Origin of the sequence: Nocardia acididurans (genome assembly GCF_016741815.1) — a bacterium.
GTDB classification, from domain to species: Bacteria; Actinomycetota; Actinomycetes; order Mycobacteriales; family Mycobacteriaceae; genus Nocardia; species Nocardia acididurans.
Genome location: NZ_JAERRJ010000026.1, coordinates 1 through 41,219 on the forward strand (window position 1 = coordinate 1; position 41,219 = coordinate 41,219).

The window sequence follows — 41,219 nt, forward strand, 5'->3', positions numbered from 1 at the left end:
ACGATGGGGCAGGTCAAGTTGTCACCTATCCCTGCGGCAGTCCCGATCGAGCCAGGTGACAGGCTCCTTCTTTCTGTTTGCCCGGATCTGGGGCTGGCTATCGTCTACCCCTTTGAGGTCGTCGACCTTGCGTTATCCGCTCTCCATTCCGATATCTTCGGGGTTTCCGATGACGACGCCTGAGATCGAAGCGGCTCGAATGTTGTTACAGCGACTGGGAATCACACCTGAACAGCTGCTTGGAAATTCGACATCGCAGGTGCTTCCGACGTTCGGAGAATATATCCCAGCTATTGCCGCGACGGTCCCTGGTAGCACTCTTCGGGTATACGGAACCTACTTGGACCGCCTTGTCGAGGAATGGGGTACGCGACGGCTGAACGAGCCGACCGCCTCGGATCTCACGACAGCTTGCTGAAAAGACTAGACGCCGGGCCATCATTCGCCGAAATTCCCGAGGCGGCCGCAGTGCCGCAGAGAATCTCATCGCCGCAGCTCGGTGCGTATACCGCCAAGCGGAAGAAGATGGATACATACAACCTGACAGCAACCCGGCACGGCGAGTCGCGAAGCCGCGGCGCCTTGCCAGCACCCGGAGAGCGATTTCGAATCGTCAGCTCTCCGAGATCGTTCAGGTCGCAGCGACCACCGGCAACGATCCCGAGCTGGACTCACTGCTTCTGCGGATTCACATCGAAACCGCTTGCCGCAGATGCGGTGTGCTCGCGCTCCGACCGATGGACCTCGACTCTCAGCAATGCCTCATATTCCTACGGGAGAAGGGAGGCACGGTCCGCTGGCAGCCGGTGACTCCAACGCGGATGAAGGCATTGACAAATCATGTGGCAGAACGACATCGAGGCACGGTAGACCAGGGATCACCGCTTCTCCGCCGCCGCAACGGCGCACCGGTTACGCGCAGGCACTACGACTCCCTGTGGAATCGCATTGGCAGAGAACTGGAATGGGTGGCCCGCCAGCAGATAAGCGCGCACTGGCTACGTCACACAACCCTCACCTGGGTGGAGCGAAACTTCGGATACGCGGTTGCCCGTGCCTATGCCGGTCATTGCAATCCGGATGGACGCACCGGAGAGACGGTCACCTACATCAAGGCAAGCCTGGAAGAGGTTGCCGAAGCACTGGCAGCATTGACAGGGGAGCCACACCCCCTCGCCGGCTGAATTAGGACGCAGGCAACCTTCTCAGCGCTTCAGATCCGTACGAGGTCGCCAGGACCGACCGGCACCTCATGCGCCCCCGTCAGGTACTGAGCTATCCGGCCTTCGTCGGCATGCTCGACCGCCATGGCCACGCGCGGGTCCATGGCGGCCACAACCCGAGCTGCAACGAGATCTGGGCCGGTGAACGCACCGGGGACAGCCACTGCCGACGAGGTGACCAACCGGTGCGCAGCCGCGTCCAGTTGCCGATAGCGGTTGACACGCAGGGTAGCCAGAATCAGGACCGGGTTCTGGGAGTGGCTGGTGAGCAAGCGGTCGATCGTACGTAGGGTGAGTGCGTCGAGGTGAATATCGAGATCGTCCAACCAGATCACGGTGCGGGGGCACACGCACTCGAAGACTTGTGGGTGGCTCAACTCGCCCGCCGCCGGCTTGAGAAGATGCCAGTCCTGTGATGCCAACCGCTGCAATGCTTCCCACAGGGTTCGTGTTTTTCCTGCCTGAGCGTCGCCGACCGCCACGATCATCGTGCTTGTGCCGCCGACCGCCCGGCGAACCGAGTCCCGCACCCGAATATCGTGTGCGCGTGCCACATACCGGGGAAGAGTAGGGACCGCAGGCTCAGCGGCGACGGAGATAGGCGGATGGACGCCGAGATCAAAGGCATCGGTAGCCATCGCGACTGGAACGTACTGCACTCCGACCACCCGGACGTAGGCCCTCCACCAGGCGATAACGTCGGGCGGGCGGACATTGCACGAGTCCAGCGCTCGCTCGATCGCAGCCCACGAATGCATGTTGCCCTCGCCGGTCAGCAGGTGAACCTCTGATACGCGGCTGCCGGACTCTCTGGCGAAAGCAGACAGACTGCGGTAGCTGCGCAGGATCAGATCTTTGAGCGCGTCGCCGAGTTGACGACTCGTCCGAATATCTTCCAGGCTGGATGTGGCTTCGGAATCCGCGGACTGCGCTGTCGGCTCATCCTCGTGGTCGAGGACACGGGTCTCGCTCAGCGCATCTTGCAGCCGCGTCCAGGCCGCGTCCGTCCCGATGCCGGGATGATGCGCGACGAGGTGGTCGCCCACGGCCTCGAACACTCGGCGCGCGAACTCGTCGTACGGTCCCGGTCCGGTCTGCGTGGTCTTCTCCGTCATTCGATCACCACTCCTGCGGGGTCGGGCAAGTGCTCGGCTCGGTGTGTGGTGGGGTGACGGCACGAGAGCTCTTGTTCTGCAATAGATTTCAGCTTCCGTCGCACTCGGTGCAAGCAGCTGGTCACCGCCGTTCGGGTGGTGCCCATCTCCTTCGCGATCGCTGCGATCTCCATGTCCAGTGCCCACCGCATTGCCGCCACGCGGAATTCCCCTTCGCTGAGATCAGTAAGCACTTTGGTCCAGAACTGTGCAACAGCAAGTCGGCCTATCGCCTCATCCGCCACAGCAGGCGCCGTGGGGTCCGCAATCTCCCGGGGTGCATCGCCGAGCTCGTGTGTCACTGGATCCGAAAGTGCAAAGTCCCACTGCCCCTTCCCATTTCGACGCCAGTGATCGATGACGCGACTACGGGCAAGGGTCAGTAGGTGCGCTGTGACCTCCTCGGACGGCATATCAAGCACCCCCGGCGTGTTCCACGCCTCGAGGAAGACCTCGTGAGTCACATCATCGGCATCGCGGGAATCGCCGCGCATTACCGATAGAACCCGCCGATACACCATCGGGCGATGGTGCTGGTAGAACTCGCCGAACTGGTCACGGCGTGAGCCCGCCGATCGGGATCCGTCTGTTGCTGTCATCCCACATCCCGGCGCACCACTGGCAGCGCCGGAGCATCTGCTCGCCGCATCATGAACCGTATTTCCTGTGCAGGCAACGATGAACACTCGACGATCGTCTGTGTTCGGCGGAATTCTACGACCACATGTAGGCCACGAGACATCCCTTCCCGCATGATCATTCGGGTCAGCCGATGCGCCAGCACCCGATATGCGATGCCCAGTACGCCGGGCCACAGTACGGCCAGCGCCAACAGCACTGTCGCGGACGACGGGACCGCCGCCGCCAACTCGGCGGGAACGATCGGGGAGCTCATCTGCATACCTAGAGACACGCAGCCATCACAGCGTCGATCACTCGACGCAGGTCACGACGCACCTGCTCCCGCAAGCTCTGAGCTACCCAGGTGGGTTTCATCGCCGGCCCCGCTTCAACAGGATCTCGAGTACGCGGCGTGCGTCGGCTGGAATTGCGGCATGGCAGATTGATTCTCTAGGGTGTAAAGATCGCGTCAAGGTGGCGCATGGTGTGCCGGGAAGTCTGGTCGGCGAGTTGCCAGGGGCCTTGTGGCCTGACGTCGATGTCCCGGGAGGACCATCCTTGGCTGCGGCCCAGCGTAAGCGCACCGTCTTTCTCGGATTGCCGACCTGGGCCGAGCGCTCGGCGCTCGGCGGAGCTTTGCGCACCGAAACAGTGGGTGGCCTGGTCCTGCTCGCCGCCGCGGTGCTGGCCCTAGTGTGGGCGAATTCGCCGTGGAGTGACTGGTACGAACGAATCCGTGATTTCCAACTCGGCCCGGCCGGTCTCGGGCTCGAGCTCTCCGTCGGACACTGGACTTCCGATGGGCTGCTGACCATCTTCTTCCTGGTCGCTGGCATCGAACTCAAACGCGAACTGGTTGTAGGGGAGTTGCGCACACCGTCGAGAGCCGCGCTGCCGGTAGTAGCCGCGATCTCAGGCATGGTGCTGCCCGCACTGGTCTACCTGAGCGTGGTGCTGCTCCGCAACGGCAGCCCAGCCGGCTGGGCGGTCCCGATGGCCACCGATATCGCCTTCGCGCTGGCGGTACTCGCTGTGCTCAATACCCACCTTCCGGCCGCCCTGCGCGCATTCCTGTTGACCCTCGCGGTGGTTGACGACCTGGGCGCGATCGCGATCATCGCCTTCTTCTTCACCGACGACCTGAACCCGCTCGCTCTCGCCGGAGCCGGAGTCGGGCTCGTTGTTTTCGCTGTGCTGCAACGTCTTCGGATTCGCGGCTGGTGGTTCTACATCCCGCTCGGGGTGATGATCTGGGCATTGACCTACGTGGGTGGCGTGCACGCGACCGTCGCGGGGGTGTGCATGGGCTTGCTGCTGCGCGCGAAACCCGACGACAGCACCGGCGAGGTGGACTCGTCCGGAGCCCGCACCAGCCATGTGCTGCGGCCGATTTCGGCGGGTGTCGCGGCGCCGCTGTTCGCTCTGTTCGCGGCGGGCGTCACCATCTCCGGAACCGCACTCGGCGAGGTCTTCATTCACCCCGAGTCCCTCGGCGTCGTACTCGGGCTGGTGCTCGGCAAAGCTCTCGGCATTTTCGGCGGTACCTATGTCGCTGTCCGATTCACTCGCGCCCAGCTGAGTCCGAACCTCCGCTGGGCGGACGTGTTCGCCCTCGCGGCGTTGGCGGGTATCGGTTTCACCGTGGCCCTGCTGATTGGCGAGCTCGCCTTCCCCGCGGGTTCCGATTCGATCAAGGCCGCGGTCCTGGTCGGCTCACTACTGGCCACGCTCATAGCTTCGGTCTTGGTCAAGCGCCGCAATGTGGTCTACCGGCAGCTTTGTGAGGCCGAGAACCGCGATGACGACGGTGACGGCATACCCGACATCTATCAGTCCAAGGGGATCACCGGCTGAACTGGCTGCCCGGCCCGACGACGGCGGCTCGGAGCTCGGTGGCGACGAACGCGTGGCTCAGTGCGATTGCGCCGCGGCTTCGCCGCCACGAACTAGTGGATTACTCGGGCCGGTCGTGGTGTTCAAGCTTTGCAAACGCCCGACCATGCTGAAGTTCGCCCAGCGCTGACTCTTTGTGCTCGGTGATGATGTTGCTGAGCCGAAATACCTCACGTGGATCCGGGAGCAGGTGCCGTCTGGTGAATACGGCGGCTCGCGCCAGGCGGCGCACCGCGTAGGTGAATACCGTTGGGGCTTGCGGGATTTGCAAGGTGTCGACGACGTGTTTTTCGGAGAATGCCAACGCCAGCCAGCGTCCGAACCAGTGCAGTGGCCGCGGGAACCAGCGGGTCGCGAACTGGTCGATGAGGGCGTTGGCCAGTCGTTGTCCGGCCGGGGAGTACGCGAATTCTGCTCCGTGTTCATAGGATTCGAGCAGTTGTTCCATGCCGTGCCAGGTGTGCGGGACATCGATGACGCCGAGGCATTGGGAGACGCTGCGCCAGTGGATGATTTGGGCGCGGCGCTCGTTGTCGCTCAGTCCAGGAGCTCCCGCGACATGGTGCAGGAGCCGGTCGAAGCCGAGGGTGAAGACGGCGGCGCTGTGCTGGAAGGTGTGCATGGGCATCGGCCAGTTGCGGGCGACGCCGGAGTGCCAGTTCCGGACGTAGTCGAGGCTCGCGATGCTGGCGGGGCTGGAAACCCCGTCGTCGATCCATGAGAAGAGGTGGAACATGGTTTCGTCGGCGCGGCGGATTCCGTGGTCGTAGAGCAGCCCCGTGCCGTTGCGGTCCACTGACTCCGCCGAGACGGGTGGACCGGCGAAGCGGATGAATCCGACGGTATAGAAGAGGTGCACGAGGAGCAGGCTCTTCGGCAGGTATCGGCAGCTGGTCAATCTCACGATCCGTTCGCTGTCCACTTCTGGGTCGAGCCGCTCGATTTCGGCGCGAATCCATTTGTAGCCACGCTTCTCGGTTGTCATCGGGTTCTCCTGTCAATCATTCGCCGCGACTGGGGTTTCGGATCTCGGGTCGACGGCTGTGGGGGAGTCGTGCGCAACAAGGCGATGGTCAGCACGGCGCCGAGGGCGGCCAGCGCCGTGGTGGTCGCGAAGGCGAAGTTCAGTCCGATCCGGTAGGCGTCGGCTGCCGTGGATCGCCGGGAGACCATGTCGGCGAGCAGCAGAACGGCCGTGACGCCGATTCCCGACCCGACACGCTGCGCCGTATTGACGATGCCTGCCGCGATACCGGCATCGGATTTGTCGACGGAGGTCACGGCCGGAACGGTGACGCCGACGAATGCGGCGGGCAGGCCGACTCCCAGCAGGACCGCGCCGGGCAGTACGTCGATCAGGTAGTCGGCGTCGCCGGGCAGGCGAGCGAACCAGGCCATCGCCAGTGCTTGCAGTCCGAGACCGATGGCCAGCACCCGCCAAGCGCCCAGCCGATCCAGCGCATACGGGATCAGCGTGCGGGACACGACGATGTTCACCACCGCTACCGGCAGCACCGCCAGACCGGACGCGGTCGGGCTGTAGTGCTGAGTGTTCTGCAGATACAGCGCGAGCAGCGCGAAGGCGGGGACGTGGGCCGCGCCGACCAGCGCGTTCACGGCGGCAGACCCGCTCACCTGGCGAATGCTGAACAGTCGCAACGGCATCAGCGGATGGGCGCTGCGCGCTTCGAGGAGCACGAAGACCGCGAGCAGTGCGAGACCGAACCCCAGTTCAGCCCACGCGGTGTCGCGAGTGGCCTCATCGCCGAGTGCGCCGATGGCATAGCCGATGAGCAGCAGCGCAGCCGTGCCCGTGATCGCGCCCGGCACGTCGAGGCGGCGCGCCGCCCGGACCGACAGCGCCGGATCGGCTGGCAGCAGTCGGACAGAGGCCAGCGCCAGCACGCCCACGGGCAGGTTGATCAGGAAGATCGACGGCCAGCCGAACAGGTCGGTGAGTGGTCCGCCGACCGCGGTGCCGATGGCCGCACCGGCCGCGCCCATCGCGCTCCACATGCCGAAGGCGCGATTTCGTGCGGCGGGTGTGGTGAAGGTGGTGGTGAGCAGTGCTAATTGAGCGGGGATGATCACGGCCGCGCCGAGTCCCTGCAGCGCCCGTGCGGCGACGAGAACCGTTGGCGTCGAAGCGAATCCGGCCAGGACCGAGGCCATTGTGAAGACGGTGAGCCCGCCCGTGAACACCCGGCGTGGCCCGAGCAGATCCGCGGCGCGCCCGCCGAGCAGCATGAATCCGCCGAAGGCGAGCAGGTAGGCATTGGTCACCCAGCCGAGTCCCGATTCGTCGAGTCCGAGGTCGGCGCCGATGCTGGGCAGCGCCACATTCAGCACGGTCGTGTCCAGGAAGACCACCAGCTCGACCGCCGTGATCAGCAGCAGGACCAACCGGTCTTTCGCTGCGAGTACACCCCTGTTCGACATGAGCACAACCTTTCACTAGAGCGTCACTACAGTCAGATTTCACTAGAGTGACGGTCTAGTCAAGTAGGATGTGCGGCATGACGGGCAAGAACACCGGAGTGCGGGCGGCCAAGACCACGGCCAACCGGGTCAAGATGCTGGCCGCGGCGCGGGAACTGTTCACCACCCGCGGCTACACGCCGACAACCATGAAGGCCATCGCCGAACAAGCCGGCATGGCCGTGCAGACCCTGTACTTCACCTTCGCCACCAAGCGGGCGATCCTGTCCGAACTCCTCGATGTCGAGATCGCCGGCGACGCCGAACCGATCGCCACCATGGACCGGCCGTGGTTCGCCGCGGCGGTTGCGGCGCCACCCGCCGAGCAGATCCGGCTCCAAGTCGACGCGGCGGCAACGATTTTCGCCCGAGTCAGCCCGCTGCTCGAGGTGATCCGGTCGGCCGCGGCGACCGACCCCGAACTCGCTGAACTCTGGGAAACCAACATCGCCCAGCGGCACCTGGTTCAATTCCGCCTCGCTGAGGCCCTCGCCGCCAAAACGCCACTGCGCGAAGGCATCACCGCTGCCCGCGCCGCAGACATCGCCCTGGCCACCCTGGCCCCCGAGACCTACCGGCTGCTCGTCACCGAACGCGGCTGGTCCGCGGCGGAGTGGGCGTCCTGGGCAACACGGGCTCTTACCCTGCAGTTGCTCCCGCCGGAACCGGCGTTCGACACCCCTGACCCCGAGGGGACCCGATGAGCGTTCTGGTACTGGGCGGATACGGGGCCGTCGGCGCTCACTTGGTGAGATTGCTGCGTGCACAAGGTATCTCCACACTCGTCGCCGGACGTGATCCGGCCCGGGCGGATCGCGTAGTCGACCTCGCCGTGCCGGAGAGCGTCCGGCAAGCATTGGCCGGAGTGTCCGTGGTGGTGAATTGTGCAGGCGCTGAAGACATCCGGCTCGCCGCGGAGTGCGCCCGTCATGGAATCGTCTTCATCGAGATCTCGGCGACATCCGACTACGTGCAGGCGCTCGAGCATATCGACGGACCGGTGGTACTCGGAGTCGGTCTGGCTCCCGGCCTGACCACCCTGCTCGCCGCCGATCTGCTTGCGAAAGGCCCCGGCCCGGTCGACATCATGATCGGACTCGGCTCCGGCGAACACCACGGCCCCGCCGCCACCGCCTGGACCTACCGGCTGCTGGGCCGCCAGTTCACCGACTCCGACGGCACGTTGGTCCGTAACTTCACCAAACCCGCGTATTTCACCGTTCCGGGCGCAGCCGCCTCCGCCTACAAGCGCTTCCCCGCCCTGCGTGCCGACTTCGCCGACCAGCACCGCCTAACCCACGACTACGCCGTACCCGTTCGCACCTACCTGCGCTTGGACTCGCGTCTCGCGACCACCGGTCTTGCCGTCCTGACATGGGCCCCCGCACTACGATCACTGGCCCCGAAACGAATGCCGGGCAGCGACAGGTGGGTGATCCTCGCCCGATCTGTCAGTGGACCGGCTCGCTGGGCCACCGGCCGAGGGCAATCCCTGGCCACGGCAGTAATCGCGGCCGCCACGGTTCGAGAGGCGGCACGACACCCGATCACCGCGCCGACATGGATCCAAGAACTATTCGAGATCGGCACACTGCGGCGCGAATTGTCAGCGGCGGGTGTCAGCCTCTGGCACGTACCGGCGGTCCACATGTGAAGGCGGCGTAGAAGATACGTCGAGACACGCGGACGGCGGGGGCAATCGATGTCACTGCGCACAAACTGTTTTCGCTGTCCTGCAGCTGAATCGGGGCCATAGCATCCTGAGGATGGTGGGTGCCAGGTGGTGGAGTGTGCCACCATTTCCCAGGCGTTGGTTCGGGGCTGCAGTATGCTCGCGGGCAGTGGAACGCCTCAGATGAGATTCCGCACGGCGGTGGGGCCCGCCGTACCCGAACCGCGGCGGATGCCGCCAACGGTCCCTACTTGTGGGTGAAACGCGCCTTGCGGCGCCGCACGAGTAGGAGCTACGAATGTCAACCCCGAATTCAAGTACCGCGCAAAACGAGGTCGATCCGGACCTTTTCGATCCTCCCCCACGCCGCAACAGGTACGCAGAGCAGGCCCCGATCGTAGCCATCGTGGCGGTAGGCGGGGCCATCGGCGCGTGCGCCCGCTACGGCGCCGGGTTGATCTGGCCGACCACGCCAGGTGCCTTTCCAGTGACAACACTCGGTATCAATGCCCTCGGTTGCGCGATCATGGGTGCTTTCATGGTGCTCATCACCGAGATATGGACCACGCATCGACTAGTACGCCCGTTCGTGGGAACCGGCATTCTCGGGGGATTCACAACCTTCTCCACCTACGCCACCGATGTCACCGACCTGATCAACGACGGCCATGCCGCCGCCGGAATACTGCTGCTGTCCGCGACCCCGCTCGCGGCGCTCGCCGCGGTCTGGACTGCTGCCGCCTTCACCCATTGCCTCGCTACCCGGAGGAATCCATGACCAGGCTGACCGGTACCGCGCTTCGACTGACAATCTTTATCGGCGAAGGCGATCTCTGGCACCACAAACCGCTGCTTACCGAGATCGTGCATCGCGCCCAACAGGCGGGCTTGGCCGGTGCCAGCGTCTTTCGCGGGATCGAGGGCTTCGGTGCGTCCTCGCTCATCCACACGACTCGGCTGCTGTCGCTGAGCACCGACCTGCCGGTCGCGATCATCATCATCGACACCGCCGAGCGGATCCACGCGTTCCTGCCGCAGCTTGATGAGCTGATCGGCGAGGGATTGGTGATACTCGACGAGGTCGAGGTCATCCGCTATGTCGGCCGCGAGAGCGTAACCACGAAATGAGCTGGCTGCTGGTCATACTCGGTGCCATGATCGGTGCCCCGCTACGCTACTTGACCGATCGCTACATTCAAGCGCGACACGGTACCGTGTATCCGTGGGGCACCTTCGCCGTCAATGCCGTGGGCTGCCTGGTCCTGGGCATGCTCACCGGCGCGACGGTCGCTGGAGCGGCCGACTCCGAGGTGCAATTGGTTCTTGGGACGGGCCTGTGTGGTGCCCTGACGACCTATTCGACGTTCTCCTATGAAACCCTGCGTCTGGCTCAAACCGGTGCCCGCTCCTACGCGCTGTTGAATGTGGCTGCAAGTGTCCTCACAGGCATTGGTGCCGCATTCACCGGAACCGCACTTGCTCAAGCGATCTGGACCTAACACATAGAGACGACAGTAGGCGGCGCTCAGCCCCGCCGATCTCGCTGCGTCAGCACGGACTGCTGTCTGTAATAGCGCAGAGTCGCACAGGCGGGCCGTCCTGCTACGGCGGTCTAGCGATCGATTCGTCGATAGTCCGCCAGTTGCACGCGCAGCTTACCGATGCGGCGATGCATCGTGCGCTATCGGGAACGGAATCACATTGGATGTGACCGCGTACTTGTCGTTCTCGACACCGACCATCCGGGCCGCCTCGAGTTGGCGAGAGCACGTAACAGGGTGACAATCTCGGTGAATGATCATGGCCTCCAGCGCTTCAGCCTGGGTCATCTCGATATCATTCGGGCAGACGTGGCAGTCCTCCAGCCTGTCCAGTCGGGGACCATAGAATTCCATTTCCTCATCCTTGTGGTTGGACGGTCGCCCATGCCCATCCATGAGTGCGGGCGATTTCAGCAAGTTGCGTTCTGGCACTGCATGATTGCGGCGTCGTATCGTCTCCGGCAGTGCACGTCCGATGCCGCCGAAGCAGAATCTTCACGCCGTTCTCGGTCTCCAGAAACTGCGAGTGCGGCAGCCGTCCGTGATTGACGCGGGAGATAGTTCCGGTCACGACCTGACGCAGTTTCCGCGATGCCGACCACTCTCGTGGCCGAGGCGAGGCGCGTCGATCCACCTGCCATCGTCGAGACGTATGCGGACCGATTCATTCGAATCGTTGTACCGCCCCGCATTTCTGATGTCTTCGATCAAGCAGAAAGCAACGATAGCTGTGCACATCCCAATGAAGAACACCAAAACCCAAGCATCCCAGGACATTATGGCTCCTAGGTCCTGTCTCCCAATGATTTGAGCCATTCGACGATGAGGGCCAGGACGAATCCGGCACGGTAGGTGGTCGCGAGTTTGTCGTATCGGGTGGCGACCGCCCGCCAGTGCTTGGCCCTGTTGAAGGCGCGTTCGATGACGTTGCGGCGTTTGTAGATCTCGGCGTCGAAGTGTTCTTGCGGCTGGAAGGCATTGCCAGCCAGATCATCTCGCACAATCCGGTGATCCTTCCGGCGCTGCTTCAGATCGCCGACTACCGTCGCGCGCTAGATCTCGCCGGGAACCCGAGCCTGTCCCGGGTGATCCCCTTCTCTGCCGGCGCACATCCCGGACTCACTATGCAGACCTTCGATTGGCTGCAATTCCCTTCGGGGACCAGCGGTCTCACCTTGCCGACGGTCGTCTATGCCGAAGGCGCCATCGGCAGCGTCTTCCACGAGCACGACGACGAAGTCAATCGCTATCGACAGGCGATCGAGGCGATCAGAGCGGTAGCGTTGGGACAACAAGACACCAAGGATCTAGTGCTGAAGATCGCGAAGGAGTTCGGGGCGTGAATAAGCCGGTCAAAGGCGAGTGGTACAAGTCGAGCCGGTCCAACAGCGGCAACCAGTGCGTCGAGGTCTTCCACGGTGACGCCGTAACACGGGTCCGGGACACCAAAGAACATGGCAGCGGCCCGGTCCTCGAGTTCCCGGCGGATTCCTGGACGAAGTTCATCGACAGCCGAGTGTGGGAAATCTGAGCAGAGCTCACGCTGAACGCCCCTGGTGGTACCTGACGGGACCCCGCTCGACTGGGTGGTTGTGATCGTGCGAAGCCGTCATTGTCGGCACACATCGGAATGGGCGTGCCCGCCGACGTGCGGGAAGAGTATTCCGTACAGCGATATCCGCAGCTCGCAGGTGTAGGCGTTGGCGTAGGCGCCGTTCTGGGTCACTTTTCCGATGGCTGCCAACATTGCGGGGAAATCGACGGCGGCCCGATCGAGTTTGTCGCCGTTGAGGATCAGCAAGGTCAAGGAGTCGCGGGCGGCGATTTGTGCCTTTGCCAGTTGGGGTTGGATCAGGGTGATCGTGTCGACCAGGCCGGTGGTGGCCTCGGCGATTTGAACGGTCGACGCCAGGAGGGTCTGACCTTGTGAGTAGAGGCCGCCGATGAGTGCGCGGGTCTGGGTGACCAGGGTTTCCAGTTCGTTGCCGCGGGTGGCGAGTCCGCGCATGATGTCGGAGAGATTGGCGATGACGTCGGCGAGAATGGTGTCGCGGCGCTGGAAGTCGGTCGCCAGTGCGGCGGCCTGGGTGATGAAGCTGCTCAGGGAGACCCTGTCTCCTTGCACTGCGAGGATGAGGGTCTCGGAGATGGTGTTGACCTGCTGTGGTGAGAGGATTTGGAAGAGCGGTTGGAAGCCGTTGAGTAGCACCGAGATGTCGAAGGACGGTTCGGTGCGCTCGAGGGGAATGACACCGTTGTTCGCCAGCACGGTGGGGTCGCCCTCGTGTCCGCGGTTCAGTGCGATGTACCGCTGGCCCATCAGGTTCTGGTATCGGACCAGGGCTTTGGTGTTGTTGTGCAGGTACTGATTGCGCTCGACGACGAAGGTCACCCTGGCGTTGTAGTTTTCGTCGAGTTCGATGGCGGCCACCTTGCCGACCCGAACCCCTGCAATGCGTACATCGTCGCCCGTGCGCAGGCCCAGGACATCGGAGAAGACGGCGCAGTAGGTGTTGGTCCTCCCGTTCACATTGCGAGCCAATGTGTTCCAGATGACGGTGGTTGCCAGCATAGAGACGATCGCGAACAGGCTGAAGCCGATCAGCTGCCGACGAAGGCCGTGCTCGAGATTCCGCACGAACACCTCTCGAAGTGGTTGGTAGTGCCATCGCGTGGACCCGCGAGCGTGGCGTCAGCAGGCAACTTACTTGCGTTCTAGATAGCAAATATCTGAAACTGCAGTATGTGACTGACATCACCAGTGGCTGGAAGGCGAAACTGAGGCGATTGGCATTCATTCGCCGCCGGAATTTTCAGTCCGTCCGCGGAGGATTGCCCTGCGCTTCGTTCGACACTTCCGCCCAGTTGTTCCAGGTGCGTAGTCGTTCGTGGTAGACGGCGGTGACGTGGGGTAGTGCGGTCGATCCGAAAAGAACCCGCAGGGGCGGGTTTTCGGCATCGACGATGGTGATCAGGGCACGCGCCGCGGCGCTGGGGTCGGCTGGGACGGTCCGCTCTGCCGCCGTGCGGAGCGCGGCACGCAAATCGGCGTAGACCGGAAGGGGTTCCGCGTGTACCGCGGACGAGCCGGCCCAATCGGTGCCGAACCTTCCCGGCTCGACCAGGGTGACCTTGATGCCGGTGCCGGCGACCTCCGCGGCCAACGCCTCGGTCAATCCCTCGAGGGCCCACTTCGAGGCGTTGTATCCGCCGAGGGCGGGCAGGGAAACGACGCCGGCCACGGTCGAAATCTGCACGATGTGGCCGGCTCCCTGCGCGCGCAGCAGCGGCAGCGCGGCCTGCGTAACCCAGACCGCTCCGAAGAAGTTGGTCTCTAGCTGGTCGCGGAGGTGTTGTTCGGTGAGTTCCTCGACCATGCCGAACAAGCCGTAGCCCGCGTTGTTGACGACGACATCCAAACGACCGAAGTGCCGGTGGGCGCGTGTCACGGCCCGAACGGCCGCCGCCCTGTCGGTGACATCCAATGGCAGGGCCAGTACGGCCTCCCCGTACCTCTCGAGGAGATCGGTCAAGGCGCCGGTGTCGCGCGCGGTCGCCGCCACGCGGTCGCCTCGCGACAGGGCGGCCTCGACGAAGTGGCGGCCGAGACCGCGCGCGGCCCCGGTGACGAACCAGACTTTGGGCATGGGGGTAACTCCTGGTCAGTTCGGTGTGCTGGGAGTGCGAACGCCACAACGGAATGGCGGGCGCCGCTGGTGCGAAACCTGCCCCATGTCTTCTGGCGGCTGCCTGTCCGGCCGGGCTCCGTCTTTGCGCGCAGCATCAGCTGGGGCGGATTACTTGCTGATGGTACAGCAAGTAATCTAGGGTTGAATGTGCGCCGGGCCACATCGACGGCGTAGTTGCCCGGATCGTCGCCGTGGCTCGAGCGGGCGAACGCGCGGACCTGTGTCGACCGCTCCCGCGGAAGTGACCTCCGGGCCGAATATCCGTGCGTCACACCATGATTGAACGTGGGTGACGCGTGAAAGGGGACGAAGTTGACCCAACCCGAGCAAGGCTCCCCGGAATACTGGGCACTGCACCGGCCCGAACAAGTCGCGGTGATCAGTGGACCCACCGCACTGACCTACCGGGAGTGGAACGACGCGGCTGACCGCGTCGCCGAAGGTCTCGCCCGTTGTGGACTGACCGGCGGTGATCGCCTCGGCATGAGGTTCCGGCTGACGCCCGAGTGGTTCGTGATCCAGCGCGCGCTGCAGAAACTGGGCGTTACGCAGGTAGCGGTGAACTGGCGGCTGACGCCGGGTGAGGCCGTCTACATCCTCCGCGACAGCGGCGCCAAAGGTTTGGCGTGCAACGACGGTGACGTCAGCGGTTGGGCCGCTGAGGACATCGGGCTATTGGTGACCGTCGGCCAGGACGAGAACGCCGCCGGTGTGCGCTACGAAGATCTGCTGAAAACCGGTGACGCCCCGGCTCGCTTCGGCGCGGCGCGCCCGGCCATGGTGCTCTACACCTCGGGGACGACCGGTCGACCACGCGGCGTGCCGCCGACCAACACCATCGCCGACCAAGAACGCCTTGCCCGATACGTGCGGTCGGTGGATGCCGTGCCGCCGCATCCCGACGGCGTCCGGACTCTGCTGACCATGCCGATCCACCACGGCGCGGGTCCGTACCTGGCCTTCCGGGCCTGTGCGCGTGGCGGAACGGTCATCACGCTGGATCCGTTCGACGCGGAGGAAGCGCTGCGGCTGATCGAAAAGCACCAGATCCGTTCCTGGGGCGCCGCGCCCACCATGATGTTGCGGATCCAGAAGCTGCCCGAGCACGTCGTCGACCGCTACGCCCTCTCGTCGCTGCGCGATATCGGACTCGGGGCGGCGCCGGTGCCGCATTCGCTGAAGCAGTGGGTCATCGATCGATTCGGCGACAGTGTCCTCTGGGAGAACTACGGTGCGAGCGAAGTAGGGATGATCACCTACACCGCGCCCGAGTTCCAGCTGAGCAAGCCGGGAACGAGCGGACAACCCTACGACGGCGTGGAGGTGGCGATCGTCGACGGCGACTGGAATCGTCTGCCCGCCGGTCGGCTCGGCGAGATCGCGGTCAGCACCCCCACCGTTCTGCACAACTACCTGGGAGGACCCGCCCTGGGCGACGAGGTGGTCAAGGATGGGTTCTACCGGACCGGCGATGTCGGCTATCTGGACGACGACGGTTTCCTGTTCATCACCGATCGGATCAAGGACATGATCGTCGCGGGTGGGGTGAACATCTATCCGGCCGAGATCGAGAAGGCTCTGGTGACTCATCCGCAGGTTGTCGACGCTGCGGTCATAGGCGTCCCTGACGACGACTTCGGTGAGAAGCCGATGGCCTTCGTCATCCCGGTCGCCGGTTCCGTGCTCACCGAGGCGGAACTGCTCACACATCTGGAAGACCGCCTCGCCGGGTACAAACGCCCCCGCCGGTTCGAGTTCGTCGATGAGCTGCCGCGTAATCCTACCGGCAAGGTACTCAAACAACTACTGCGCCAGCCCTATTGGGAAGGCCGCGAGCGCAATGTCTGATAATCCCACCGCGCTGCCGCAGCTGCTGGATCTGAGTGGGCGAGTCGCGCTGGTCACCGGTGCAGGGCGGGGCGTAGGCGCGGCGACCGCCAGATTCCTTGCCGCGCAAGGGGCTGCGGTCGCGGTCAACGACTACTTTGCCGAGCGGGCCCGCGCCGTGGCCGCCGAGATCGAGGCCGTCGGCGGCGCGGCAGTGGCGGTGGGCGCCGACATCGGTGACCCGGTTCAGGTGGCCGATGTCGTCGACACCGTCGCGAGGACCCTCGGCCCGGTCGCGATCCTGGTGAACAATGCCGGTAACGCGGGGCCGGAACCTGTTCCCCAGCAACCATTCTGGCAATCCGGTCCGGCCCAGTGGGAGCCGTATCTGACAGTGAACCTGCTCGGTGTCATGGTGTGCTGCCGGGCGGTGATCCCCGGCATGATCGAGGCCCGCCACGGCCGGCTCATCACCGTGATCAGCGATGCGGGCCGGGTCGGCCAAGCCGGACTCGAAGTGTATTCGGCCGCCAAAGCCGGTGCGGCGGGCTTGATGCGAGGGCTGGCGCGCAGCCTCGGGCGGTTCGACATCACCGCCAACAGCGTGGCCTTGGGGATGACCAGAACCCCGGCCATGGACGAAGTGCTCGACGACGACGCCCGCGTCGAGAAGATCCTGGCGGGCTACCCGATTCGCCGGGTGGGTGAACCAGCCGACGCCGCCGCGGTCATCAGCTTCCTCGCCTCGCCCGCGGCCGGCTGGATCACGGGCCAAACCTATCCGGTGAACGGAGGATTCAGTGTCACCCAATAATGAGGCGGTGCCGCCCGGCGCCGCGAAGTCCAGTGCGGCAACCGATGTCGCGGACACCGGGGCCGTGGTGCTCACCGAGGTGGTGGATGGGCACATCCTGGTCCTACGCATCAATCGGCCGCACCGCCGCAACGCCTTCGACCGAGCCACGGCGCGGGCGATGGAGGATGCTCTCGATGCCTTCGAGGCCGACGACACCCTGTGGTGCGCGGTCGTCACCGGCTCGGACATCGTCTTCTCCGCCGGCCAGGATCTCATCGCCGCCGCCTCGGGAGATATGGCCGTCACCGCGCGCCGCGGAGCCTTCGGCATCATGGGGCAGCCGCCGGTCAAACCGATCATTGCCGCGGTGGAAGGCCACGCACTCGCCGGCGGACTCGAGCTGTGCCTGGCCTGCGACCTGATCGTCTCCTCCCGCACCGCCACCATGGGCCTGCCCGAAGTCGCCCGTGCACTCGTCGCGGCGGGCGGCGGATGCTTCCGGCTGCCTCGGCGTATCCCGCACCATATCGCAATGGAGCTGATCCTCACGGGAAAGGCTTGGCCCGCAACACGTTTCGCCGATCTGGGTCTGGTGAACAAACTCACCGAACCCGGTGCCGCCCTCGCCGGCGCGCTGGAACTCGCGCGGGAGGTCTGTGCGGCCGCACCGCTCGCGGTGCGCGCGAGCAAACAGATCGCGGCCCATTCCCATGCCTGGTCGGATGCCGATGCCTGGTCGAACCAGATGACCTACACAGCCCCAGTATTCGAGTCCGAAGACCTGAGAGAAGGTCTGCTCGCCTTCGCGGAGAAGCGGCGACCGGTATGGAAGGGACGCTGAGATGACGATCGACCCCATCCTGCGCAGCGCACTGCTGGACGGCCACGTCGCCATAGTCACCGGCGGATCACGCGGAATCGGCGGGGCGACGTCGACCGCGCTGGCGGCCAACGGCGCCAAAGTCGTTGTGGCCGACGTCGATAAGGCCAAAGCCGAGGAAACGGCGGCGACCATCAACGACGCCTACGGCCCCGGCTCGGCCACGGCCTTCGTCGCCGATCTGGTCGCGCCCGGCGCGTGTGACGATCTGGTCGCCTACACGCTCGAGCAGTACGGAACGCTCGATATCGTGGTCAACAACGCGGGTTATGCCTGGGACGGCCGTGTGCACTCGATGACGGACGAACAGTTCCAAGCCATGCTGGACATCCACCTCGTCGTACCGTTCCGCCTGGCTCGCTCGTGCGCGCCGGTGTTCCGCGCCGCCGCGCTGGCCGACGACGAGAAGGGCGTACGCCGCCACCGCAAAACGGTGATGGTGTCCTCGATGGCGGGTCTGATCGGCCTGGACGGCGCGGCCAATTACGCCTCCGCCAAAGCCGGCGTCCTGGGCCTGATGCGTTCGCTGGCCCAGGAGTGGGGAACGCTGCATGTCAATGTGAACGCCGTGGCCTTCGGCATCATCCAAACCCGTTTCGGGCTACCGCAATCCGAGCGCGAGGTCATCCAGACCGGTGGCCGCACGATTCACGTCGGCGTGCCGCCCAAGCAGGCCGAACGACTGGGGCTGGCCGTCGATCCCACCGCCGCGCCGACCGACGCGGAGATCTACGCGCCCAAACCGTTGCGGCAGGTCAGCCTCGGTCGCACCGGAACCGTCGGGGAAGCCGCCGACACCATCCTCTGGTTGTGCTCACCGCTGTCGAATTATGTGACAGGGCAGGTCATTCCAGTCAACGGTGGCATGCGCGCCGGCTGAACCGAACCGGGGGGCCGGGGCCGTGCGGAACCCACCTGTGCGGCACCGCCCTCTCGGCGGGGCAGGCTTGTCGAACAGCCAGCAACCGATGCTACGGTGAGCGCCATGGCAGGCCGGACACGACAAACCGAGGGCAGGAGCGACACCGAAGCCACGGCGCGCGCGGCGGCGGTCACCCGCCGCACCCAGAAGGAACGCTCCGCCCATGCCGCGCAGGCACTGCTCGACGCGGCGGAAGAACTGTTCGCCCGCCGCGGCGTCGACCACACCTCGCTAGCCGATATCGGCGAGCTGGCGGGTTTCAGCAGGGGCCTGGCCAATCATCATTTCGGCACCAAGGCCGCCCTCGTGGACAGGTTGACCGAGCGAATTCAAACGCGGTTCGCCACCGACGCCGAAACCCGCGCGGAAACAGGGTCGGCCGACGCCCTCGAAGCTCTGGAAAATCTGGTAGAGGACTATCTGACAGCGATAGCCCGGCACGCGCGATCCAGCCGCGCCTTCTTCGTCATGCTGGGCGCGGCGTTCCCCGCCGAGGCGTCTCTGCGCCCCGTGCTCGCCGCCGACGACGAGAGCTTCCGGGAACGCATGGCCAGCCATGTGCGGGCGGGACAATCCGATGGCAGCGTGGACGACACCGTGGATCCGGTCGCCACCGCGGTCATGGTGGTCGCCATGCTGCGCGGTACCGCGGCGCAGTATCTGGTGGACCCGGACGCCATCGACCTACCCGGGGCGATTCAGGCCGCCCAACGTTTCCTGCGCATCGGTCTGGCGCCACCGAACCGTCGATAACCGCTGCGGCACAGTACCTTCCGGCATGGACTCGGTTCAGTCTTTGGCGAGTACGTGGACCGCGCACACCGCGCCCACACCCACCATGTGTGCCAATCCGATTCGTGCGCCGGGATGTTGACGTGCCCCTGCCTCATCGCGGAGCTGTGTGGTCAGTTCAACGATCTGACCGATGCCGGTGGGGCCGATCGGGTGCCCCATAGACAGCAGGCCGCCTGATGTGTTAACCGCGACTCGCCCGCCGATATCGAACTCCCCGGCCGCCAAAGCGGCTGCGGCCCGGCCGGGTTCGCACGCGCCCATGGCCTCGAGATACAGCAGTTCCTCGATGGTGAACGCGTCGTGCAGTTCGATCAGATCCACTTCGCTGATCCGCAAACCGGCGCTGGTGAGCGCCTCCCGGGTGGTCGTGGCGGTGAGCGCGACATCGAAATTCTCGGTGCCGTAGAAGGTTTCGGATCGCAGCGCGGACGATCGAATGCGCACGGCCCGATCGCGGTCGAGCCCGAGCTCGCGAATAGCGTTGTCCGACACGATGATAGCGGCTGCCGCGCCCTCACTGATCGGACAGCACTGCAGGCGCGTCAATGATCCGCTGATGTACGGCGGGGTCAGCACGTCTTCGAGAGACCGGGCCTTGCGCCGTTGCGCATGGGGATTCGACACCGCATTGCGACTGTTCTTGACCGCCACCTGGGCCACCTGCTCCGCTGTCACGCCGGTTTCGTGCATATATCGCGAGGCGAGCAGAGCGAAATGGGTCACCGGGGCTACGCGTGTGCCCAACAGATCCGTGAGGCCGGCCGCGTGTGCCGGGAACGAGACGTGCAGGGGCTTGTCGACACCGACCGCGATGGCCACGTCGTGGACTCCGGCCGCGACATCGAGATACGCCTGACGGAACGCGGTCGATCCCGACGCGGAAGCATTCTCGATCTGCATCATCGGAATTCCGGTGGCCCCCAGATGCCGATACATCAACCGCGACAACGCCATCGAGGTGGTCGCGGTGCCTGTGTAGGCGGTTTGCACCCGGCCCCAGCTCATCCCGGCATCGGCCAGCGCTTCTCGGATGGCAGTCACCCCCAGTTCGGTGTAGGGGGTATCGCCGGGCCTCTGATAGGGATGCATTCCGACCCCGGCGACCCACGCGGTGCGCAGTCCGGATGCTGGGTTCACTGCTGCTCCTCGTTTTCGCACAGCACGAAACCCGGTTCGACGGTTCGGTTTCCGGCTTGGTCCATTCCGGTGGCACGCCAGCGCGCCGTCACCCGATCGTCGATGCGCACCGCGGCGGACTCCGGGTGGATGAGGGCGCGGATGAGCGGGCCGCCGTCGAGCAGGATCTCGGCCACGGTGAACGGCGGGTCGGGATGTCGGGCCACGTGGACGGTGGCCATCGCGCGCACGATGCCGACGGCGGCCAGCTCGAGGGGTTCGAGGCGGGCTTGTGGCGCCCCGCAGACCTCGCACCCGATGCTGATCGGGGGAAAGTAGGCCCGCCCGCAATCGGTGCATGTCACGCCGTGGAACACGGGTGTTGCGGGCGACGGGTCGTACAGATGGGGATGAGCGGCAATGCGCACGTGCTCTCCAAGGGGGTCGATACGGTTCAGGCGATCGAAATGGTCTCCGCTGCTATGTGTTTGGGACCGGTGAGCGCCTGTGGTAGGTGTAGGTGATCAGCGCCGACTGCAGACGGAGCAGGTCGGAATTGTTGTGTGGGTCGAGGCCGGTGAGGTCCTTGATGCGCCGCAGCCGGTAGTCGACGGTGTTGCGGTGAACCCCGAGGGTCGTGGCGGTTTTCCGGCGGTCGAAATTCGCGGCCACGTGAGACTGCAGCGTATCGATCAGATCAGGGGTTTCGAGCAATGCTTCCACGGGCGCGATCAGCGATCCGGTCGCCGGACCTGTGCGAGTGAGCTGGTACTCCACCGTCAGGTCACCGAGCGTATACAGATCCGGTGCGTAGCCGAGGCGTACGACGATGTCCAGCAGGTCGCGCGCGAGTGCGACCGCGCGGGGAATCGCTGCCGCCGAACTGTGCACGGCCGCAGCCGAAATCGGAGCCTCGGCGACCCACGCGAGCTCGGCCGTGAGCCCGCCGGGGAGCTGGGGCTCGCCACGCGACGGCAGCAGTATCGTCCCTCCGCTGCTGTCGAGATTGACGACGGCCGCGTCGCCGTATCGTTCGGTGAGCCGTGATCGAATTCGGCGCTGTGGCTCAGCGGGGAGTTCCGCGGCCGGAGGCTTGCGGGTACTCGCCTTCGTCTCGGGGGCGTTCGCGATGGCGACCACATGGTAGTGCCCGCGGATCGGCACACCCGATACAGCGGGCGTCCGGCCGTACAGCAGTGCCGATCCCAGCACCTGCGCCCGGTCCGCGGACCCGAGTTCGCTCCAGTGCCTGGCCGGCACGAGGGGTTTCGATGTCAGGGAACGGCCCTGGCGGAGAGGTTTCCTGCCGGCGAACCAGCGAGCTGCCATGACGTCGGCGGGGCCGAGGTTGCGACCTGTGGACGCCGGCTCTCGCACATCCCGCTCACGCATTCGACACCTGGTAGGACACGACGACGATGGGCGGTTGAGCTTGCTCGTTCCTGCGCTCGACGCTGAGCGCATGGCTGCCGACCATAGCCGCCGTTCCTTCCTTTCCAGGTTGCCGGGCACGCCTGCGCAATTGCGAACAGCACCAGCCCGGCGCAAACATGTTAACTAACCAGCAAGTTAATGAGCAAGGAGTCGCAGCGCTGATCCCCTGAATGCTGGCTCGATCGAGATCGAAGCCGCCCTGCACCGCGTCGAACTAGGTGACCAGCTCCGGGAGCGATCTCTGTACCCAGTCGTAGGGTGCGATCACGGCATCGAGGAGTTCTTCCGGAGTGTCTTTGCACAGCGATCCGTACAACTTCCGGATGAGCGTGTGTTGCCCGGCGCAGTGCGCGGCGGTACGCACCGCGCGCAGGCCGCTGCGTACGTCCGAAGCGGCGCGAACACGCCGATCCTGGTCCGGCACCGGCACTTTGGCGCAGCCTGCCCGCCATGTCGCCTCGGAGAGCATCACCGCCTGTGGGTTGCCGTGCTGCAGAATGACGATCGCCTCGGTGCCCGAGCGGGCTTCCGCGAGCACATCGCGCCAAGACATCCGCAATGCTCTACTGGAAATGCTCTTCACGCTGCTCCGACTTCCGATGGCGAAACTGATTCGGGCAAGTTCAGGCACCGTGAGCTGGAGTGTATGTCTTGGCGTCGCTGATGAATTCGGGGTTGCCGTAGGTGGCCAGCCGACGCCGGACCAGCCTGGTGAGGTAGCGGTCCAGAGCCGGCCGCAATCGTTCTATGCGGGAGGCGCGCAGGACGACCAGGAACCGGCCGACGATGAACGGTGCCGTCACCGCGATCCGCGCGAGATCGGCGGCGCCGATCGACACGCCCATAGCGCGTGCGGCGCGCCGATCTCCGTGGCAGAAGGCCGCGATGAAACCCGCCTTGCTGTAGCTCTTCTCGACCGCATCGGCGATGCGATCGACGCGAGAGTTGCCGGGGCGCAGGTAGGCCGACATGGTCGAGCTGATCAGCTGCCCGCAGGTGGCCTCGTCGAAATCCGCACGCAGGAGAGCGGCCCGGGCGTGGATCACGTGCACAATCCCCTCGGGCGTGGTGGGGAGCAGATCCTCGGGAAGTCCCAGCAGAAAGCATCGGTAGCGGCCGAACTCCACCAAAGCCCGCTCGCTGTCGGTGAATCGGGTCCGACCACTGCGCAGCACGCGCGTGGAGAGAAGGTAGAGGTTGATCATTCCCGCGGGCATCTGATCGACCTGTGGGACCGGTACGCCGTAGGTCTCCGAATCCCAGCGTCCGGATCGGGTGAGCGCGTTGAAGCGGACCATCGAGTGCATCAACCGCACCATCGCCGCCGCTTCGAATCCGGGGCCGTGGCGCTCGAGCGCTCCCGGCAGAGTCGTCACCGCGAAGAAGTTCGCCGTCTCGTTCACCCGCCGTGCGGCCCGGCGTCCGGACAGCGCTCCGGTCAATGCCATCGGCAGCGCGGCATAGGTATTGGTGAACGTGGCCAGGAACGCGCCTCGGGTGAGGAATGGGGCCAGCAGCGCCGCGGTGACGCGGGCCTGCCGTGCGCCTTCGCGGACGAGTTCCATGTCCAGCCACTCGGGAGTGGCTTCCATCGCGGCGATGAACCGCACCAGCTCCGGTGGTGCGTCCTCGACGGCCTCGATGCCTTCGCGGCAGGCGCGGCGCACCATGGCGACCAGCTCGGTCACGCTGCGTTCGGCACTCGCGGCGGCGAGCGGATCCGCGACCGTGTCGCCGAGCATCGTCGCCGTCGAAATCAGTTCGACGACAAGGGGATCGGCGAGAATCGGGTCACGCTCGGCGACCCACTCGGGTAACGCCGAGGCGACACCCGGCTGCGTGGCCAGCCGGTAGGGCTGCCTGCCGAAGTCGATGTGCCCGTACAGGTCAGGCTGCCGCTCGCGCTGATCGCGTACGAGCCGCGCCAAGTCCGGGTAGTAGGTAGCCATGCATGCTCCGATCAACTAACAACTTGTGAGCAATACTCACGGACTGTTAGTTATGCTGTCAACCATGACTTCGCAACCGCGACGGCGAATGAGCGCAGAGGCGAGACGTGAGCAGATCCTCGACGTCACGCACGCGATCATCACCGCCGAGGGCTTTCACGCCGCGACTCCGAACCGCATCGCCGAGACAGCCGGCGTCAACCGGTCGCTGCTCTACCAGCAGTTCGGCGATCCCGCCAAGCTGTTCGTGGCGCTGATCGACCGCGAGGCGGCGCGCGCGGCCGCGCAATTCGCACAGGCCGTGTCCAGTACGAGCGACAGTGGGGCCAACCCGGCGCTGCGCGCCTTCGACAGCGTGCTCGACGCCGTCGACGCCAGCCCCGCCACTTGGCGGCTGTTCCTGCTGCCGCCGCAGGGCGCACCGCCAGAGCTCTACGAACGACTGAATCAGGCGCAGGCCATCGTGCGCGAGCACCTCATCGCACGGCTGCGCCGACTGGGTCCGGATCTCGAGGATCCGGAGTACACCGCACGGATCCTGCAGGCGGTGTGCCGGGAGTTGCTGCAGCTACGTCTGACCGAACCCGAATCGGCTACTCGGGAGCGACTGCACTCGCTGGCGCGCAGATTCGGCTCCGAGCTATTGCCGGGAATCCGACCATGAATCTCGTCAAGGGGTTGCCGAAAACTCGACGAACCGTTTCATATGCCTCGAGTAGCCGAACCGCAAGAGTCGGTCAGTTGACCAGAATGTTACATAAGAAACACGAGGAGAAGGCTAACCTATCCGTATGCTCAGCTCAGTCCACCGCAATACCGGCTGTCGTCGATCAATTCGATATCTCGTCGCAACGGCCGCAATTACTTTGATTGCAATTGGCACCACCCACCCTCTCGCGGCGGCCGAGGAGCCAATTGCTGAGCAATCGAGAATTTCCGATGCGAAAGAATTTCTGGCGGCAATTCAGGGTGGCCGGTTACTCGGTGTTCCGCCGCTGAACCAGCTGCTCGCGGGAGCCGGAGCGAGTCTGGCCTCGGCCGAGTTCTGGTCGAACCTCGTCCACGAGGCGGTGGTCAACGATTCTGTTCTGCTGCCGCTCCCGATCGATGTCGTGAAGCCCGATGTGGTGCTTCCGCACGCCCCGGTCGCGGCCGGTGGCACAGTGTCGGCACTGCCGTACGAGCCCGTCGATCTGCTCGGCGTCTCCTACGAGTGGGCAGGGCGGACGAAGACTGTCGGTGATTTCCTCAACGAGACCGCGACCGACGTGATCGAGTTCGCGCACAACGGCCGCCTCGTCGCCCAGTACTTCGCCAACGGATGGTCGGCCGACGTCGCGCATCAGGCCTGGTCGACCACCAAATCTTTCGTCTCCACGCTGGTCGGTATCGCTCTCGACCAGGGCCTGATCTCCTCGGTGGAGGACCCGATCGAGCGGTACATCCCCGAACTCGCCGAGACGGCCTGGCAGGGTGTCACCCTCCGGAATCTGCTCGAGATGCGATCCGGAGTCCACTGGGATGAGCACACCTCGGAACTGTCGCAGAACACCCAGGTCCTCCAGTGGGTCGACCTGGCGCTGGACTACTTCACCGACGGCAGCGCCGGACAGACCAGAAACGAATTCCTGCGCTCGCTGCCCCGGGCGGAGCCGCAGGGCGTGCGCTTCAACTACAACAGCGCCAACACGCAGGTGCTCGCCTGGCTCGTGGAGAGCGTCTACGGGCAACCGTTCAATCAGGTTCTCTCCGAACAACTCTGGCAGCCGGCGGGGATGGAAGCCGGAGCGGACATCATGACCGATCGAACCGGTGCGGCCATCGCGTCCGAGGCGCTGTTCGCGGTCCCTCGTGACTTCGTCCGTTTCGGTGAGTTCATGCGCACCGGCGGCAGCACCCCGGACGGCCGCCGGATCGTCTCCGCGCGATGGGTCGCCGCGGCCACCACCGACATGAAACCCGCCCATGACGCCGGCGACCACGCCGAAGGCGGTTACGGATTCCAATGGTGGAACGGCGCGACACCGGACGGCTTCCAGGCCAACGGTTTCCAAGGCCAATACATCACCGTCGCCCCGTCGGAGTGCCTGACCGGTGTACGGCTGGCGCACACTCTGCAGGTGACCACGGACCTGGATTTCGCGGGACAGGGCAAGGAAGAGTGGCACGCACTCTATCGCGCGGTCATGGACCGACTCGGCGGCTGCGAATAGCCGCTCATTCTCTCGAGTATCGACAGGGCCGCACATGCTCGACTCTCCCACCGCTGATCCGGCATTCTCTTCCAGGCGCAATGTACTGAGTTCTGCGCGGCGCGCCAATTCGGTCGCATTCGCCGCGCAGGGATTCTTCCTGGCCGTTGTTCTCACCGAACTACCCCAGCTCAAGAGCAAATTCTCTCTGAATGAATCCACTCTGGTATTCCTGGTTGCCGGAATTTCGCTGATCGCGGCTGGGGGTAGTGTTCTCGCCGAGCGTGTGGCCGCACGCCACTCGAGTCGAGCGGCACTGCGGCTCGGCCTTCACTTCATCTCTCTCGGTGGGCTTGCCGCCGCGTGCTCGCCGGGACCGGTGGCGTTGTTCGTCGCGCTGGGGGTCTACGGCATCGGCCTCGGCGCGGTCGACGCGGGCGCGAACATGCAGGCACTACTCATCCAGCATGGTCAACGGCGATTCATTTTGTCGTCCTTCTACGCGGCGTGGAGTGCGGGAGCGATCGGGGGCGCATTGCTCGTGGCGAGCTGCGAATCCCTGAACGTTCCGGTCGGTGCGGTCATCGGTGCGGCGGCAGTCATCGTTCTTTCCGCCGCGCAGATCCTGGGACCGCGGCTGCCCAGCGCAACCAATGGCGAGTCGGGGCCCGACGAGCGGGAGTGCGCCCCGGATGTGCCGGTCCGCGCGCTACTGCTGTTCGGTGCTGCGGTGGCGCTGGCGTTCGCTATCGATCTGGCGGTGGGCAATTGGTCGGCGCTGTACCTGAGCGAGGAACTGCGCGCCTCGGCTGCGACAGCGGCACTCGCGCTGGCTGCCTACCAGGGCGCATCCCTGGCCGGGCGGCTGGCAGGCGACGCCCTGGTGCGGCGGTGGGGCGCCCGGACTGTCAGCAGGTGCGCGGCTGGAATCGGTGCCGCTGGTCTCACCATCGTCGTGGCGGCGCCGGTCCCGCCGGTCGCGATCATCGGATTCCTGATCGCTGGTTGCGGCCTGCCGTTGATCGCACCGTTGTGCTTCAGCGAATTGGGACGACGCACCAGTGGCCGCGGGCTCGACACGGTGATAGCCCGGCTCAACCTGTTCAACTACGCGGGGACACTGGTGGGCGGTGTGCTGGTCGGCGCGGTCGCCACCGCCACCAGTCTGCGGACAGGATTGTTGGTTCCGCTGCTGTTCGCGCTCGCCCTCCTCGGGCTGGCGCGGGCCTTCCCCACCCGCCATGCCGCTGCCGGCGGTGCGGCCGGTCCGCCCGGAAAGGTGGTCCCGTAATGCACACCTCGATCGCGGATCATTGCCTCGTCGACGCGAGATTGGATCTTCCGACTATTCCGCCCGCGGTCCTGAGCGGGATCGTGGAACTGGGCGTGCGGGCAGGTTGCGACATCGGATCGTGGTTCGCCGGCACTGGTCTGACCGTGTCCGAACTGCTGACCGAGGATTCGATCAAAGTGTCCTTCCGGCAAGCGGTTACGGTGTTGCGGCGGGCGGTGGCGGTCATGCCGGACCGGCCGCTGGGCATGCAGGTGGGCGGCCGGGACATTTTGTTGTCGATGGGCATGCTGGGGGTGGCTATGCGATCGGCCGCGACCGTGGGTGAAGCGTTGTCGATCGGCTTGGAACTGCACCAGGCATCGGGAAGCCTGATGGACATCGACCTCGAGCAGGATGGCGGAACCGCGGCTCTGCGACTGTACGAACGACAGCCCGAACCATTGCTGCTCGCCTTCCTCTGTGAAGAAGTGCTCTGCAGCACAACGGTTTTCGTGCGCTCGGTGGTCGGCGCGGACTGGACCCCGGCGCGGCTGGAGTTAGGGTACGAGCCCCCGTCGTACGCGAGTCGATACCAGAGCTTCTTCCGATGCCCGGTCGAATTCCGCGCTGAGTACACACGAATGGTCTTTCCCGCGGCGACCCTGAACCTGCCGTTTGCCACACGCAATCAACCGACCAGGGCGATCGCGGTGGACGCGTGCCGTCGATTGATCGACACCGGTCGCGGGGAACCGGACGTGGTGGCCGTCGTGGAGGCGCTGCTGGAACAGCACCTGCGTCATCCTTTGACGATGGCCGAGGTGGCGGCCAGGCTGCATGTCACCGAGCGGACGCTGCGCCGGCGCCTCAGTGCCGCGGACGAGAGTTTCAGCTCGGTCAGGGATCGAGTGCGGCGACGGCGTGCCACCGCGCTGTTGCGCGAGTCCACGATGCCGGTGGCGGCGGTCGCCCATCAGGTCGGCTACAGCGATATCCGTGAGTTCCGTCGCGCCTACGTTCGGTGGACCGGGCAGCCCCCCAGCGCAACTCGCCGGTGATGTCCGGTTTCCCCCTCCAGAGGCCCGGAAGTGCCCTCGCCCGACGCAGCGGCTGCCGTTTGAATACCGGCAGCACCTCTGTTCGGATCTCGCAGGCAGGCACGCGGACAACTCACGATGGCACGAAACTCCAACGGCGAAAGCACGTTTTCTCGGATCGTCAAGCTCCTCGACGCCTTCGCGCACGGCGACACCGTGTTGAGCGTGACGGAACTGTCGTCGCGGACGGCGATGGCCGCGCCGACGGTCTCCCGTCTGGTCGGGGAACTGGTTGAGCAGGGCTGGCTGCAACGCACGCCCGACCGTCGGGTGCGGGTCGGGCGTGCGCTGTGGGATCTTGCGGTGCGGGCCGCCCCCGGGGGTGTGCCGCCGCCGGGGTCAGACGGGCATATTCGCTTCGTACCAGCGTGCGGCGTCGAGTATGGCGGTGTCGATGTCCCCGGGGTGGTAACCGAGTTCGGTGATGGCGCGGGCGCTGCTGGTGGCCTGCGGTAGTGACAGATAGCGCGCCAGGCCGGGATCGATGTCCGGCGCCGCCCTGGTCACCAGCGAAGCGAATTCGCGGAGTGCGCCGACCGCGCCGAGCAGCGGACGCGGAATGGGTAGCGGGCGTTTCGATGCGCCGATCAGCTCGGCCATCCGCGAAAACACCTCGTAGTAGCTGTGATTCGGTCCGGCGAGAATGTAACTGCTGCCGGCGCTGCCCTTTTCGAGCGCGGCGACCATGCCCCGCGTCACCGCCCGCACATCGCACCAGGAGGTGGTGCCCGGCGGGCACGGATAACGGCGGCCCTGCTGCAGCGCCCGGATGACCCGTCCGATCTGCAGGGTGTAGTCGTAGGGGCCGATCATGAAGCCGGGGTAGACGACCACCGCGTCCAACCCCTTCTCCACTCGATGCCGCACTGCGAGTTCGCCGGCGAGTTTGGTGTCGGCGTAGTGGTAGCCGATCCCGGTGAACAGGTGATCCCCGCCGTTCTCGTCGACCGGACTTCCGTCGGGGAAGTAGCCGAGCACATCGGTGGTGCTCGTGTGCAGAAAGCGGGTGACGCCGGTTTCGAGGGCGGCGTCGGCGAGCAGGGCGGGCACCACGGCATTGACCTTGCGCCGCCGCTCGGCCAGGCCCGACCAGGTCGAGGTGTCCCCGGCGACATGGAACACCCAGTCGTGGCCGTCCACCAGCGCCCGGGCCACGCCGGGTTCGGTGAGGTCGGCGAGCCGGATGGTGATCGGCAGGTCTTCGAGCCAGTGGGTCGGCGAGCCGGGCATGCCGGTGGCGGTGACGTCGTGGCCGGCGGCGAGCAGCTCGCGGACCAGGTTCGCGCCGACGAAACCCGTCGCGCCGGTGACCAGGCATTTCATCCCAGCACCTCCGAGATCTGCTGGTCGACGCGGATTCCGTCGAACTGGCCGGGAGTGAGGTTCTGCCAGCCCAGCCGCTTGCGCAGGGTGGCCAGGTAGGAGTGATACGCGTGCGCGTCGACGTAGGAGCGATGGCGTGCCGATGCCAGGAAGTTGATGCCGCCGTTGAGTTTCGGGCGATCGGCGGCGATGAGCCGGTCGAACTCGGCCGCACGGTCCGGGTTGTGGTCCTGGTCGTGCAGATACTGGGCGAGGAGATTGCTGATGTGGTCGAACAGCGTGTACGCGCTGGAGTTGATCTCGATGTACCCGAGCCCGAACAGATTGTGGTGCGCGCGGTTGAACACCGAGAGGTACAGGTCGGGGCGTCCCTCGTTCCAGCTGAAAAACTGTGCGGCGTAGGGGATCTCCCAGTCGTAGCCGGTCGCGTAGAGGATCAGGTCCACCTCTTCGGTGCGTCCGTCGGTGAAGCGCACCCGCGAGCCTTCCAACGCCTCGATATCGGTGCGGATGGCCACATCCCCGTGCTGCAGGTAGTGGATCAGCTGGCTGTTGAGCAGAGGGTGCGATTCGAACAGCTTGTGATCGGGTTTGGGCAGACCGTATTTCGTGAGGTCACCCTGGATCATTCGCAGGGTGGCCTTGAAGAAGGGGCGTTGCAGCCACAGCGGCAGCTGTGGGCCGCCGTGGGCGAGTTCATCACTGGGAATTCCGAAGATGTGCTTGGGAATCAGGTGATATCCACGCCGGATGCTGACGAACGCCGCCTCCGCGTTCGCGGCGGCGTCACAGGCGATATCCGCACCCGAGTTGCCCAGACCGACGATCAGCACCCGTCGCCCGCGGAACTCGAGCGGGCTGCGGTAGGTCGACGAATGCCGGATCTCGCCCGCGAATTCGCCCTTGTGCTTCGGGATTCGCGGCGACCAGGTGACGCCGGTGGCGCAGAGGACGGCCCGATAGCGGTGTACGGTACCGTCGTCGAGGCCCACCAGCCACTCTCGTCCGTCCTGCTGCACATCGGTGACCGCACAGTTGAACCGGATCGTGTCCCGCAAACCGTACGCCGCGGCGAACGACCGCGTGTACTCGAGAATCTGCCGGTTGCCCGGGTAATCCGGATAGGTCCGCGGCATCGGGAAATCGAAGAACCCCGAGGTCTTCCGCGACGAAATGAAGTGCGCGGACTCGTACATCGGCGTCCCCGGGTTGTTCAGATCCCAGATGCCGCCGACATCGCAATGGCGTTCGTACTGGTCGTATTCGATTCCCAGCCGCTTCAGCGCTCGGGCCGCCGACAGGCCCGCGGGTCCGGCGCCGATGATGCACACCGGCAGCGGTGTGCTCGCCGAGTGATGGTCCGACATGAATCCTCCGTTCGAGATCGAGAACACAGCGATCGAACAACGAACACGCTCACGGCGATAAGGGGAATTGCGGCAAACCCCAGGGGCGTACCGGACATCGATAGGCGCGAACACGAAGTGCGCTCGATCCGTCGGGCCGAACGACGGCAACTGTCCGGATATACCCCCTCGCAGGCTGATAACCCCCTCCCGGTCACGGCGTCGAAAAGCTGGAATACGGAGTCGAGGTGCTTCGGCCAGTGGCCACGCACCACGGAATCCCCTCGTTTCAGCAAGGACCCACCCGAATGTCTTCCGACAGCAGCACTTCCACTATGTCTCGCCGTGGCCTGTTCGCACTCGGTGGGGCCGCCGCAGCCGCCTGGACCGTGGCGGGCGCACACCGCGCCCACGCCGGTCTCGCCGCCGATGTGATCATCGTCGGCGGCGGACTGGCTGGGCTCGTCGCCGCCTCCGAACTGATCGCCGCCGGGCGACGGGTCCTGATTCTGGATCAGGAGCCGGAAACCAGCCTCGGCGGCCAGGCCCATTGGTCCCTGGGCGGCCTGTTCTTCATCGACTCCGTCGAGCAACGACTGGCCGGTGTCCGGGACTCCCTCGAGCTGGCCCGCGGCGACTGGTTCCGCACCGCGGGATGGGACCGCGGACCCGATGATGTTCTCGGCGAAGACTATTGGGGCAAGCGATGGGCAGAGTCCTACCTGCAGTTCGCCGCCGGCGAGAAGCAATCCTGGCTGCGGAGCCTCGGCATGAACTGGGTGCCCTACGTCGGCTGGGCCGAACGCGGCCAAGCCGACGGCGGGATCGGCAACTCCGTACCCCGATTCCATATGACCTTGGGCACCGGGCCCGGTGTGGTCGAACCGTTCGAGAGGTCCGTTCGAGCCGCAGCGGGCCGACTGGTCACCTTCGCCTTCAGGCATCGGGTCGACGAACTCATCCTCACGAATGGCGCGGTAACGGGAGTCCGGGGCACCGTGCTGAAGCCCAGTGACGCCATCCGCGGCACTCCCAGTTCTCGCGTCGCGGTGGGCGAGTTCGAGTACACGGCAGCACAGGTGGTCGTCACCTCCGGAGGCATCGGCGGCAATCATGACCTCGTGCGGCGTCATTGGCCCGCGCGGCTCGGCAATGCCCCCGCACGCATGATCACCGGAGTGCCCGAGCATGTCGACGGGCGCATGCTCGGCATCACCGCGGCTGCCGGGGCGCGGCTGGTCAACCAGGATCGCATGTGGCACTACACCGAAGGAATGCGCAACCACTCACCGATCTGGCCCGGCCACGGCATCCGAGTCCTGGCCGCCCCATCGTCGATGTGGTTCGATGCCGAAGGCCGCCGTTTCGCCGAACCCGGCATCCCCAGCGTCGACACTCTCGGCACGCTGGAGTTGATCATGCGCTCCGGCTTCGACTATTCCTGGTTCATTCTCAACAAACGCATCGCCGAGAAGGAATTCGTGCTCTCGGGCTCCGAGCAGAATCCTGAGCTCACCCGCAAGGATCTCGCCGGCTACCTGGCCACGCAGGCTCTCACCGACGTGCCGCCTCCGGTGCAGGCTTTCCTGGACCGGGGCGAGGATGTCGTGATCGCTGACGATCTCCCCGGCCTCGTCGACGCGATGAACCGCCTCACCGGCAGCACGATGATCCGGCTCGACCCACTCCGAGACCAAATCATCCAGCGCGACAACGAGATCGAGAATCCGGCGAGCACGGACCCCGGCATCGCGGCCCTCCGCCGATCTCGCGCCTACATCGGCGACAACCTCATCCGAACCACCGAACCCCACCGCATCCTCGACCCAGCCGCCGGACCCCTCATCGCGATCCGCATGAACATCGTCACCCGAAAATCCCTCGGCGGACTACAAACCGACCTCTCGGGCCGCGTACTCGATCCGCATGGCCAACCGATCCCCGGCCTGTACGCAGCGGGCGAGGCGACAGGATTCGGCGGCGGCGGCATCCACGGCTACCGCGCACTCGAAGGCACCTTCCTCGGCGGTTGCCTGTTCACCGGCAGGGAAACCGGGCGCGCCGCTGCCCGGGACAGCGCATGACCGCTCCGCGACCCGACCCGAGGACCCGGTGGGTGGAGCCGCCACGGTTGTCGCGCTGACCCGGCTTCCTCGGCTAGGAACACCCGAAGCCGCTGCGATATAACGGATTTCGAGCAATCGAGCGAGAGTGGTTCGGCCGCAATTCGAGCTGAACCGGACACACATGGCCGGAACCGGGGGTTTCCGGCACCTGTTCGGGTTGGGGTTCGGTTTGGGTGAAGTCGCTGGCGTACTGGAATCCGGATTCGTCGAGTCGGTCGGCGCGCAGGTAGTACTCGGGGGCCCACAGGTACCCGGATTCGACGGTGTCGGCGTGGCGAAGTCCTTCGACGGCAACCGCATTCGGTTTCGGCTTGGTGGCGGGATCGATGCTGTCGGGGTCCACCACCTCGCCGGTGTCGCGGTCGAGGAGTACCTCGACCTCGGTGGGCTGGCAGTAGATGCTCCACAGCGTGGGCGTGGCGTGAATGCGGGCGATGTCGATCGGTTCGCCGTCGCTGGTGCGGAGCAGGTCGGCGGCGATGAAACTGTCGTCCTCGGTGGGGTCGGTGCTGTGGACGCCGAAGCCCTCGGCGGCATAGGGCAGCGATTCCCGGAACCGGTCGCGGGATTCGTCGCGTTCGGCGGCGATGCGTTTGACGTGATGGGCGAACATCGACCGGGGTGCGGCCAGCAGCCGGGCGACCGCGTCGGTGTCACCGGCGTTCTCGTACACCGCGAGCACGGCGGCCTGTTCGAAATCGAGCTGATGGGCATCGACTGCGGCGCACGCGGTTTCGCTGCGGCCGACGGTGACCGCGAGCTTGACCTGTTCGCGGCGTTGCCCGATCTCCTGGCTGATGCGGGTCAGCGAGGCACCGAAGTCGAACATGCGCGCCATGCCCGCGGCACGGTCACCATCAGTTAGCGCGATGCGATGATCGTTGACGTTGATCTGCGTCGAGGTGCGGCGGATCTCACGCTCGGCCCGATCGACCTGCGGTGCGGGGGTCACCCACACCGGAACTCTGGCAACCTTCAACTCGATCGCGGCCAGCGCACGGACCTGGCCGTCGATGACGGTGATGGTGCCGTCGGGTTCGCGGTGCGCCAGCAGCGGAATCTCGACGCCGCGCTTGATCGACTCCTTGACCTCGGGATGCTCGTCCAGGTCGAAATTCTTGCGCACATTCTCATCGATGGACAGCGCCTGCGGAGGCAGATTACAGCGCCTCCGCAGCAAGTGCCTCCTCGGACTCGGTGGTGGGTTGATCCCCGGTCTCGGGTTCAGCGGGGAGAGCAGTGGCGTCGGTGGCGGTGTCGATGGTCGTGGCGGTCATTCGGAACTCCTCTGGAAATGAGACAGGCGGGTACCGGCCCGGGAGGGGGCTGGCACCCGCCTGAAAAGTGGAATGGGTATCAGGTGAGTTGTTGAATAGTGTCTTCGGACAACGGATTTCGGTGAGTTGAAGGATGGTCGGACAGTGGCGCTATTTCTTTTTCTCGCGGGTGATCACGTAGATGGGGCGCAGCGACCAGAGCTTGTCGTCACCGCGGACGAACAGCCAGTACTTGCCCGCCCAGCGGGGCTCGTCAGCGCGCCAGGCATCGATGGTCTTCGCGTCGAGATGCGTGACGAGTCCGGCCGAGCCGAAGTGCCGCTCGTGCTCATAGTCGGTCTGGGACAACGTTTCGATCATGGGGGAGAGCCTCCTGAGAGACGGACGGGCGAGGTATCGCGACAGACAGCCGCGATAAGGGAAGCGAATCGTCGTGTGGCGCACTGTGACCGAGATCAGGCCATGGTCATGGCCTGGTAGGCGATGTCGTCGAGAGCGTTGGCGCGGTCCGGGTCGGGGATTGTCTGGGAGTAGCTGGTGACCGCGTTTGCGATCCCTGCGGCGGTGAGTTGGCCTCCGGAGATGAAGTGCGAGAGGATCCCGGCGCGTTCGGTCTCGCTGAATCCGAGTTTCTTGGCCAGCACTTCGAGGGTCTTGTCCGGTTGCGTGACCGGCGCGCCGGCGGCCTGCTCCAGTTCTTCGACGCGGGCCGCGAAGAATTCCGGGGACAACCATTCCGCGACGCGGTCGCGGGTTTCGGCGGTGATGACCGCGAGCTTCTTGCGCAGCGTGTCTTGAGACCAGGACACCGTGCCGGCGTCGAGACGTTCGCCGACGTGGCGGTGGGTGTGGGCGAACATGGGGATGGTCAGCCCATTGCCGCAGATCTGCACCACCAGCTCCGGAGTGAGCCGGACGGCGTGGTGGCCGGTTTCGTCGTTGCTGCACCGGAATCCGGTGAACACCACCGGCTCGGCCCCGGGTGCGTAGCCTTTGCCCTCGCGGGCGGCGATCGGCCGCCAGCGGTCGAGATCGCCTGCGACACGGCGACGTTCGGCCTCCAACTCCGGGTTGGAGAACGCGCTGCGGTAATTGGCCAGAAACCGGGGCGCCAGCACCGACATCTGCGGGGAGTAGACCTTGGCGTGCATGGTGGAGTCGGTCAGATCGCACGAGCGGATCTCGGTGTCGGCACCAGCAGCCTGGACACCTTCGAGCACGGCGGCGAGCACATCGAGGTTGTCGATGATCCCGTACCGATTCGACACCATCGCCCGCAGCACACCGGACTGCCCCGGCCCGGAGCCGGTGACCAGCCGCAGCAGAAACGACCGGTCATCAGGTTCAGGCAGCTCAGCGTCCACGGACCCGTGTAACCAGCCATTGACGTTGCCGTCGTAGAGATCCAGGCGTTCGCGTTCACGCAGTCGGCGCAGGTAGCGGACCGGGATGCCGAGTTTGTCGGCGATCTGCCCATCGGCGGCACCGGTCGGGCTGTAGAGGCCGTCGACGGTGGTGACGCCGCGTTCGTCGACCACCGGGGTGACGCCGAACAGTTCGATCATGCCGTCGCGGGCGCGGATCGCCGAGGCCGGGGCGACGACATCGACCTTGGCGGCCTGCTGCTCTTGCAGCAACGGCACCAGCTGCTGCAACGACATATGACGGGCGTAGGTATCCAGAGACATGAGAGGCGTTTCCTTCCAACGGGATTCGAACTATCGCAATGGGCCGGCGGTCGGCCAGGACACGTCGAGTCGGGCTGCTGGGTCAGGCGTCGGTCTTGCGCCGGACGGCGGCGAGCAACGCATCCGCTGCCTCGGCATCCTGGCGGGCGTGGCGGTAGCGCGTTGCCGTGACTTCCTTGCGCATCGAGGCCAGATCGTGGGCGCGGGAGGTGATTTCGCAGCGGTGCGCGGCGCGGGCCTGCCGGTAGCGGGCCACTCGGAGGTCGGTGAGGAACCGGTGCGACAACGTTGCGGGAGGTGATGGCCGCGCGTGATGCGGTCATCGATGACGACCGCGAGTGCGGCCACGGCATCGGCACGTCGGCAGATCTGGACGACTCGTTCGGTAAGGTGCGAGTATCGGTCGGCGGTGGGGAGATCGAGCCGAACAGCGACATGCACCTCGTGGGGAGTATCGGGCTGTGCTTGCCGGAGCACGACGACCACCAACGATCGCCGCGGGACGAATCCCAGCAGCGCAGGGACGGCAGCAATGAACTGACCCGGTTCCTTCAGCAAAACTTCGGACGACGACATGAGCGGACTCCTCAGAAACGAGACAAGCCCGACGGCGCAACGCGACACCCAACCAAGAATCGATGTCCGCGCCGCGCCCTTCGGGGCGGTGGGCGCGACGCGTAGACACCGGCGGCGTCAGTGGGCGGTTAAGCCGAAAACCCTTGCCCCCAGCCACGATCGAACTGTTCGCACGTCTGGGGATTCGCACTGGCGGCTTGACCGCCCACGCCGCCGGTGTAGCGTGCGCCCGCCCACCGCCCCGGAAGGCGTGGCGACATCGCCTACTCGACTCCCCGGATTCACGGCTTGCGAGGATTCCAATTCTGTTGTGCCCCAGCCGTACAACATTCCTGGTGGTTGCTGCCGTCCGGCCCGGCTCCGGCCGATCATGCAATGCCCGCATGCCTCTGACGGCGGCGAGCTCGCCTTCGGGCCGATTGCGATGTTTGCCGCAATATCGACGGTCGGAGACCGATTTCGGAGCGCCGAGTGATCGCGTGGAGGGCCGCCGGGGCTGTAACGTGGGTGCTCTGCCGATTGGGTCGATTCGATTGGGGGAGTGCGCAATTGCCAGGGGTATCGGGTCAGGGGGCGTTCGGCCGCGCGCGGGACCTGCCGCCTGATGTCGATGGGGCCGAGCCGAACGGGAGGATCTGGACGGTGGCGCCGCCGCCGGGCACGTTCATCGACCGCACCGACCTTCTCGACGAGGTCCGCAGGCTCGCCGCTTCGGAACGGGACGGGCCCGCGATCATCACATTCACGGGGTTGTCGGGCAGCGGGAAGACGGCTTTCCTGCGTCATTGCGCGGTGGCTCTACGCGAGAGTTTCGATATCGCATTGAGCGTCGACTTCGCGCAGTTGCTGCATGAGGGCGCGGTTCCGATGGCGGATGTGCTGGCAGGGCTGCTCGGTGATCTGCGTGTCGATGAGCGATGGATACCGGTGGATTTGGCCGGGCGGCATCGCCGGTATCTGGCGGTGACCGAAGGCCGTCGAGTGTTGTTGTTGCTGGACGGAGTGTCGGATGCGGCGCAGGTGTTGGTGTTGCTACCCAATTCGGCGTCGGCACTGGTCGTTGTCGCCGGTGAGGTAGACCTCGACGAGTTGACCGCTGAGGGCGCGGTTCCCTATCGGATGAGCGGTCTGGACGAGGGCTACGGCGCGGAGCTGCTGACGAGAATCTGCGCCGATCGGCTTGTGGTAGCCGAGCCGGAGCAGATTCGCCGATTGGTGAGTTTGGTCGACGGGTCTCCTCGTGCGATTCGGGTGCTGGCCGCGCAGGTACGGTCACGTCGTGGCCTGTCGGTGCAGCAGTTGATCGCAGAGCTCGAGCAGGAGCTCGACGGCGCGACCGCCGAGGGTGCGCGCACGAAGGTGGGTGACGAGCTCACCGAGTTGTTCGACGCGGTCTACCACCGATTGTCGCCGGCGGCCGCACGGGTCTACCGGCTGGTCGGCGATCTTCCAGCTGGACGCTGGTCGGCACGTGCTATCGCCGCGGCCTGCAACACCAGCGTCGACAAGATCGAACCATTGATTCGTACCCTGGTGGACGCAGACCTGCTCGCCGAGGTCGGCGATGACGAGCATCTGATGCCCGGTTTGGTGCGGCTGCACGCGCGCCGTATCGCTGCCCTGGACGAGACCGCCGAAGACCTCAACGCGGGTGCGGTGCGGGCGATGACCGTGGTGGTCCAGGACGCGGTGGCAGCCGATCGCGCCGTCGTGAGCGACCGATTCCGGGTGGGCGAGCCGCTGGCTCCATCGGCAGGCCCGAGTTTCGATTCCGCGCGGGCGGCGATGGCCTGGTTCACGCAACGCCATCCCGAGCTGCTCGGTGTGGCGCGGCGTGCGTCGGCGCAACGCGCCCGCGGGCTGGTGTCACGGCTGTTTCAAGCCGCGTGGCCGTTCTACAGCAACAGCCCGCTGTACCTGCAGCAGTGGCTGGAATTCGCCGATCTCGCGGTGACCGACGCGGAGGCCGGAGGGGATTCGGCGATGGTGGCGCGGATGCTGTGTCAGCGGGCGCGTGGGCATATCGAGAACAAGGATTTCACTTCGGCGGGTGGCGACCTGGCCCGTGCCATGGAGCTCGGTCGTGCGGTCGGTGGCTCGTTGTTGGCGTCCGTGCTCGATTTCATGGGTCAGTTCGAATACCGGCAGGGGCATTTCGCTGCTGCTCTCGCGTGTTTCGAGGAAGCGCTGGCGCTCAACGAGCAACTGGGTGATCGGCGCGGTATCGCGTTGCAGTCACAGTTCCGCGGCCGGTGCCTGGGGCGGTTGGATCGGGGCGCGGAGGCATTGGTCGCTCTGGACCGGGCAGATGAGTCCATCGCACCGTTCAACGATGCCCGCACCTCGTCACGGATCTCCTACAGCCGGGCAGAGGTGCTGATCACGCTCGGCAAAGACGCCGAGGCGGTCGCAAGCTTGCATGACTCCATCGATCTCGCCGCCGGACTGGGACAAACGATGCTGTTCGCGCGGCCACTCGAGCTGCTGGCCGAGATCGCCGAGCGGCTCGGGGATCGCGATGCCGAATGCCGCTATGTCGAGAAAGTGGTTGCCCTGCACCGCGACAGCGGCTCCCCGGAACTCGAACAATGGGTAGATCGCCTCGCACGCCTAACCGAATGAGTCGAAGCGCACGATGGTCGTGCTGGTGCCCGCAGTCACTGTGACGGGTCGAAGATCGGGCCGCTGGGCACGGACGAGCAGGTGATAAAGGACGGAGGCGAGCAACCCCGGATCAGCATGCGCCCCAGGCGTTGTCGTCGCGCTGACGCGGACTAGGTGACCATCACGCAACACCGCGAGGATGGTGTTCGCGCTGATGGGCGCGGCGGCTATCCGGCAGCCCGGCAGCCTGGTCAGGGTCGCGGCACCCCACACTCGAGCTGTTGCCTCGGTGATGATGGTCTGGTCCGCGACGAGAATGGCGGCGGTCTGGGCGAGCCGTTCGTCGGGCTCACCCTCGATGACGACCAAATGACCACTGTCGGCGGGCCGCACGATATCGGACAGTGATGCCGGGAAGCGTCGAAGCGTGACAGTGTCACCGAGCGACTCGGTCACGACGCGCAGGGCGCGGGGTGCCGGGCCGGCCGGTGGGTTCGCGGGACCGGCATCGAATACCGGTGTGGTGGCCGACGGCGTCAATCCCATTGTCTCGTACATCAATTCGCGCAGCAGCGACAGTGATTCGCCGCGTCGTGCGAAGACCTGGTCTGCGAGGTGGTCGAGTTGGGCGTGGTCGACCGCGCTGATCGCGTCCCTGATCTGGTCGGCCAGCGGTTGTGCTCGATCCAGCCGCGGCATGGAGGCGCCGAGCTGGGCCATCGATGTCCCGGCGGGGACCTCGGAGTCGCCGAAGGCGGCGAGCATCAGGGGGTGGCGCAGTCCCGCGGCGTAGGCCGACAGGCTGCCGTGATCACCGATGACGCAATCGGCTGCCGCCAGGGCCGATTGCCATGGTCCGGTCGGTGCGATCAGGGTCAACCCTGCTGACCGGGCTCGGCGGAGCCAGTGGTCGATCTGCCAACTACCGTGGTACGCCCACACATTCGGGTGCAGGATCGCCGCGACACGAAACTCGTCGTAGGGCAGTTGAGCCAGCAGATCGGCCGCCAGTGTGGGCCAACGCCCCATGGTGGACTCGGTGCCCCAGGTCGAGGTCACCGTGACCAGCGCCTGCCCAGGCTGTAGGTTCAGCAGTCGTCGCTGACGGTCACGGTCGCGGGCCAGCATGCTCAGCCGATCCAGGCACGGATCCCCGATCACCACCGCGCGGTCGGCCAATTCCGGTGTGGCGCGTTTCAACTGGACGAGCTGGTCCTCATGTGACAGACCGATGTGGGCAGGGACGGGACGGCCGTTATGCGAGAGGGCTGTGGCGGATAGGCCCGACAGGTCGCGGTCGTCGCCGGAGCCGGGGTGCGTCGAATATTTCTGGTATCCGGCGCCGTGGGGTACCAACAGCACGGGGCCGATGAGCTGGTGTAGGTCGCTGTTGTCGCTGGCGGCGATGACGAGATCGAAAGGGGTGGTCGTCGCATCCGGCCAGGGAATGACGCGCGCTCCGAGGGAGCGGAGACGATCGGCGACCCCGACGCTGAATTGGGAGCCCTCGTCGATGGTGAACACCACCTGGATTCGGGGATCATCGGCCAGCGCGGGCAATACATCCAGGATCCGATTCAGTGAGGTAATCGTCCTGGTCACCGCCAGCACCCGACGGCTGCACGCGATGGTGGCCCAACGCGAACTCACCACGCCACCTGATCCCGCTGCCCGCTGCCCGCTGCCCGCTGCCCGCTGCCCGCTGCCCGCTGCCCGCTGCCCGCTGC

43 protein-coding genes and 1 pseudogene are annotated in these 41,219 nt (G+C 65.6%); 22 read left to right on the plus strand and 22 right to left on the minus strand.

Annotation, left to right across the window (positions count from 1 at the left end; genetic code table 11):
- The coding region (locus JK358_RS39755; RefSeq protein WP_232852582.1) for a hypothetical protein at positions 1-183 on the plus strand (183 nt) is incomplete at its 5' end.
- A 482-nt stretch (positions 184-665) separates the two neighbouring features.
- Positions 666-1,184, plus strand: a complete 519-nt coding sequence (locus tag JK358_RS37855) for a tyrosine-type recombinase/integrase (RefSeq protein WP_232852591.1) — start codon at positions 666-668, stop codon at positions 1,182-1,184.
- A gap of 29 nt (positions 1,185-1,213) precedes the next feature.
- Here JK358_RS37855 and JK358_RS37860 read toward each other — a convergent pair whose 3' ends face one another.
- Genes JK358_RS37860 through JK358_RS37870 form a run of 3 tightly spaced genes read right to left on the minus strand, consistent with a single transcriptional unit; the run spans position 1,214 to position 3,272 of the window.
- Positions 1,214-2,338 (minus strand): hypothetical protein, encoded by a 1,125-nt coding sequence (locus JK358_RS37860; protein ID WP_201958466.1) that lies wholly within the window; start codon positions 2,336-2,338, stop codon positions 1,214-1,216.
- The gene (locus JK358_RS37865) at positions 2,335-2,976 is read right to left on the minus strand and encodes an RNA polymerase sigma factor (RefSeq protein ID WP_201958468.1); all 642 of its coding nucleotides are present in this window, start codon (positions 2,974-2,976) and stop codon (positions 2,335-2,337) included. The genes JK358_RS37860 and JK358_RS37865 overlap by 4 nt, the downstream gene beginning before the upstream one ends.
- Complete coding sequence (locus JK358_RS37870; RefSeq protein ID WP_201958551.1) at positions 2,973-3,272, minus strand: hypothetical protein; 300 nt, start codon at positions 3,270-3,272, stop codon at positions 2,973-2,975. The genes JK358_RS37865 and JK358_RS37870 overlap by 4 nt, the downstream gene beginning before the upstream one ends.
- A 284-nt stretch (positions 3,273-3,556) precedes the next feature.
- Here JK358_RS37870 and nhaA point away from each other — a divergent pair, with 284 nt between their 5' ends.
- Complete coding sequence (nhaA, locus tag JK358_RS37875; protein ID WP_232852583.1) at positions 3,557-4,852, plus strand: Na+/H+ antiporter NhaA; 1,296 nt, start codon at positions 3,557-3,559, stop codon at positions 4,850-4,852.
- Between the two features lie 100 nt (positions 4,853-4,952).
- Here the strand turns inward: nhaA and JK358_RS37880 are convergent, their stop codons facing one another.
- Together JK358_RS37880 and JK358_RS37885 are read right to left on the minus strand one after the other, a co-directional pair.
- Positions 4,953-5,876: an oxygenase MpaB family protein gene (locus JK358_RS37880; protein ID WP_201958471.1), complete on the minus strand. Its 924-nt coding sequence runs from the start codon at positions 5,874-5,876 to the stop codon at positions 4,953-4,955.
- The gene (locus tag JK358_RS37885; protein ID WP_232852584.1) at positions 5,873-7,330 is read right to left on the minus strand and encodes an MFS transporter; all 1,458 of its coding nucleotides are present in this window, start codon (positions 7,328-7,330) and stop codon (positions 5,873-5,875) included. Before JK358_RS37885 ends, JK358_RS37880 begins: the two co-directional genes overlap by 4 nt.
- 77 nt (positions 7,331-7,407) lie before the next feature.
- Between JK358_RS37885 and JK358_RS37890 the strand changes: the two genes are divergently transcribed.
- The 5 genes from JK358_RS37890 to crcB all read left to right on the plus strand — a co-directional run bounded on the left by JK358_RS37890 (position 7,408) and on the right by crcB (position 10,540).
- Positions 7,408-8,073 (plus strand): TetR/AcrR family transcriptional regulator, encoded by a 666-nt coding sequence (locus JK358_RS37890; protein ID WP_201958475.1) that lies wholly within the window; start codon positions 7,408-7,410, stop codon positions 8,071-8,073.
- Complete coding sequence (locus JK358_RS37895; RefSeq protein ID WP_201958482.1) at positions 8,070-9,023, plus strand: NAD-dependent epimerase/dehydratase family protein; 954 nt, start codon at positions 8,070-8,072, stop codon at positions 9,021-9,023. Before JK358_RS37890 ends, JK358_RS37895 begins: the two co-directional genes overlap by 4 nt.
- 316 nt (positions 9,024-9,339) lie before the next feature.
- The gene (locus JK358_RS37900) at positions 9,340-9,819 is read left to right on the plus strand and encodes a fluoride efflux transporter FluC (protein WP_201958484.1); all 480 of its coding nucleotides are present in this window, start codon (positions 9,340-9,342) and stop codon (positions 9,817-9,819) included.
- Positions 9,816-10,169 carry a DUF190 domain-containing protein gene (locus JK358_RS37905; protein ID WP_201958486.1) on the plus strand — a complete coding sequence of 118 codons (354 nt, stop codon included), beginning with the start codon at positions 9,816-9,818 and terminating at the stop codon, positions 10,167-10,169. Before JK358_RS37900 ends, JK358_RS37905 begins: the two co-directional genes overlap by 4 nt.
- A complete protein-coding gene (crcB, locus tag JK358_RS37910; RefSeq protein ID WP_201958488.1) occupies positions 10,166-10,540 on the plus strand; it encodes a fluoride efflux transporter CrcB in 375 nt (124 codons plus the stop codon). The genes JK358_RS37905 and crcB overlap by 4 nt, the downstream gene beginning before the upstream one ends.
- 156 nt (positions 10,541-10,696) lie before the next feature.
- Here the strand turns inward: crcB and JK358_RS37915 are convergent, their stop codons facing one another.
- The gene (locus JK358_RS37915; protein ID WP_201958490.1) at positions 10,697-10,936 is read right to left on the minus strand and encodes a hypothetical protein; all 240 of its coding nucleotides are present in this window, start codon (positions 10,934-10,936) and stop codon (positions 10,697-10,699) included.
- A gap of 431 nt (positions 10,937-11,367) precedes the next feature.
- The gene (locus JK358_RS39760; RefSeq protein WP_372440811.1) at positions 11,368-11,583 is read right to left on the minus strand and encodes a transposase; all 216 of its coding nucleotides are present in this window, start codon (positions 11,581-11,583) and stop codon (positions 11,368-11,370) included.
- Positions 11,584-11,589: 6 nt separating this feature from the next.
- On the opposite strand from JK358_RS39760, the gene JK358_RS40235 reads away from it, so the two are divergent.
- Together JK358_RS40235 and JK358_RS39765 are read left to right on the plus strand one after the other, a co-directional pair.
- Complete coding sequence (locus tag JK358_RS40235; protein ID WP_201958492.1) at positions 11,590-11,925, plus strand: Scr1 family TA system antitoxin-like transcriptional regulator; 336 nt, start codon at positions 11,590-11,592, stop codon at positions 11,923-11,925.
- Positions 11,922-12,113, plus strand: coding sequence for a DUF397 domain-containing protein (locus JK358_RS39765; RefSeq protein ID WP_201958494.1), 192 nt, complete (start codon positions 11,922-11,924; stop codon positions 12,111-12,113). The genes JK358_RS40235 and JK358_RS39765 overlap by 4 nt, the downstream gene beginning before the upstream one ends.
- 78 nt (positions 12,114-12,191) lie before the next feature.
- Here JK358_RS39765 and JK358_RS37935 read toward each other — a convergent pair whose 3' ends face one another.
- On the minus strand, positions 12,192-13,154 hold the full coding sequence (locus JK358_RS37935; protein WP_201958543.1) for an MCE family protein: 963 nt from the start codon (positions 13,152-13,154) through the stop codon (positions 12,192-12,194).
- A 241-nt stretch (positions 13,155-13,395) separates the two neighbouring features.
- Complete coding sequence (locus JK358_RS37940) at positions 13,396-14,229, minus strand: SDR family NAD(P)-dependent oxidoreductase (RefSeq protein ID WP_201958496.1); 834 nt, start codon at positions 14,227-14,229, stop codon at positions 13,396-13,398.
- Between the two features lie 354 nt (positions 14,230-14,583).
- Between JK358_RS37940 and JK358_RS37945 the strand changes: the two genes are divergently transcribed.
- The 5 genes from JK358_RS37945 to JK358_RS37965 all read left to right on the plus strand — a co-directional run bounded on the left by JK358_RS37945 (position 14,584) and on the right by JK358_RS37965 (position 19,449).
- Positions 14,584-16,119 (plus strand): class I adenylate-forming enzyme family protein, encoded by a 1,536-nt coding sequence (locus tag JK358_RS37945; RefSeq protein WP_201958498.1) that lies wholly within the window; start codon positions 14,584-14,586, stop codon positions 16,117-16,119.
- Entirely contained in the window at positions 16,112-16,912 is an 801-nt protein-coding gene (locus tag JK358_RS37950) for an SDR family NAD(P)-dependent oxidoreductase (RefSeq protein ID WP_201958500.1), read from the plus strand. Before JK358_RS37945 ends, JK358_RS37950 begins: the two co-directional genes overlap by 8 nt.
- Positions 16,899-17,735, plus strand: coding sequence for a crotonase/enoyl-CoA hydratase family protein (locus JK358_RS37955; protein ID WP_307817925.1), 837 nt, complete (start codon positions 16,899-16,901; stop codon positions 17,733-17,735). Before JK358_RS37950 ends, JK358_RS37955 begins: the two co-directional genes overlap by 14 nt.
- Position 17,736: 1 nt before the next feature.
- A complete protein-coding gene (locus JK358_RS37960) occupies positions 17,737-18,654 on the plus strand; it encodes an SDR family NAD(P)-dependent oxidoreductase (RefSeq protein WP_201958502.1) in 918 nt (305 codons plus the stop codon).
- A 105-nt stretch (positions 18,655-18,759) separates the two neighbouring features.
- Positions 18,760-19,449 (plus strand): TetR/AcrR family transcriptional regulator, encoded by a 690-nt coding sequence (locus tag JK358_RS37965; RefSeq protein WP_201958504.1) that lies wholly within the window; start codon positions 18,760-18,762, stop codon positions 19,447-19,449.
- Positions 19,450-19,485: 36 nt separating this feature from the next.
- Here JK358_RS37965 and JK358_RS37970 read toward each other — a convergent pair whose 3' ends face one another.
- The 5 genes from JK358_RS37970 to JK358_RS37985 all read right to left on the minus strand — a co-directional run bounded on the left by JK358_RS37970 (position 19,486) and on the right by JK358_RS37985 (position 23,990).
- Entirely contained in the window at positions 19,486-20,628 is a 1,143-nt protein-coding gene (locus tag JK358_RS37970) for a thiolase family protein (protein ID WP_307817926.1), read from the minus strand.
- Entirely contained in the window at positions 20,625-20,972 is a 348-nt protein-coding gene (locus JK358_RS39770; protein ID WP_232852585.1) for a Zn-ribbon domain-containing OB-fold protein, read from the minus strand. The genes JK358_RS37970 and JK358_RS39770 overlap by 4 nt, the downstream gene beginning before the upstream one ends.
- Positions 20,973-21,087: 115 nt before the next feature.
- On the minus strand, positions 21,088-21,867 hold the full coding sequence (locus tag JK358_RS37975; RefSeq protein ID WP_201958508.1) for a PucR family transcriptional regulator: 780 nt from the start codon (positions 21,865-21,867) through the stop codon (positions 21,088-21,090).
- A gap of 388 nt (positions 21,868-22,255) precedes the next feature.
- Positions 22,256-22,672 (minus strand): type II toxin-antitoxin system Phd/YefM family antitoxin, encoded by a 417-nt coding sequence (locus JK358_RS37980; protein ID WP_201958510.1) that lies wholly within the window; start codon positions 22,670-22,672, stop codon positions 22,256-22,258.
- On the minus strand, positions 22,665-23,990 hold the full coding sequence (locus JK358_RS37985) for an oxygenase MpaB family protein (protein ID WP_201958513.1): 1,326 nt from the start codon (positions 23,988-23,990) through the stop codon (positions 22,665-22,667). Before JK358_RS37985 ends, JK358_RS37980 begins: the two co-directional genes overlap by 8 nt.
- An 88-nt stretch (positions 23,991-24,078) precedes the next feature.
- On the opposite strand from JK358_RS37985, the gene JK358_RS37990 reads away from it, so the two are divergent.
- The 5 genes from JK358_RS37990 (at position 24,079) to JK358_RS40730 (ending at position 29,008) form a co-directional block, all read left to right on the plus strand.
- On the plus strand, positions 24,079-24,654 hold the full coding sequence (locus tag JK358_RS37990; protein ID WP_201958547.1) for a TetR/AcrR family transcriptional regulator: 576 nt from the start codon (positions 24,079-24,081) through the stop codon (positions 24,652-24,654).
- A gap of 406 nt (positions 24,655-25,060) precedes the next feature.
- Positions 25,061-26,203 carry a serine hydrolase domain-containing protein gene (locus tag JK358_RS37995; protein ID WP_201958516.1) on the plus strand — a complete coding sequence of 381 codons (1,143 nt, stop codon included), beginning with the start codon at positions 25,061-25,063 and terminating at the stop codon, positions 26,201-26,203.
- A gap of 358 nt (positions 26,204-26,561) precedes the next feature.
- Positions 26,562-27,473, plus strand: a complete 912-nt coding sequence (locus JK358_RS38000; RefSeq protein WP_307817927.1) for an MFS transporter — start codon at positions 26,562-26,564, stop codon at positions 27,471-27,473.
- Positions 27,473-28,513: an AraC family transcriptional regulator gene (locus tag JK358_RS38005; protein ID WP_201958521.1), complete on the plus strand. Its 1,041-nt coding sequence runs from the start codon at positions 27,473-27,475 to the stop codon at positions 28,511-28,513. Before JK358_RS38000 ends, JK358_RS38005 begins: the two co-directional genes overlap by 1 nt.
- Positions 28,514-28,630: 117 nt before the next feature.
- Positions 28,631-29,008: a helix-turn-helix domain-containing protein gene (locus JK358_RS40730; protein WP_201958523.1), complete on the plus strand. Its 378-nt coding sequence runs from the start codon at positions 28,631-28,633 to the stop codon at positions 29,006-29,008.
- Here JK358_RS40730 and JK358_RS38015 read toward each other — a convergent pair.
- Both JK358_RS38015 and JK358_RS38020 read right to left on the minus strand, forming a co-directional pair.
- On the minus strand, positions 28,892-29,875 hold the full coding sequence (locus tag JK358_RS38015; RefSeq protein WP_201958525.1) for an NAD-dependent epimerase/dehydratase family protein: 984 nt from the start codon (positions 29,873-29,875) through the stop codon (positions 28,892-28,894). The two genes, JK358_RS40730 and JK358_RS38015, sit on opposite strands and share 117 nt — an antisense overlap.
- Complete coding sequence (locus JK358_RS38020) at positions 29,872-31,242, minus strand: flavin-containing monooxygenase (RefSeq protein WP_232852587.1); 1,371 nt, start codon at positions 31,240-31,242, stop codon at positions 29,872-29,874. Before JK358_RS38020 ends, JK358_RS38015 begins: the two co-directional genes overlap by 4 nt.
- 314 nt (positions 31,243-31,556) lie before the next feature.
- Here JK358_RS38020 and JK358_RS38025 point away from each other — a divergent pair, with 314 nt between their 5' ends.
- Positions 31,557-33,305 (plus strand): FAD-binding dehydrogenase, encoded by a 1,749-nt coding sequence (locus JK358_RS38025; protein WP_232852588.1) that lies wholly within the window; start codon positions 31,557-31,559, stop codon positions 33,303-33,305.
- A 73-nt stretch (positions 33,306-33,378) separates the two neighbouring features.
- On the opposite strand, the gene JK358_RS38030 is transcribed toward JK358_RS38025, so the two are convergent.
- The 5 genes and pseudogenes from JK358_RS38030 to JK358_RS39780 all read right to left on the minus strand — a co-directional run.
- On the minus strand, positions 33,379-34,473 hold the full coding sequence (locus JK358_RS38030; protein ID WP_201958528.1) for a ParB/RepB/Spo0J family partition protein: 1,095 nt from the start codon (positions 34,471-34,473) through the stop codon (positions 33,379-33,381).
- A gap of 301 nt (positions 34,474-34,774) precedes the next feature.
- Complete coding sequence (locus JK358_RS38035; RefSeq protein WP_201958530.1) at positions 34,775-34,984, minus strand: hypothetical protein; 210 nt, start codon at positions 34,982-34,984, stop codon at positions 34,775-34,777.
- 95 nt (positions 34,985-35,079) lie between these two features.
- Positions 35,080-36,312: a hypothetical protein gene (locus tag JK358_RS38040; RefSeq protein WP_201958532.1), complete on the minus strand. Its 1,233-nt coding sequence runs from the start codon at positions 36,310-36,312 to the stop codon at positions 35,080-35,082.
- An 82-nt stretch (positions 36,313-36,394) separates the two neighbouring features.
- Positions 36,395-36,598, minus strand: a complete 204-nt coding sequence (locus JK358_RS39775) for a hypothetical protein (RefSeq protein WP_232852596.1) — start codon at positions 36,596-36,598, stop codon at positions 36,395-36,397.
- Positions 36,599-36,675: 77 nt separating this feature from the next.
- Positions 36,676-36,888, minus strand: a pseudogene (locus tag JK358_RS39780) (DUF4192 family protein); the annotation flags it as partial.
- A gap of 642 nt (positions 36,889-37,530) precedes the next feature.
- On the opposite strand from JK358_RS39780, the gene JK358_RS38050 reads away from it, so the two are divergent.
- Complete coding sequence (locus JK358_RS38050; RefSeq protein WP_201958536.1) at positions 37,531-39,510, plus strand: tetratricopeptide repeat protein; 1,980 nt, start codon at positions 37,531-37,533, stop codon at positions 39,508-39,510.
- On the opposite strand, the gene JK358_RS38055 is transcribed toward JK358_RS38050, so the two are convergent.
- Positions 39,499-41,219, minus strand: a 1,721-nt coding sequence (locus JK358_RS38055; protein ID WP_232852590.1) for a hypothetical protein, incomplete at its 5' end; no start/stop codon positions are given. The two genes, JK358_RS38050 and JK358_RS38055, sit on opposite strands and share 12 nt — an antisense overlap.

Coding starts and splice junctions, on each gene's coding strand:
- JK358_RS38025 (WP_232852588.1), top strand. CDS start 31,557: ATGTCTCGCCGTGGCCTGTTCGCACTCGGTGGGGCCGCCGCAGCCGCC.
- JK358_RS37880 (WP_201958471.1), bottom strand. CDS start 5,876: ATGACAACCGAGAAGCGTGGCTACAAATGGATTCGCGCCGAAATCGAG.
- JK358_RS37890 (WP_201958475.1), top strand. CDS start 7,408: ATGACGGGCAAGAACACCGGAGTGCGGGCGGCCAAGACCACGGCCAAC.
- JK358_RS37950 (WP_201958500.1), top strand. CDS start 16,112: ATGTCTGATAATCCCACCGCGCTGCCGCAGCTGCTGGATCTGAGTGGG.
- JK358_RS37915 (WP_201958490.1), bottom strand. CDS start 10,936: ATGGAATTCTATGGTCCCCGACTGGACAGGCTGGAGGACTGCCACGTC.
- JK358_RS38005 (WP_201958521.1), top strand. CDS start 27,473: ATGCACACCTCGATCGCGGATCATTGCCTCGTCGACGCGAGATTGGAT.
- JK358_RS37985 (WP_201958513.1), bottom strand. CDS start 23,990: ATGGCTACCTACTACCCGGACTTGGCGCGGCTCGTACGCGATCAGCGC.
- crcB (WP_201958488.1), top strand. CDS start 10,166: ATGAGCTGGCTGCTGGTCATACTCGGTGCCATGATCGGTGCCCCGCTA.
- JK358_RS37865 (WP_201958468.1), bottom strand. CDS start 2,976: ATGACAGCAACAGACGGATCCCGATCGGCGGGCTCACGCCGTGACCAG.
- JK358_RS38035 (WP_201958530.1), bottom strand. CDS start 34,984: ATGATCGAAACGTTGTCCCAGACCGACTATGAGCACGAGCGGCACTTC.
- JK358_RS37990 (WP_201958547.1), top strand. CDS start 24,079: ATGAGCGCAGAGGCGAGACGTGAGCAGATCCTCGACGTCACGCACGCG.
- JK358_RS37935 (WP_201958543.1), bottom strand. CDS start 13,154: ATGCTGGCAACCACCGTCATCTGGAACACATTGGCTCGCAATGTGAAC.
- JK358_RS37885 (WP_232852584.1), bottom strand. CDS start 7,330: ATGTCGAACAGGGGTGTACTCGCAGCGAAAGACCGGTTGGTCCTGCTG.
- JK358_RS37900 (WP_201958484.1), top strand. CDS start 9,340: ATGTCAACCCCGAATTCAAGTACCGCGCAAAACGAGGTCGATCCGGAC.
- JK358_RS37965 (WP_201958504.1), top strand. CDS start 18,760: ATGGCAGGCCGGACACGACAAACCGAGGGCAGGAGCGACACCGAAGCC.
- JK358_RS37870 (WP_201958551.1), bottom strand. CDS start 3,272: ATGAGCTCCCCGATCGTTCCCGCCGAGTTGGCGGCGGCGGTCCCGTCG.
- JK358_RS37905 (WP_201958486.1), top strand. CDS start 9,816: ATGACCAGGCTGACCGGTACCGCGCTTCGACTGACAATCTTTATCGGC.
- JK358_RS37940 (WP_201958496.1), bottom strand. CDS start 14,229: ATGCCCAAAGTCTGGTTCGTCACCGGGGCCGCGCGCGGTCTCGGCCGC.
- JK358_RS38040 (WP_201958532.1), bottom strand. CDS start 36,312: ATGTCTCTGGATACCTACGCCCGTCATATGTCGTTGCAGCAGCTGGTG.
- JK358_RS37895 (WP_201958482.1), top strand. CDS start 8,070: ATGAGCGTTCTGGTACTGGGCGGATACGGGGCCGTCGGCGCTCACTTG.
- JK358_RS37960 (WP_201958502.1), top strand. CDS start 17,737: ATGACGATCGACCCCATCCTGCGCAGCGCACTGCTGGACGGCCACGTC.
- JK358_RS38015 (WP_201958525.1), bottom strand. CDS start 29,875: ATGAAATGCCTGGTCACCGGCGCGACGGGTTTCGTCGGCGCGAACCTG.
- JK358_RS38020 (WP_232852587.1), bottom strand. CDS start 31,242: ATGTCGGACCATCACTCGGCGAGCACACCGCTGCCGGTGTGCATCATC.
- JK358_RS37860 (WP_201958466.1), bottom strand. CDS start 2,338: ATGACGGAGAAGACCACGCAGACCGGACCGGGACCGTACGACGAGTTC.
- JK358_RS40730 (WP_201958523.1), top strand. CDS start 28,631: ATGGCACGAAACTCCAACGGCGAAAGCACGTTTTCTCGGATCGTCAAG.